The sequence below is a fragment of the Pseudomonas sp. MM213 genome, assembly GCF_020423045.1.
Taxonomy (GTDB): Bacteria; Pseudomonadota; Gammaproteobacteria; order Pseudomonadales; family Pseudomonadaceae; genus Aquipseudomonas; species Aquipseudomonas migulae.
Genome location: NZ_CP081943.1, coordinates 4353168 through 4409343, shown reverse-complemented (window position 1 = coordinate 4409343; position 56176 = coordinate 4353168). Strand labels below are relative to the sequence as shown.

At 54.3% G+C, this 56176-nt stretch carries 57 protein-coding genes, 2 pseudogenes and 1 riboswitch (2 of these 60 only partly in view); of the genes and pseudogenes, 23 read left to right on the top strand and 36 right to left on the bottom strand.

Annotated features, from left to right (window positions below; genetic code table 11):
* The 8 genes in view from K5R88_RS20185 to K5R88_RS20150 are tightly spaced (at most 17 nt apart) and all read right to left on the bottom strand, a layout consistent with a single transcriptional unit that may run on beyond the window.
* Positions 1–1111: the 5' portion of an SUMF1/EgtB/PvdO family nonheme iron enzyme gene (locus K5R88_RS20185; protein WP_008037965.1), read on the bottom strand. 434 nt of this gene lie to the left of the window's left edge; the window shows 1111 of its 1545 coding nt (coding positions 1–1111); the start codon lies at positions 1109–1111; the stop codon falls past the left edge of the window.
* On the bottom strand, positions 1101–2324 hold the full coding sequence (locus K5R88_RS20180) for an ABC transporter permease (protein WP_008030528.1): 1224 nt from the start codon (positions 2322–2324) through the stop codon (positions 1101–1103). Before K5R88_RS20180 ends, K5R88_RS20185 begins: the two co-directional genes overlap by 11 nt.
* Positions 2308–3009: an ABC transporter ATP-binding protein gene (locus K5R88_RS20175; RefSeq protein ID WP_226298250.1), complete on the bottom strand. Its 702-nt coding sequence runs from the start codon at positions 3007–3009 to the stop codon at positions 2308–2310. Before K5R88_RS20175 ends, K5R88_RS20180 begins: the two co-directional genes overlap by 17 nt.
* 10 nt (positions 3010–3019) lie before the next feature.
* Entirely contained in the window at positions 3020–5011 is a 1992-nt protein-coding gene (locus K5R88_RS20170) for a vWA domain-containing protein (protein ID WP_223450135.1), read from the bottom strand.
* On the bottom strand, positions 5011–6036 hold the full coding sequence (locus K5R88_RS20165; protein WP_223434001.1) for a hypothetical protein: 1026 nt from the start codon (positions 6034–6036) through the stop codon (positions 5011–5013). Before K5R88_RS20165 ends, K5R88_RS20170 begins: the two co-directional genes overlap by 1 nt.
* Before the next feature lie 3 nt (positions 6037–6039).
* Positions 6040–8754 carry a putative virulence factor gene (locus K5R88_RS20160; RefSeq protein WP_223450044.1) on the bottom strand — a complete coding sequence of 905 codons (2715 nt, stop codon included), beginning with the start codon at positions 8752–8754 and terminating at the stop codon, positions 6040–6042.
* Positions 8751–11816 carry a virulence factor SrfB gene (locus K5R88_RS20155; protein WP_008037957.1) on the bottom strand — a complete coding sequence of 1022 codons (3066 nt, stop codon included), beginning with the start codon at positions 11814–11816 and terminating at the stop codon, positions 8751–8753. The genes K5R88_RS20160 and K5R88_RS20155 overlap by 4 nt, the downstream gene beginning before the upstream one ends.
* 17 nt (positions 11817–11833) lie before the next feature.
* On the bottom strand, positions 11834–13210 hold the full coding sequence (locus K5R88_RS20150; protein ID WP_226298249.1) for an SrfA family protein: 1377 nt from the start codon (positions 13208–13210) through the stop codon (positions 11834–11836).
* 266 nt (positions 13211–13476) lie between these two features.
* On the opposite strand from K5R88_RS20150, the gene K5R88_RS20145 reads away from it, so the two are divergent.
* Complete coding sequence (locus tag K5R88_RS20145) at positions 13477–14688, top strand: aldose 1-epimerase family protein (RefSeq protein ID WP_226298248.1); 1212 nt, start codon at positions 13477–13479, stop codon at positions 14686–14688.
* A 5-nt stretch (positions 14689–14693) separates the two neighbouring features.
* Here the strand turns inward: K5R88_RS20145 and K5R88_RS20140 are convergent.
* Positions 14694–15290: pseudogene (locus K5R88_RS20140) on the bottom strand (ATP-binding protein); the annotation flags it as partial.
* A 310-nt stretch (positions 15291–15600) separates the two neighbouring features.
* On the opposite strand from K5R88_RS20140, the gene K5R88_RS20135 reads away from it, so the two are divergent.
* Together K5R88_RS20135 and K5R88_RS20130 are read left to right on the top strand one after the other, a co-directional pair.
* The gene (locus K5R88_RS20135; RefSeq protein ID WP_177050786.1) at positions 15601–17262 is read left to right on the top strand and encodes an ATP-dependent nuclease; all 1662 of its coding nucleotides are present in this window, start codon (positions 15601–15603) and stop codon (positions 17260–17262) included.
* Positions 17201–18442 carry a UvrD-helicase domain-containing protein gene (locus tag K5R88_RS20130; RefSeq protein WP_317451555.1) on the top strand — a complete coding sequence of 414 codons (1242 nt, stop codon included), beginning with the start codon at positions 17201–17203 and terminating at the stop codon, positions 18440–18442. Before K5R88_RS20135 ends, K5R88_RS20130 begins: the two co-directional genes overlap by 62 nt.
* Positions 18443–18485: 43 nt before the next feature.
* Here the strand turns inward: K5R88_RS20130 and K5R88_RS20125 are convergent, their stop codons facing one another.
* The 4 genes from K5R88_RS20125 to arsN2 form a co-directional block, all read right to left on the bottom strand.
* The gene (locus tag K5R88_RS20125; RefSeq protein ID WP_226298247.1) at positions 18486–18842 is read right to left on the bottom strand and encodes a hypothetical protein; all 357 of its coding nucleotides are present in this window, start codon (positions 18840–18842) and stop codon (positions 18486–18488) included.
* 75 nt (positions 18843–18917) lie between these two features.
* Positions 18918–20087, bottom strand: coding sequence for a DUF3800 domain-containing protein (locus tag K5R88_RS20120; protein ID WP_177015387.1), 1170 nt, complete (start codon positions 20085–20087; stop codon positions 18918–18920).
* A 61-nt stretch (positions 20088–20148) separates the two neighbouring features.
* On the bottom strand, positions 20149–20517 hold the full coding sequence (locus K5R88_RS20115; RefSeq protein ID WP_177015388.1) for a hypothetical protein: 369 nt from the start codon (positions 20515–20517) through the stop codon (positions 20149–20151).
* A gap of 72 nt (positions 20518–20589) precedes the next feature.
* A complete protein-coding gene (arsN2, locus tag K5R88_RS20110) occupies positions 20590–21042 on the bottom strand; it encodes an arsenic resistance N-acetyltransferase ArsN2 (protein ID WP_226298246.1) in 453 nt (150 codons plus the stop codon).
* Between the two features lie 141 nt (positions 21043–21183).
* Between arsN2 and K5R88_RS20105 the strand changes: the two genes are divergently transcribed.
* Genes K5R88_RS20105 through K5R88_RS20075 form a run of 7 tightly spaced genes read left to right on the top strand, consistent with a single transcriptional unit; the run spans position 21184 to position 26069 of the window.
* A complete protein-coding gene (locus tag K5R88_RS20105) occupies positions 21184–21606 on the top strand; it encodes an arsenate reductase ArsC (protein ID WP_177015390.1) in 423 nt (140 codons plus the stop codon).
* Positions 21603–21959, top strand: a complete 357-nt coding sequence (locus K5R88_RS20100) for a metalloregulator ArsR/SmtB family transcription factor (protein WP_175385216.1) — start codon at positions 21603–21605, stop codon at positions 21957–21959. The genes K5R88_RS20105 and K5R88_RS20100 overlap by 4 nt, the downstream gene beginning before the upstream one ends.
* Positions 21960–21983: 24 nt before the next feature.
* The gene (locus K5R88_RS20095) at positions 21984–23267 is read left to right on the top strand and encodes an arsenic transporter (RefSeq protein WP_177015391.1); all 1284 of its coding nucleotides are present in this window, start codon (positions 21984–21986) and stop codon (positions 23265–23267) included.
* Between the two features lie 16 nt (positions 23268–23283).
* A complete protein-coding gene (locus K5R88_RS20090) occupies positions 23284–23754 on the top strand; it encodes an arsenate reductase ArsC (RefSeq protein WP_177015392.1) in 471 nt (156 codons plus the stop codon).
* Between the two features lie 47 nt (positions 23755–23801).
* Positions 23802–24515: an arsenical resistance protein ArsH gene (gene arsH, locus K5R88_RS20085; RefSeq protein WP_038443860.1), complete on the top strand. Its 714-nt coding sequence runs from the start codon at positions 23802–23804 to the stop codon at positions 24513–24515.
* Between the two features lie 20 nt (positions 24516–24535).
* Entirely contained in the window at positions 24536–24958 is a 423-nt protein-coding gene (gene arsC, locus K5R88_RS20080; protein ID WP_007247287.1) for an arsenate reductase (glutaredoxin), read from the top strand.
* A gap of 37 nt (positions 24959–24995) precedes the next feature.
* Positions 24996–26069 (top strand): ArsO family NAD(P)H-dependent flavin-containing monooxygenase, encoded by a 1074-nt coding sequence (locus K5R88_RS20075; RefSeq protein ID WP_177015393.1) that lies wholly within the window; start codon positions 24996–24998, stop codon positions 26067–26069.
* A 33-nt stretch (positions 26070–26102) separates the two neighbouring features.
* On the opposite strand, the gene K5R88_RS20070 is transcribed toward K5R88_RS20075, so the two are convergent.
* The 7 genes from K5R88_RS20070 to K5R88_RS20040 all read right to left on the bottom strand — a co-directional run bounded on the left by K5R88_RS20070 (position 26103) and on the right by K5R88_RS20040 (position 31747).
* A complete protein-coding gene (locus tag K5R88_RS20070; protein ID WP_055135313.1) occupies positions 26103–26648 on the bottom strand; it encodes an arsinothricin resistance N-acetyltransferase ArsN1 family B in 546 nt (181 codons plus the stop codon).
* 223 nt (positions 26649–26871) lie between these two features.
* Positions 26872–28041, bottom strand: coding sequence for a chromate efflux transporter (gene chrA, locus K5R88_RS20065; RefSeq protein WP_159936671.1), 1170 nt, complete (start codon positions 28039–28041; stop codon positions 26872–26874).
* A gap of 241 nt (positions 28042–28282) precedes the next feature.
* Positions 28283–29485, bottom strand: coding sequence for a Na+/H+ antiporter NhaA (nhaA, locus tag K5R88_RS20060; RefSeq protein WP_055135311.1), 1203 nt, complete (start codon positions 29483–29485; stop codon positions 28283–28285).
* Positions 29486–29795: 310 nt separating this feature from the next.
* Complete coding sequence (ppa, locus tag K5R88_RS20055) at positions 29796–30326, bottom strand: inorganic diphosphatase (protein WP_055135310.1); 531 nt, start codon at positions 30324–30326, stop codon at positions 29796–29798.
* A gap of 2 nt (positions 30327–30328) precedes the next feature.
* Positions 30329–30682: a DUF190 domain-containing protein gene (locus tag K5R88_RS20050; RefSeq protein WP_008438039.1), complete on the bottom strand. Its 354-nt coding sequence runs from the start codon at positions 30680–30682 to the stop codon at positions 30329–30331.
* A 10-nt stretch (positions 30683–30692) separates the two neighbouring features.
* Positions 30693–31076: a fluoride efflux transporter CrcB gene (gene crcB / locus K5R88_RS20045; RefSeq protein ID WP_055135309.1), complete on the bottom strand. Its 384-nt coding sequence runs from the start codon at positions 31074–31076 to the stop codon at positions 30693–30695.
* Between the two features lie 138 nt (positions 31077–31214).
* A riboswitch (Fluoride riboswitch) is annotated at positions 31215–31276 on the bottom strand.
* Between the two features lie 135 nt (positions 31277–31411).
* Complete coding sequence (locus K5R88_RS20040; RefSeq protein WP_055135308.1) at positions 31412–31747, bottom strand: hypothetical protein; 336 nt, start codon at positions 31745–31747, stop codon at positions 31412–31414.
* A gap of 465 nt (positions 31748–32212) precedes the next feature.
* Here K5R88_RS20040 and K5R88_RS20035 point away from each other — a divergent pair, with 465 nt between their 5' ends.
* The 3 genes from K5R88_RS20035 to K5R88_RS20025 all read left to right on the top strand — a co-directional run bounded on the left by K5R88_RS20035 (position 32213) and on the right by K5R88_RS20025 (position 35295).
* On the top strand, positions 32213–32680 hold the full coding sequence (locus tag K5R88_RS20035; protein WP_169905806.1) for a 3'-5' exoribonuclease: 468 nt from the start codon (positions 32213–32215) through the stop codon (positions 32678–32680).
* A gap of 49 nt (positions 32681–32729) precedes the next feature.
* Entirely contained in the window at positions 32730–33716 is a 987-nt protein-coding gene (locus K5R88_RS20030; RefSeq protein WP_177050781.1) for a hypothetical protein, read from the top strand.
* An 88-nt stretch (positions 33717–33804) separates the two neighbouring features.
* Positions 33805–35295, top strand: a complete 1491-nt coding sequence (locus K5R88_RS20025; RefSeq protein WP_226298245.1) for a Shedu immune nuclease family protein — start codon at positions 33805–33807, stop codon at positions 35293–35295.
* Positions 35296–35350: 55 nt separating this feature from the next.
* On the opposite strand, the gene K5R88_RS20020 is transcribed toward K5R88_RS20025, so the two are convergent.
* On the bottom strand, positions 35351–36538 hold the full coding sequence (locus tag K5R88_RS20020) for a hypothetical protein (RefSeq protein ID WP_177015397.1): 1188 nt from the start codon (positions 36536–36538) through the stop codon (positions 35351–35353).
* Between the two features lie 203 nt (positions 36539–36741).
* The gene (locus tag K5R88_RS20015; protein ID WP_169907394.1) at positions 36742–37233 is read right to left on the bottom strand and encodes a helix-turn-helix domain-containing protein; all 492 of its coding nucleotides are present in this window, start codon (positions 37231–37233) and stop codon (positions 36742–36744) included.
* Positions 37234–37459: 226 nt separating this feature from the next.
* Here K5R88_RS20015 and K5R88_RS31030 point away from each other — a divergent pair, with 226 nt between their 5' ends.
* The 3 genes from K5R88_RS31030 (at position 37460) to K5R88_RS20005 (ending at position 38815) form a co-directional block, all read left to right on the top strand.
* Positions 37460–37852 (top strand): DUF6957 family protein, encoded by a 393-nt coding sequence (locus K5R88_RS31030; protein WP_373462067.1) that lies wholly within the window; start codon positions 37460–37462, stop codon positions 37850–37852.
* Between the two features lie 42 nt (positions 37853–37894).
* Positions 37895–38341, top strand: a complete 447-nt coding sequence (locus K5R88_RS20010) for a hypothetical protein (protein WP_169907393.1) — start codon at positions 37895–37897, stop codon at positions 38339–38341.
* A 90-nt stretch (positions 38342–38431) separates the two neighbouring features.
* On the top strand, positions 38432–38815 hold the full coding sequence (locus K5R88_RS20005) for a hypothetical protein (protein ID WP_169907392.1): 384 nt from the start codon (positions 38432–38434) through the stop codon (positions 38813–38815).
* 42 nt (positions 38816–38857) lie between these two features.
* Here the strand turns inward: K5R88_RS20005 and K5R88_RS20000 are convergent, their stop codons facing one another.
* Positions 38858–39676: an AbiJ-NTD4 domain-containing protein gene (locus tag K5R88_RS20000; protein ID WP_177015399.1), complete on the bottom strand. Its 819-nt coding sequence runs from the start codon at positions 39674–39676 to the stop codon at positions 38858–38860.
* 338 nt (positions 39677–40014) lie between these two features.
* Between K5R88_RS20000 and K5R88_RS19995 the strand changes: the two genes are divergently transcribed.
* Together K5R88_RS19995 and K5R88_RS19990 are read left to right on the top strand one after the other, a co-directional pair.
* Positions 40015–40785: a hypothetical protein gene (locus K5R88_RS19995; protein WP_177043736.1), complete on the top strand. Its 771-nt coding sequence runs from the start codon at positions 40015–40017 to the stop codon at positions 40783–40785.
* Complete coding sequence (locus tag K5R88_RS19990; RefSeq protein ID WP_177051951.1) at positions 40782–41555, top strand: class I SAM-dependent methyltransferase; 774 nt, start codon at positions 40782–40784, stop codon at positions 41553–41555. The genes K5R88_RS19995 and K5R88_RS19990 overlap by 4 nt, the downstream gene beginning before the upstream one ends.
* Before the next feature lie 168 nt (positions 41556–41723).
* Here K5R88_RS19990 and K5R88_RS19985 read toward each other — a convergent pair whose 3' ends face one another.
* Together K5R88_RS19985 and K5R88_RS19980 are read right to left on the bottom strand one after the other, a co-directional pair.
* Complete coding sequence (locus K5R88_RS19985; RefSeq protein ID WP_177015402.1) at positions 41724–41933, bottom strand: hypothetical protein; 210 nt, start codon at positions 41931–41933, stop codon at positions 41724–41726.
* A gap of 191 nt (positions 41934–42124) precedes the next feature.
* On the bottom strand, positions 42125–42805 hold the full coding sequence (locus tag K5R88_RS19980) for a competence protein CoiA (RefSeq protein ID WP_226298244.1): 681 nt from the start codon (positions 42803–42805) through the stop codon (positions 42125–42127).
* Between the two features lie 548 nt (positions 42806–43353).
* On the opposite strand from K5R88_RS19980, the gene K5R88_RS19975 reads away from it, so the two are divergent.
* Together K5R88_RS19975 and K5R88_RS19970 are read left to right on the top strand one after the other, a co-directional pair.
* A complete protein-coding gene (locus K5R88_RS19975) occupies positions 43354–43761 on the top strand; it encodes a hypothetical protein (protein ID WP_177050329.1) in 408 nt (135 codons plus the stop codon).
* Between the two features lie 18 nt (positions 43762–43779).
* Entirely contained in the window at positions 43780–43986 is a 207-nt protein-coding gene (locus K5R88_RS19970) for a hypothetical protein (protein WP_226298243.1), read from the top strand.
* Between the two features lie 16 nt (positions 43987–44002).
* Here K5R88_RS19970 and K5R88_RS19965 read toward each other — a convergent pair whose 3' ends face one another.
* The 9 genes and pseudogenes from K5R88_RS19965 to K5R88_RS19925 form a co-directional block, all read right to left on the bottom strand.
* Positions 44003–44554, bottom strand: a complete 552-nt coding sequence (locus tag K5R88_RS19965; RefSeq protein WP_169904814.1) for a hypothetical protein — start codon at positions 44552–44554, stop codon at positions 44003–44005.
* Positions 44555–44920: 366 nt separating this feature from the next.
* Complete coding sequence (locus K5R88_RS19960; RefSeq protein WP_226298242.1) at positions 44921–46006, bottom strand: hypothetical protein; 1086 nt, start codon at positions 46004–46006, stop codon at positions 44921–44923.
* Positions 45996–46529: a hypothetical protein gene (locus K5R88_RS19955; RefSeq protein WP_152980086.1), complete on the bottom strand. Its 534-nt coding sequence runs from the start codon at positions 46527–46529 to the stop codon at positions 45996–45998. Before K5R88_RS19955 ends, K5R88_RS19960 begins: the two co-directional genes overlap by 11 nt.
* Positions 46519–47346, bottom strand: coding sequence for a hypothetical protein (locus tag K5R88_RS19950; protein WP_226298241.1), 828 nt, complete (start codon positions 47344–47346; stop codon positions 46519–46521). Before K5R88_RS19950 ends, K5R88_RS19955 begins: the two co-directional genes overlap by 11 nt.
* Before the next feature lie 5 nt (positions 47347–47351).
* On the bottom strand, positions 47352–48587 hold the full coding sequence (locus K5R88_RS19945) for a hypothetical protein (protein ID WP_226298240.1): 1236 nt from the start codon (positions 48585–48587) through the stop codon (positions 47352–47354).
* Complete coding sequence (locus K5R88_RS19940; RefSeq protein ID WP_177050323.1) at positions 48580–50907, bottom strand: hypothetical protein; 2328 nt, start codon at positions 50905–50907, stop codon at positions 48580–48582. Before K5R88_RS19940 ends, K5R88_RS19945 begins: the two co-directional genes overlap by 8 nt.
* Positions 50908–51421: 514 nt before the next feature.
* Positions 51422–52330, bottom strand: a pseudogene (locus K5R88_RS19935) (YifB family Mg chelatase-like AAA ATPase); the annotation flags it as partial.
* Between the two features lie 179 nt (positions 52331–52509).
* Positions 52510–52680: a hypothetical protein gene (locus K5R88_RS19930; RefSeq protein ID WP_177318887.1), complete on the bottom strand. Its 171-nt coding sequence runs from the start codon at positions 52678–52680 to the stop codon at positions 52510–52512.
* A gap of 37 nt (positions 52681–52717) precedes the next feature.
* Positions 52718–53251: a hypothetical protein gene (locus K5R88_RS19925; RefSeq protein ID WP_008030511.1), complete on the bottom strand. Its 534-nt coding sequence runs from the start codon at positions 53249–53251 to the stop codon at positions 52718–52720.
* Between the two features lie 192 nt (positions 53252–53443).
* Between K5R88_RS19925 and K5R88_RS19920 the strand changes: the two genes are divergently transcribed.
* Positions 53444–53707, top strand: a complete 264-nt coding sequence (locus K5R88_RS19920; RefSeq protein ID WP_207284931.1) for a HigA family addiction module antitoxin — start codon at positions 53444–53446, stop codon at positions 53705–53707.
* A gap of 4 nt (positions 53708–53711) precedes the next feature.
* Here K5R88_RS19920 and K5R88_RS19915 read toward each other — a convergent pair whose 3' ends face one another.
* Together K5R88_RS19915 and K5R88_RS19910 are read right to left on the bottom strand one after the other, a co-directional pair.
* On the bottom strand, positions 53712–54233 hold the full coding sequence (locus K5R88_RS19915; RefSeq protein ID WP_226298239.1) for a BRO-N domain-containing protein: 522 nt from the start codon (positions 54231–54233) through the stop codon (positions 53712–53714).
* Between the two features lie 440 nt (positions 54234–54673).
* On the bottom strand, positions 54674–54934 hold the full coding sequence (locus K5R88_RS19910; RefSeq protein WP_008030504.1) for an accessory factor UbiK family protein: 261 nt from the start codon (positions 54932–54934) through the stop codon (positions 54674–54676).
* Between the two features lie 418 nt (positions 54935–55352).
* Here K5R88_RS19910 and glnK point away from each other — a divergent pair, with 418 nt between their 5' ends.
* On the top strand, positions 55353–55691 hold the full coding sequence (gene glnK, locus K5R88_RS19905; RefSeq protein WP_002555808.1) for a P-II family nitrogen regulator: 339 nt from the start codon (positions 55353–55355) through the stop codon (positions 55689–55691).
* Positions 55692–55727: 36 nt separating this feature from the next.
* Positions 55728–56176 carry the start of an ammonium transporter gene (locus K5R88_RS19900; protein WP_008030500.1) on the top strand. 889 nt of this gene lie beyond the right edge of the window, so 449 of the gene's 1338 nt are visible here — the first part of the coding sequence; its start codon is at positions 55728–55730; its stop codon lies beyond the right edge, outside the window.

Here is a 56176-nt window from a genome sequence, read left to right as displayed (position 1 = left end):
TGCTGGCGCGCAGCTGGTTTTCCAGGGCCTGGAGCTTTTCCTTGAGCGCTTTGTCTTCAACGCCCGAGGCCAGCGTGTTCAGCGACTGAACCGTGCCTTTGTCGGCGGATTCGGTTTCCTTGCTGCCGGTGCCGAGTTTCTTCCAGCTGTTTTCGATACTGGCCACGCGTTCGCGAGAGGTCAGGGTCGGCGAGACCAGTACCAGGCGCAGGCCGGTGGTCTTGTTTTTTACCTGGCCTTCGGCGTTGTAGTACGGCTCTTCCTTGCGCAACGCGGTGCGCAGGTCAGCCTGGGCGGTCAGGTAATTGCCGCCGCGCACGACGTAGCCACCGGCCTGGCCATGCTGGCGGTCGAGTTTGTTCAGGCGAAACGGCTCGAACATCATTTCGTCAACGTTGCCGAGCATGTCGTGAAGGCCCAGCGGATTGGGCTTTTGCAGGCCGGACAACTGCAGTTTGCCGTTGGACGATTGCGCCCCGGCGAACCACTCGTAAGCGTTGATGCCGTCGGGCATCGGGTAGCGTGTATCGCGGAATTCCGCCGCACCGACTTCCAGGCCACCGCGCGCGGCAAACTCCCACTCGACTTCCGTCGGCAAACGCAGGAAGCCCAGGGCGCCGTCTTCTTTCGGGAGCTTGCCGGCGGCGTTCTTGCGCAGCCACAGGTTGTACTTGTCAGCCGCTTCGACGGCTTGCACCCAGCTCACGGCCACTTGCGGCAGGCGCATCTTGGTCGCGGCGGTGGGGCAGGTTTCGTCGGTCAGGGCGGCGTACTGCAACTGACTCATCTCGTACTTGGCCATCAGGTAGTAGCGGGATTTGTCGTTCTTGGCGCCGGTGAAACTGCCGGCGATAAACGTCGGTCGAGTCTGTTCGACATAGCCGTATTCCGCGCCGTCCTGACCGATGTTGATCGGGTAGTCGTCGAGCGGTCCGGTGACCGGAATGAACACCTTGCGAAACACCATCGAGCCTTCGCACGGCATCGGCAACACGACGTCGCTGGCTTCGGGCATCGGGTTGTAATACTTCTCTTCCCAGCCCGCCGCCGAAGCGTCGAGCAAGTAGCCCAGGCTCAGGGGCAACAGCAAGCCAAAACGTTTATAGCTCACGCAGACTCTCCGCAGGTTGGATGCTGATGGCGCGCACGGCGCCGATCACGGCCACCAGTGTAGCGACCAGAAAGGTCAGAAGCAGGGCGGCGAGGCCATGCCAGAGTGTGATGTGGCAGACAAAGGTGCCGGTGGCCTGGCTGCTGCCGAGCAAGTAGTCGAACAGATGACTGCCGACAGCGTAAAACCCCAATCCGCCGAGGTAGCCGGCCAGGCTCAGCAACAGCGCTTGCACGACCACGAAACCGGCGACCGCCGTGCGCTTGAACCCCAGCAGGCGCAGGACCGCGAGGCTTTTGCGCTTGCGGTCGATGTTGGCCAGGAACGCGCCGACCATCGACGCCACACAGCCAATCAATGCCGCCAGGGCAATAACACCGAAGATCAGCCCCAGCACATGGTTGATGGCTTTGACGTTGTCGATGTCGGCCAGTCGGCTCGACGTCTCGATGTGTTGTTCGTTGAGCCAGCGCTCCAGCGGCGCCACTTGGTCGATGTCGTGTGCATACACGCGAGCGCGGGCATACAGCGGTTGCAGATCACCCAGAGGCTTGCCGGTGGTGATGCCGAACGCACTGACCTGATAGCCATCGCGAAAGCGCTCCAGGTCCAGCAGCAACGGCGGGGCGACAAACCCGGCGGCGCGGCCGAAACGGGCGCCATCGAGAATCGCCAGCACGCTCAGCGACATCTCGCCGCGCTCATTCACGCCTTCCAGACGACGCAGCACGCGCAGTTGCACGCGATCGCCGACCTTGGCCTGCAAGCGTTGCGCGGCGCGGGCACTGAGGATCACTTGATCGCCGGTGGGGTTGAGTTCCGGCAGGTTCAGTTGCGGGTCGCCGGGTTCGGTGGCGATGATTTCCGCGCCTTCGACGAAGCGTTGCATGCCGATCAGCAAATCCGCCTGGGTGTTGAGCGAACGGGTCTGGCCGAGGGCAAAACCGGTCTCGGGACGCTGGCGCAGACGCTCGATCCAGGCACTGTCGTAGTTGCCGTTGCTGAGCATCTTCACTTCAAGGTTGCGCGGGTCGCGCAGCAGTTCGTCCTGCAACTGGCTGACCACCCCGTGCTTGAGGCCGAACAGCAGCAGCAACGGCGCGATCACCGCCACCAATGACGCAGCGATGCACAGCGACACCTTGCGGTCGTGCCACAGGTCTTGCAGGGCCAGGGTGCCCAGCAGGCGCAGTCGGTCAGTCCATCGGTTCAAACAGAGTCTCTCCCTGGCGGCTGATAGCGCCGAGTCGCGGCAAGCCGAAATCCTTCAACAAGGCCCAGTCATGGGATACCACGAGCGCACTCAGGCCCATGCTCGACACCAGGCTCAGCAGCAATTCAAACAGGCGCCGGGCGCTGTGCGGGTCGAGCGCGGCGGTCGGTTCGTCCGCCAACAGCAGCAGCGGTTCATGGGCAATGGCGCGAACGCAGGCCACGCGCTGGCGTTCGCCGATCGACAGCGCCTGCGGCTTTTTATCCAGCAGTCCTTGCAGGCGCAACACCTCAACCGCGTGGTCGATGTGCGCGCTGTGTGTCGACATGCCGAGCAAACGGCGCGGCAGGCTGATGTTGTCGCGCACGCTCAGAAACGGCAGCAGGCCGCCACTTTGCAAAATGAACCCCAGATGCCGCGAACGCACCGCCGCCAAAGCCGGTTGATCATCCGTGGCAAGCAGTCGGGCGATGTCCTGATCCTGCGTTGCGCCCAAGCGAAAGCGCTCAAGCTCGACCGGTGCCAGCAGCAGGCCGATGGCCTCAAGCAATGTGCTTTTGCCGCTGCCGCTCTCGCCGGTGATGGCGAGGATTTCCCCGCCGCCGATCTGCAAGTGCGGCAGGCGCACGTGATGGGCCAGCGCGCCTTCACCACGGCGCACCAGCAGGTTCCTGATATCGAGCATGGGCGTCTCGTTAAGGCATCATTTCCAGAGGCACCGGGTACACGTTGTCCCGCGCATCGCTGTCCTTGGCCAACGCCACCCAACGGTCGACGTCAGCGTTGTAACGCTGGTAGTGCCGCAGTTTGGTGTTGAGCGTACGGATGAATTTCTCCTGCGCCAGACCGTCCCAGCTCTTCCAGGTCTCTTCATCCAGGTTCAGCACTTCGCTCTGGTACGGCAGGTCTTCGATGTACTCGCCGAGCACGCCCATGTCCGCCAGTTTGGCGTTGTTGTTCTGCTTGAGCTGGTTCGGATCGGCGCCCATGGTCGCGGCCACCGAGCGCAGGCGGTCGAACATTTCCGTCGGCGAAATCAGGCCTTCGTTGGCAGCGTCGAGAATCTTCTTCATCACGTCGCTCAAGTCGCTGAGCTGGGACTTGGTCAGCAACACCCGCACGTCGGTGGTCGGGATGTTCTGCTTGATCAGGTCACGGTCGGTGATCCACGCCTTGAACACCGGCGGGGACTTGCTGTTGTTCTTCTCGCCCAGATAGGCCAGTTGCATGGCGTGGCCGATCAGCGCGGCGTCCTCGAGCATTTTCTTCTCGGCCGGGTCCTGCTTGGCGTTCGCCGCGCTGCCGATGGCGTCTTCGCCCATGTAGGCGGCTTTCACCTGTGTAGTGATCGCGGTGGCCAGTGCGTCGACCTTGCGCCCGAACTCCTGCACATCACCCGCATTCACCGGGTAGTACAGCGAGGTGTTGGTGCCTGGGTAAGTCGACAGGTTCTGGTACTGCGCCTCGGCCTTGGCGTGATCCTTGACCCCGGCCGGGGTTTTCAAGTGCAAGGTGTAAATCGCCACGCCCGGGTTGGCCGCTTCAATGCGCACCTGTGCAGCGCTCAAACCGGTCTTCGACAGTTTGTCGTCACCTTCGATAGCGCCCGCGTCGGTGATCAACACCACGTAGCGCGCACCGAATTGGCTCCAGTCGACCTTGTCGATACTCTCCATGACGCCGGCAAAGGCATCCTCATCGAAGCTGCTGCTCGACACTTTGGCCTGTTTGAGGTCGGCGATCTTGGCGAAAAAGTCGGCGCTGTCTTTCACCTTGGTAGGGTCGGCGTACATCTTGGTGGTGTATTCCAGGCCCGGCACCGCCTGGGTATTGGAACGGAAAGCCACCATGCCGAACTTGACCTGCTTGCCGAGGTTCTGCGATTCGATCTGCTGATAAACCTTGCGAATAGCTTCGCGGGTACGGTCGATGTACGGGTCCATCGAAATCGTCGAGTCGATGACAAACACCACCGCCGCGCTGAATTCCTTCAGTTGGCTGGCGGCCTTGTCTTCGGCCTCTTTGCCGCCGGACGCATTTTTGCCGGCCGCGCCCTTGGTGTCTTTTTCGTCGGGCTTGCTGACCGATGCGACATTGAGCAGGCGCGTGCGGAAACCGGCTTCGGTCATGACTTCTTCGCCGCTGAGCACGGGCAACAGGTAGAACTGCTTTTGCAGGTCGACGAAGTATTCAGGTTCTTCGGCCAGCACGCCGGGTGCTTGCTTGCCCTTTTTCAACGTGGCGCGCAGCGGGGCGACTTTGCTCACCGGGTCCGGTGCATTGAGAATGCCTTCGACCGTGGTGCGTTCCTTGAAGAACAGCAGCCGGTCGCGGTTGGCCGGGTTGGTGAAGGCCAGGGTCAGCTGCATTTTCCAGTCGGTGGTGCAGCTTGCAGGCAACCAGCCAATGGTTTTGCCGTAACTGTCGGGGCCGACTTTCAGCCACTCGGCGTTCGCCGCCTGGGCACGTTCGTACACGTAGAAACGGCTGAACACCGGTTGCGCCTCGCCTGCGGCACCCCCCGCCGTCGGGCTGATCTTGCAGCCTGGGGTGGTCAGCACACGTTGGAACAAGGTCTTTTTACCGGCCTGGATCAGCGGTTTGTCATCAGCCTGGGACAACGGGCTGATGCACAGCGCCAACAACGCAGCGCTGCTCAGCAGGAAACGACTCACGGGTGAACGCATCACTTCTGCAACTCCTCGAAACGCTGCTTGGCTTCGGCGTTGTTCGGGTCCTGGGTGAGGATCGTTTCGTACCAGTAGGCCGCGGTGGCGTTATCCGCTACCGGGAAGCACTCGCTGGCCTTCAGGTATTTCGGGTCGTATTCGCGGGCATAGGCGTTGGCGATCAGCGCGTCACCGGCCTGGGCACGGTTGGCGTACAGGCGCTGGGCGACACCGCAGTGTTTGCCGGCCTTGGCTTCGTTGATGATTTCCAGCAGCTTGGCGCTGTCGGGTGCCGCCTTGATGCAGGTCTGGACGAAGGTCAGCTCGGGCAGGCTGTTCATGCTTTCCAGCGTGCAGGCTTGTGCGTCGGCACCGGCCGGTGCGGCGGCCGCGACCGTCGGGGCAGGCGCCGGCGTGCGTTTGTAGAACCAGAACCCGGCCGCTGCTGCCAGCAGCAATACCAGCACAAGCGCGAGGCCGAGCAGGCCTTTGTTGCTCTTCTTCACCGGTGGCGGAGCAGGCGTGTATTCGCGTTCGTTGGGCACCGATTCCAGTTCGATTTCTGGCTCGGCGGTGGGCAAGATCAATTCCGGCAGTTCCGGGATTTCCGGAATCTCAGGTGCTGGTGCAGCTGGCGCGGTCAAATCTGCGCCGCCATACGTCGAGCGCGTCTGACCACCCGCCGTGGACGGCAACAGCCCGACGCCTGGCCGGACCACGCCTTTGTCGGCATGCCCCAGGCTCTGCTCGCGCAGTTCGATCTGGAATTGCGAGTTGGCGCTGCCTTCCAGCAACGGGTCGACCACTTCCGGGCCGACCTGGGCTTCAAGAGCTTCGCCACTGGCGGCGACAGTGAAGCGCGAAACCTTGAACCAGAACGGGTTGTTGCTCCAGGCCTGTTGGTCCTGGAGGTAGAAACCGTCCTGGTTACGCTGAATGGAAAATTCCAGCTGTTCTTCGCCACCCTGCCATTTCTTCACAGTAAGGCAGGCCCGGCCAGGCACATTGGGCTCTAAGGCGAGCAGGTCGACACGAATTGGCATTGCTTATCTCGCTGCGAAGGCTGTGAGCACTTGGCCCAGCCGTTCGTTCTGTTCAGGGGTGATTTCGCGACCGGCACCATGGCCGGCGTTGTCCTGCGTGATACAGGCCAGGCCCGAAAGCCAGTCGCCGAGATACCGTTGCGCCTGGTTCGCCGGTTGCGGCGGCAACTCCGGCACCTGTCCCGGACCGATGTCGGTATAGAACGAGAACAAGGGCGCTTTGGCACCGGTCCGGCTAGGTGGGCGCTCGCTCACGGGTTTCTGGAGGTAGCCGAACCAGGACACGAAATCGCGCAGCACGCGTTGTACTTCCAGTACCTGGCGCTCGACCAGTTGATCGCGACGCGCACCGCTCTGGGCACGCTTGAGGACGGCGCGGCTCAGTTGCCCCGGCAAGTCCTGGCGATAACCGGCAGTGATCAGCTCGTCGACCACCGCTTCGAGCAAGGCCTTTTCCAGTCCCAGCAGGTTGAGCAGGCTTTGCCGGGTGGTCAGTTCGCGCAAGTGCGCGACCCAGGCCTTGAAGGCCGCTTTGGCAAAACGGTGTTCGTTGCTTTGCAGTTCCGGGACCGGCGTGTGGGGCTTGCTGCTGGCCGGTGTGCTGTCGGGGCTGGCGTCATCGCCGAAATCGAAATCGAAACCGGCGTCGTTGCCGTACAGGCTCTGGCTCGGTGTCAGGGCGACCGGCTCATCGCTGACCGCTGGCTCGTCATCGGTTTCGTACACGCCGCTGAGGTACAGGTCGCGCACCTCTTCGCTCGGCATGTCGAGTTGATCGATGAGTTCGCCGAGCACCGCCGGGCGACGGCCCAGGGTCGACAGAATCATCTGCGCCTGGGCTTTCTTGGCAGCGGCGGCACCGTCACCGTCGGCGTGATACCAGGTGCTCAGACCGTGCGTGGTCAGGCCTTCAAGGCATTCGTCCAGCTGCTCGCGGATGCGCTGCAGTTTGAATTCGATATTGGCCACGCCCTTGAAACTGCCGCTGAAGTGACTGATGCCACCGTCATCGTTGCGCAGCATTTCTTTCCAGGTATTGGCAGGGTTGTTGACGTGTTTGCACACCAGCGCGTTGCTCGCAAAGCTTTCGCCCAGCGCATCGACGCGTTCCTGGTAACTGGCGTTGATCCCGGTTTCGGCGCCGCTGGCGTCCTGGACGATGAACGCAGCGTCCATGCGCGGTTTACGCACCAGGAAGGTGTTCTGGAACGGCGTGCCGGCCCAGTCGTTCATCCAGCTCAGGCTGCCGAAGCGCTCCAGCATGGTCAGCTTGACCATGCCATTCCAGCTCTCGTCGTACTGATCGGGTGTCAGGCTCAGGGAGTTGGTGATGCGTAGGTCGAGCATGGTCAATGCCCAGATCAGACCGGTGTCGCGTTTGCTGCGAGCGGCCGCGTCGGCGCCCTGGGTTTTTTCGATCCAGCGCGTCAGCACCGGGCCAACGTCGTTGACGTCGCTTTGTTTGGTTGAGCCGGTGCACACCACCAGCGCGTTCATTTCCTGATTGTCGGTGTAGCGCTCAAACAGGTACGCGACCTTGCCGCGCAGAATCAGCTGCGAGACGGAGTTGTCCTTGGTGGCGGATTCCGGGTCGCTGGAGTTGGCGATCTCGTGCAGCTTCTTGCGTCCGCGATAGCCGGGGAAGTCGAGCAGATCGACCTGGTTGACGATGTCGTCGGCCGGGGCTTCGATCAGGCAGAACGTCATTTCCGCCGTGAGTGCCGCTAGTTGCGCGACAGGAATGCCCTGGCTGTTTTGCAGGCGACCGTCGATGCGTGGCCGCACGTCGATCGGCAAGTCCCGCGGGCTGCCGAAGCGCTCGAGGATGTCGACGTTCATGATGCTGTCGCGCTGGCTGTAAGTGTCGTTTTCGAAACTCACCAAGGCCTTCAACGGCGCGAATACGGTCTCGGGCAGGCCCAGCTTGTGCAGCGCGCCGGCCAGTTGCTGATACACACGCGTCAGCTCGCTTTGCTCACCCCAAAGAATGGCGAACAGCTCGGCACGTTCCTGGAAGTTCAGGCGTGGCGCGAGCTGCAAGGCTTTCGGCCAATACAGGTGCTCGAGTTTTTTCACCGAGTTACGGAAGTTGTCGCGCAGGTAATCCCACAACGACACCAGATCGTCGGCGCTGACACCCGGCTGCATCGGCCCGGTCTCGCGACCTTCGAACGGCTTGAGGACTCGCTGGATGCGTTCTTCGTCAATCTCGTAGGAAATCCGTTCAAGGTCGAAATCCTTGAACCAGGAGTTGGCGAGAATCTTCGCCAGCTCGATTTCCCTGAACAGCGTCAGCTCCACCGGGAAATCCGGGTCCTGGCTCGGTGTGGCCCGCCGGCTGAAGCGCGTCACCAGGCCGGTGGCTTCCTTGCCGCCACCCACCGGGTTGATGTGCTTGATGAAGTCCAGGCGCTGGCCGCCGAAATCGGTTTCCAGTTTGCCGTTCTGCCCGGCCGCGAGGGCCGAGATCAGGTAGGACTTGCCCGCCTGGGACAAACCGAAAAAGCCGATGGTCATCGGCGTGCAGGCCACGCGACCGAGGCTGTGGGCCAGGTTGCGGGCGCGATGCAGGCGGATGTTCAGGTTGTCGGCTTCGCTGTCCAGACGTGGCGCGTTGACACGGGTCTGGCCAATCCATTCCAGCGCCTGACCGGCACCTTCATAAACAGCGGCCCAGCGGGTAGAGAGCTGATGTTGATCGGGGGTCAGGTCATTCATTTGCGTTTCACACTTCCACTGTCGAGCCAGTACTTGGTCTCGCTCAGGCCGGCGTCGAGCATGGTGTTGAGTTCCAGCTCGAGGTCGCTGCGCGGGTTGAAGTTGACGTTGCTGCAGTTGGATTCGATGTTGCGTACCGAGAGGCGGTCGCTGACCAGATCCTGCTTGCGTGTGTACTTGTCCGCCGGTTTGACCTCGAAGCGCACCTTGAGCAGCGGCGCGCTGCCGTTTTCACCGATCGCACGGGAGAACTTCTCCCGACCGGCCTTGGTGAAGCGCAAGGTGTACAGCGGCGAAGCGGCCCAGCGGTCGGCGGCCAGCTGACGGAAACCGAGGCGCAGATCGCCGCGCATTTCCAGCTGAGGTGTGTCGGCGGCGTCGCCCGTGCCGATTTCCGGCAGCTTGATTTTGTAGTCTTCGGACTGAATGTCGCGGTACAGCACGTCGGCATCCTTGATCACGTTGTTCAGGTCGATAACGCCGATGTTTTTGACCGTCGAATACGGTTTGAGTGCCGAAGCGCGGAAGTAGAAGTTCGGCACACTGTGGTTGGCGCACAACAGGCACAGCATAGCGCCGACCGAAGCGGTGCTTTTCGGGTCGTCGATGAGGCCGTTCTTGTGGAACGGGTACCAGCCGCCGGTGCGGTAGTTCTGCAACGCCAGGATGCGCCCCGGTGGCAGCGGCAACACCTTGCGGATGAACGCCTGAATGCCGGGCAGGCGCGAAGGGCGGCCGGTCAGCAGCAGGACGTCGCACGGGTAATGCGCGACCACTTCACACAGCGCACCGAGGATCTTGGTGATGTTGATCTGATCGTTGAGGAATGCGGCATGGAGCTTTTGCAGGTCGAAGCTGATCAACGAATCGTAGAGGTCAAAGGCGCTTTGGCTGCCGACATCACGACGCACGGCGGCATTGACGTAATCGAGCACGGTCTGGCTGATTGCGTTGTCGCCCAGCAATTGGCGGTACGTCTGGGTACTCACTTCCTGCTGGTCTTGCGGGTCGTAATGCTCGTAGGCCTTGAGCAGCGCCAGGCCCAGCGGCGCGAATACCTGCAGGTTCAGTTGCTGGCGCAGGATCATGTCCTGGGCGCTGACCGATTCGTCGCCACACAGCCGCGACATCAGCGAGACGGGCGATTTGACGCCTGAGATCTGCAAGGCTTTTTCGAAGCTCGGCAGGACGAAGTCCTGAATCACGTCCAGCAGAATGTCGTCGCCGGCCACTTTGAAGCCATCGCGAAAACGCTGCTCGGGCACGATGTGCACGTTGCTGCCGCTGCCGGTGTTGCCGGCGCGGTCGAGGCGATAGTCGGTGATCACCAGGTCGGTGGTGCCACCGCCAATGTCGATGGTCGCCAGGGTGATGCGTTCACGGTCGGTTTTGTCCGGCCGGGCGAGGGTGTCGAAAAACTCTTCCGGGTGCCCGGCGAAGTTCTCGTTGACCTCGGTGTACAGGTACACCAACTGGCCGCAGGAGGCTTCGTCCCATTCGACGCGGATGCTCGGGATCGGCGTGCGCGGGCTGACGGCCTGGTCCTGATGCGGGTCTTCCTCGCCGGCATGCCAGCCGAGGCTTTTCCACACCAGGCCGATGGCCTGCTGCATGCGTTCGTTGAGGATGCTGCGCTCGGCCTGCGGCATGCCCGGCGGCACGGTCAGGGTGATGCTGTTGAGCTGGCGCGGCACACGGGTGTGACCCTGGCGCGAGCGCTGGGCCGGGCTGTTGATTTGCGACAGCGCCTGGGCCAGGACCTCGGCGAGCATGAACGTCATCAGCGAGCTGCGCGAATAACGCGGCATGAACACCGGCAGACGATCGTCTTCTTCGAGGCTGTAAAGCGCTTCGCCGGTTTCATTGATCAGGTGCGAGAACGGCGCTGCAGTGGCGTACGGCTCGCTGTCGGTCTTGATGTACGAGCAGTTGAAGCGCCAGCCGTGGCCGTAGGCGTTTTCGTCCCACAGGTAGCGTTTCGGGCTGGACAGCCCGGTCGAGCCTTCGGTGCCGCGACGACGGCTGGCCAGACGACTGGCCTCGTTGCCGACACGGGCAATCGTCGCCCACTGGAACGCATCATGCCGGCCGCTTTTGACCGAGCAGTGGTCCTTGCCGAAGTATGCCTGGGCGAATTCCACACGGCTTTCGAACGGCAGGTTGTAAGTGTGTTCGGGGGTGATCAGGTCGCGCAGTTCCAGCACGTAGTTCTGTTTCAACCCGGAACCGGCCTGACCGTGGTTCTCGATCAGAATGCCGCAGGTGCGCGAGTTGCCGACGTCCAGCACCAGGTCCACCGGAATCGGTTTGACCAGGCCATTGCTGTCGTTGGCAACCACCTTCAATTCAGGGATTTCAACTTTCGGCCGGGCAGTCGACTGCTCCGCCGCCGATGGCTTGCTCAGAAGGCTCAGCAAGTTGAGGTAGTGCGCCAGGTGATAGTTGGCGCGGATGTCGGTGTCCAGCTCTGCGCGCGAACGGTGGGCATTGCCCTCGTTGAATACTTCCAGCAGCCACTCGTTGACCCACGGCTGGGCCAGGAACCAGCGGGTTTCGCTGGCCTTCGTCGCCAGTTTGAAGGACACGCCGGAACTGATGTCTTCTTCGTTCGGCGCCAGGTAAGCGGTGCCGTCACGCTTGGGCATCACGCGGCTGTCGAAGGCCATCGTCAGGCGGTGGGTGTTGCCGTCGATGTCGGGCGTCGCCAGTTTGACCAGGCGCATGCGCGACCAGTTGGTCGGGCCTTCGTCGAAGCGGTGCGGCGGCATGAAGCGGAAAAACGGGGTCGGCAGCCAGACACCGTCGAGCAGCTCGAGGCTGCTTTTCATGTCGACGCTGAACGCCGGTTTGGCCTTTTCGACCTTTTCCGGCTCCGGCTCGTAGAAAAAGAAGTCTTTCTCTTCGTTGTATGACAGGCGGCAGATCAACCCGCTGATCATCGGCGCGAACTCGCCCGCCGGTTCTTTGCGAGGGTCCAGGCGCAGGGCGAAATCCATGAACTGGATGCCGGTGTCGCTGACCAGCGTGACGGTGTCTTCGAATTGGGTGACTTCAGGCAACATGTCGGGTTATTCCGTTTTTATTCGGCCACGTGCCGCATGGACATGGGGAATTGTTCTTTGCCGTAACCGCCGGTGCAGTCTGCGACTGTGGTCGCCCCTTTGCGGCAGTTGACCTTGGGCATGTCGTAAGTGCTGCCATCGCCACACACGGCCTGGCCCTGACTGTCGATGGCCAAGCTGCCACCCTTCATAGTAGCGCTCACCGGCCCGGTGCATTTCGTGCCGTCGGCCTGGTGTACGGTGACTTCGCCCTTACCGTCCTTGAGCTGGTATTCCAGACGCAGCGGTTTGCCGGTCCGGCGGTCCTGAATACCGGCGCCAGCGCGGAACTGACCGTCGAGGAACTTGGCGGCACCGTCGGCGGCGTCCGGTGGAATGCTCAGGGGAGGGCCGGGTTTTGCGGCGGCGGATTTTTCGGCCTCGGGCGATGTGATATCCGGCGGCGCAGTTTTGTTTTCGGGCGGGGTGGCGGGCGATTCGGCTGCCGGGTCTTTCGCTGGGTCTTTGGCCAAGTCGGCCGGCGCTGCATCTGCCTCGTTGCCCTCGACCGCCGGCGCTTCCACTCCTTGGGTTCCGGTCACGGCGGTACCGGTGCCGGTTCCAGTGGTAGAGCCTACAACGGTGCCCGTCACCGGAACGCCGTTCAGCGTCGTGGCATTGCCGGTCAGTTGCGGTTCTTCCAGCTGTTTTTCCACCGGCACGATGCCCTCAGGCAGCAGGTCTACCGCCACCAACGGAATCGGCACGCAACCACGCAGACCAAGCAACAGCCACAAAAGCAGTAGCAGGAACGGCAGCAGCAACAGCCACCACCAGCGACGCCACCACGGACGAGCAACCACCGGCACGACGGGCGCAACGACAGGCGCGGCTTCGACCACCGGGGGCAGCGTAAACGCGGGCGGAACCTGATAGAGGCAGTGCAGGGGATCGCGATTACCGGTACCGGCATGCTCGAAACCCCAAAAGGTCAGCACCGGCTTGCCTTGCACCAGGTAGACGAAATTCTCATCGGGGAAATGAATCACGCGCTTGAGCAGTTTGCCGAACACGGCTTTGTCGCCTTGCTGCTGTTCGCCGGATTCAGTGCCCAGGAAACGCTGGCTCAATTCCTCGAGCGCGGTTTTCAGCGCTTCAAGTTGGCGGCGGGCAGGGGCGCGTTCTTCTTCGGTCGCACTGCTCCACGGGATCACATCGCCGTCGAGGCCGCTGTACCAATCGATCTGGTTACCGAGCTCATCGCTTTGAGGGATGGCCAGATGATCGACCATTTCGGGGTTCTTGCGGCGAATGGCTTCGCGCAATTGCAGGGCCGCCCGGTATACCGGTTGACCTGTTTCGCCCAAGGCTGTGAATGACCCGCTCTTGCCGCTGCGTAATAGTGCCCCGCGCATTCAAACTCCATATGTTCTGTTGCGCAAAAATGACAGACAAAGTTGTCTGTTCTTGCTCCTGCAATTAGCTGGCGACCTTAATGTCATAATGATGTCGCCGTCAATCATCCGGAGGTCCAAAACCGTATGAGACTAGCGTAAGCGTGCAGAGGTTGCATGGGGTCAATTTAAATTGGCTTGGGAAGGCTTGGGTGTAAGCTTTTTAAGCTTGCTGAATCGTTTCATCAGCGCTATAAAAAATGCACAATTCCAAGAAAGGCCTCCCCATGACTCCGCTCAAATTCGTCGTTGCCTTTGGCGCTCTGTCCGCCTCCCACGCCATGGCTTGGGATTACGTCCTGCTCGACAGCGACAAGGCTGCTCAAAACTGGCAGATCACCAGCCAGCAACTCGGTGTGAAAACCGACAAACCCTTCTCCGTGACCCTTCGTAACTTGCACGGTGGTCGGCAGGAGGGTGTCAGCATCGTCGACATCGATAACGGCACGATGAAACTCTCGGTGGTGCCGACCCGTGGCATGAACGTCCTGCAGGCATCGGTCGGCAATGTGCGCATGGGCTGGGATTCGCCGGTCAAGGACGTGGTCAATCCGTCCTTCATTGAGCTCAACGGTCGCGGCGGACTCGGCTGGCTCGAAGGTTTCAATGAGCTGGTCACCCGTTGCGGCTACGAATGGGTCGGCCACCCCGGCGTCGACAACGGCGAACTGCTGACCCTGCATGGCCGTGCTGCCAACATTCCGGCCAGCACAGTCACGCTGCATATCGACGAAAAACCGCCTTATGCCATCAGCCTGCGTGGCGAACTGAAAGAACAGGCCTTCAAGAAAGTCGACTTCTCGGTGATTACCGAGCTGGTCACTGAGCCCGGCAGCGCAGCGTTCACGCTCAACGATACCCTGACCAACAACGGCGACTATCCGAAGGAATATCAGGCGCTGTACCACAGTAATTTCAGCACGCCATTCCTGGAGCAGGGCGCCCGTTTCGTTGCGCCGGTCAAACAGGTGTCGCCGTTCAACGACAAGGCCAAAGGCGATCTGCCGGACTGGCAGACTTACCGCGCGCCGACCAAGGACTACGACGAAACGGTTTACAACGTGGTGCCGTATGGCGACGCCAAGGGTGACACGTTGACGGTGTTGCATAACAAGGCAGGTAGCCTGGGCGTTTCGGTCGGCTTTAACACTAAAACGCTGCCCGTGTTTTCGCTGTGGAAAAACACCGATACCCAAGGCCAGGGCTATGTCACCGGTCTCGAACCGGGGACCAGCTTTTCCTATAACCGGCGCTATCAGCGGCCGCTGAGGCTGGTGCCGACGATTGCGCCGAAGGAGCACAAGCAGTTTCAGATCAGTTACAGCTTGTTGGCGGACAAGGGCGCTGTGGACCAGGCGCTGAAGCGGGTGAGTGACATTCAGGGCGGGCGGGAAACCGAGGTTCGGCAGACGCCGTTGGTGGATCTGACGAAGGAGTGATTCCATCAGCTGGAGGTTGGCCGGTATTGCAGCGCTTCAGCCAGATGACCACGGGTGATGCCATCGACCTGCTCAAGGTCTGCGAGGGTTCGAGCGACCTTGAGCAATCGATGCGCAGACCTCAACGACAGGGTCAGTCGTTCGCACGCTGTTTCCAGCCAGGTTTCGTCGATTGTGGATAACGTGCAGTGTTTGCGCAGGCCCGGCAGATCAAGGAACGCGTTCGCGCAGCCCTGGCGTTTGTGTTGACGCTCTCTGGCGTCGGCGACCAGCAACGCGGCAGTGGCGGTGTCATCGCCGGGTTTGAGTGCAGGATTCAGCGCCGTGGCTTCCCGGGCGACGGTCAAGTGCAAGTCGATACGGTCCAGCAATGGTCCTGACAGTTTGTTGCGGTAGCGCTGGACCATGTCCGGTGTACAACTGCATTTGCCACTCGGTTCGCCAAGATATCCACAGGGACACGGGTTCATCGCGGCCACCAATTGAAAGCGGGCCGGAAACCTCACGCGATCCTTGGCGCGGGAAATCACGATATGGCCGGACTCCAGCGGCTCTCGCAAAACCTCCAGCACTTTGCGGTCGAATTCCGGCATTTTGCTTAATTCCCGCCAGGTCGTTCATTTGAAGTGTTCGGTGATCCCCCGCCAAATCTCACCGAGTGGACATAGCCTTTGCCGGCTGGCTTTTTTTCACCTTTAGAAAGACAAGGCTCTATCCGATAGGGAGTGCGCCTGGACAAATCCATCTGTGCCACCTCTGTCTCTGACATATCCCTTTATTCGATCCCCCTAAGCTCCCGTCTCGCCATCTTTTGCCTTCAAATACTTGATATGGACAGTATCAACCTCGCGATGTACCGTCTGCTTGCTTGGGCGAAGCGCCATTATGGATAGTTATCTTGAGGGATTTAGGGTGCATGTTAAGTCGATCAAACTCATCAATTTCAAAAAATTCCGGGACGATCATCTCGAATTCAACGATGACGTGAATATTTTTGTTGGCGACAACAATGCCGGCAAAAGTACGATTCTCGAAGCGCTTGAGATCGTGCTTAACTTTAGTCACCGTGGTCGCCCCTTCAGTGGCGAGTTTTCTCCTGATCTATTTAACCAAGAAGCAGTCACGCAGTTTTTGGATACCGATCTAAGCGCCCAGCATCTGCCCAAGCTAATCATTGAGGCCTACATTGAGGGGGTGCCAGAGTACCGAGGTTCGAATAACAGCCACCAAGCCGATGCTCAGGGTGTTTTGGTGCAGGCTTGTTTCGATCCTGCACTTGCCGAAGTCTATGAACTTCGCCGACAAGCCAAGCCGTCTTTCACAAGCATTCCCGTTGAATTTTACAAGGTCGAATGGCTAGATTTTGGATGGAATCCCATAAAGCCAATTGCTAAAAAATTCAAGGCGCTTTACATCGACCCGACTCGAATTCACCCCACGTTAGGCAAGAATCAGTACATTTCCAATATCCTCAATACAGCTCTAGAAAAGGAGGAGCTTGTTAAGCTGACGCTCAATTATCGCGAGAACCTTCAAGTATTCAACACCTCAGGCGAGGTGATGGCGGTTAATGCAAATCTTGATGCAGGCCATCTGATAACTGATAGCAAGCTGTCTATAGCTGCCAGTACCTTACCCGTGGGATCCATCCAAACCGGCCTGCAGCTTGAGGTAAATGATGTTCCCTTTCACTTTATTGGAAAGGGTGAGCAGAGCAATGTGCAGATCAAACTCGCTATCCAGAACAAAGCCCATGACATTGATTTGGTGATGATGGAGGAACCGGAAAATCATCTGTCACATACCAACCTGAACAAACTTGTGCACTATATTGAAACTCAGCGTCGTTCCAAGCAGCTGTTCCTCACTACGCACAGCTCCTACGTGCTGAATAAGTTAAGTATCGACAAAATCTGCCTTGTGCAGTCTGGCTACAAGAGGCTACATACTCTAGATCCTGATGTTGTAAAGACGCTGAAGCGTCTACCTGGATACGACACGCTGCGGGTAGCACTGTCTAGAAAAGTCATCTTGGTTGAGGGGCCTTCTGACGAGCTTGTGCTGAAAAAAATCTACCTGCGTAAATATCACCATCTTCCGGAGAAAGATGGGATCGACATTATTGTTGTAAGAGGTGTGGGCTTCAAAACCTTTATCGAGGTTGGAAAGGAGATTGGTACTCGCATTCACGTACTTAGAGACAACGACAAGGACTACTTCCAGAACGTCGTGCCTGCTCAGGCGGAGTACAAGGACTATGCAAACGTAAAAATCTTCTCGTCAAAAAACGACCTGGAGTTCTCACTAGAACCGGCGATGATATATGCAAATTCAGTTGATCAGGCGTCTCTAGCTGCTTTCGCGAAGGAAATTCTATCGGCTCAGACATATAAACTTTATGGGGCCGAGGCTTCCTTGGATGACCGAAGAGAGTTTTTGATCGAGTGGTTCAGAAGTGTGAAGGGCAATGGAAAGGGAGCACGCAAGGTAGACTCAGCTATCCGATTGTTTGATGGCGACCTTGATTTCAAATATCCAGTATTTTTGGATGAGGTGCTCGATTTTGGCGAATGAGCTATGGATAGCGGGGGCAGGTTCGGGTAAGACGCATAAGATTATCAGCGATGCCGTGGACATCGTTAAGGCTGGTGGGCGGGTTCTCGTCGTCACCTACACCACCAATAATCAAGCAGAATTACGAGCGCGTTTTGTTGAACTCAACGACGGGAAAAACAGTGAGGATTTCGTCGTAAAAGGGCTGTTTTCATTCTACTTGGAAGACATGATCCGGCCTTACCAGAGCGTGGTTTTCCCAAGTCGAATTGCTGCCCATTTCTTCACTGAAAATAACCCCCATCACCTCCCAGGTGTTTTCGTAAAGGGGAGGCCTGTATACATCAAAGGGAGAGCCGAAAAACTCACTGGAGGGGCGGTCAACCCCCTGCATTATTTGACTCCTTGTAAGACTATGGCTTATTCAGGCTACCTCGCTAAACTGGTCGCTCTCGTAGGAAAACGATCCAAAAATGCACCCGCCACTCGGCTATCTAGTATTTATCAAAAGGTTTATTTCGATGAGGTGCAGGATCTGGTCGGCTGGGACTATGAGGTTATCAAGTCGCTCAATAAGATAATGCCTGATGGGATATGGTGTGTAGGCGATTTCCGGCAGACGATCTACAGCACGACATTTGGGCACAAGGCACCGTTGACGTCTCAAGAAAAGATCGATTATTTCGTTGGTCAGCTGGGTTTCGTGGAAAAGACCATGCCCACCAATCAGCGATGTATCCAAGAAATTTGCGATCTATCCGATACGATCAATCCTGGGGTTTACGAGAAAACAATCTCTGCAGTGAAAGACGTTCCAGCCGAGATGTCTGATCACCTCGGCAGCTTCGTTGTCAGGCAATCTCAAGTTGATGACTACATATCCGCATTTCACCCGAGCGTGCTTCGGTGGAACGCCCGAACGGGTGCCGGTTACCTGCCGCCAAACCTCGTTTGTTATAATTTCGGTTCTTGCAAAGGACTAGGGTTTGACCGTGTGCTTGTGATCCCTGCGGAAAACCATCTTAAGTTTTTGGCGGGAGACGGCAAGGCGTTTGATAAGGATAAGACCGGAGAGTCCCGGAACAAGCTCTACGTTGCAATCACCCGTGCTCGCTACAGCTTGGCATTTTTGGTTGAGGACAAGAAAGTGAATGAGCTGCCGTTTCCCGTGTGGCCGGGTGTAGCCCGAGCAGTCATATGATAATAAAGCCTTATCTCAGATAGTGATGCGCGGGCCATAGTCATCATGTCGAAGCTTCGGCGTGTCTAGACTGGCTTAATTGAGCAGGGGTCAGAATCAAGTCGAACCTCATGGTTCTGGTCGGGGCCATTCCCTGCCTTTCAGCATCGGCAAAGAGATCGTCTGCCGTGGTGAGATCAATTGCGCCCATACGGCCCGTAATCTTTAGCGGGTTCAGGATACAGCGGCCCTTGATCTGGATTCTCGCGATGCCATCTTCCAGCGTCTCTGTAGCGTCGTAACCTGCCTGCCTTGCAGGATGTAGTAACATGCCGAGTCTAGTAGCAGCTTCGTACTCTGCGACCTCGCCTGTCACGCCCAGCGGCTTGCCGGTCAGGCGATAGAATCTACGCGCGAGCACCTTGGCTTCTTTCAGATCTCTAGGATTTCATCCTGGATCAGTGCAGCCTGCTGAGGTTCGTTGCCATGACTGAGTTCAGTCATCTGCAAAAGCCTCGAGCGCAGCGAGCAGCTTGGCTAGCTCAGCAAGGTTGGCAGTGACGATGTCATATTCTCCTCGACTGCTCAGCCGATACACATCGCGCGCTTTTTTAACGCGGTCGAGAAGAGGGACGACGATGCCGGATGCCCGCTCTAGGAAGTCGTTGATGTCCGCACGTGTCTGGGGGATTTTGTAACCCTTCGCCGCACTTGTGATGATGACGTCCGCATCGCGGAGTTTGGCAATGCCACTGGAGCGGACTCTCTGGCCGTTGACCTCTCCCAGTCCGCTATCTTTTAGATGGGCCATGATCTCCGTAGTCAGCACGTAATCCTTGGTGACGAATTCGCTCTGGAATCTCAAGAACCTCAAGATGCTTAGCTGCAGTCGCTCATCTTCATCGGGGTGCTTACCAACGCGCTCGCTAAAGCGGTCGGCCTGGCGGAGAGCTTCTTGGTGTACCTGGTAGTCTGCATACCCAGATTCATCCGTCGGCGGCGGCAGAAGAGACTGGTACTTGGATGGCCACTCAAGCATTCCAAGAGTCAGGCTGCGGAGGATTTTCTTGTAGGCAAGAACAGCTTCTTCCGAAGCTTTCTCTTCGTAGATCTGAGCGACTGAGCCAGCGAAGAAATCTGCAACCTGAACCAAAACGTTGTCCTTACTGGCCATCGTCTGGAAGGCATCCTTATCGCCAAATAGGTCGTCCACGAATCGTTCTGCAACGTAGCTTTTGAGGCTCTCCTGAAATTCCTGGCCACCATGCTCGTCAACGATCATCTGGAGGTCAGGGTATGCGCGGAACAAGCGTTCATAGAGCAACCCGTTCACGTATTTTATGAACGAGGTCTTGATACGGAGGCCGCCGTCTTTGTGAATTCGGGACTTATCAACGACGGTGAAATAGAGCTTGAATGGCAGCTCGGCTAGCTCGTTTAGGATCCGGGCGCGGCGATCTGAATCCTTGGGCTTCAGATTGCTAGATTTGATCTCGCCTGTTTGAAAATGCCGCTTGCGGAGCGCTTCAGCTTGGGCATAAGCAGCCTCCAGGTCTTTCTCTGCCACTAGAATGGAGCACACGATGAAGAAGTCCGAGCTTCCAGCTTTCGACGTATCTAGGTCGGAATTCCCGGACTCATCCACGAAGGCATATGTTCTGTCCATGAGCTTGCTCCATCAACAACGTACTGAGCGCGGTGGGGCGCCCAATGGCAAGGTGGCGAACTTAGTTCGTCGCAGTGGTACTGCCTGGAGCGGGGCCTTCGCTGAACGTGTAGTTGATGACCACGTCATTTCGGATCAAGACGTCGAGCGTTTTCTGAGTGCCCGTAGTCGTCACCTTCATAGTGACCACGTAGCTTTGAGCATGGGCTGAGCCGTTGGTGTAGGTGTAGATCCACTTCTCGTCAGTCTCGCTGACGGCGCTCTTGGCGTAGGGCTCGCCAAATAGCGACTTCAGTTCTGAAGTGGTGGTTTTGCCTTTGGTGATGCTCGCTACACTGGCTGACGGAAAGTCTCGTCCTGCGGTGTAGTGGGACGTAGCGCAACCGCCTAGTGCGACACAGATCCCCATTACTGCGATGAGCTTTTTCATATCCTTCCTTGATCGTAGAAAGCTCCAAATCTAGCTGGCATCGAGGCTAAAAGCCATCATCAAGGTGATCAGCTACTTTCGTGCATTCGCAGATAAGGCCTTGCACATGTAGCAAGCCGATCCAGGGCAAAGCCCCCTGAACTGCTCCGTCTGAGAAATCAGAGGCGGCGCAGAATCTCGTTGATTTACTGCATAGCCCTGTTGTTCAAAAAAGCCTGAAGCAGTTGTTGTCAGCAAATGAAATCGAGCGATTCCCTGCTCGGCGGCTTTCGCTTCAATGATCTTAAGCACCGTGACACCGACCCCTTTCGATCTGTATGTCGAGACTACGACCAGGGAACGCAGCAACCCGTCCGTACCATGCGTTTCGAAACCTCCCCATGCGACCGTCTCACTATCCTGTGTGAACTCAAAAAAGGTTCGGCCTGGAAGATCAATATCGTCTGCTGGAAGGTCAGCAAATTTCAGCGCATCGCGAAAGCGCTGCGACTGCCCTCCGGCTATTTCCGTTGCCTGGATCATCATATCCACCTCCATCCTCTCATCTCCGTTATGCCGACACGCATGGAACGTTAGGGCACATGCCGAAACAGCAGCCATCATATTCGCTTTACCGGATATTCGCCAAAGCGTATATTCGATTTTCCGTATGCATCGAGTTCCACCATGAGCCCTGCTATCAAAGTGCTTTTCGTGTGCGTTGCCAACTCAGCCCGCTCCCTGCTTGCAGAGGCTTTGCTGCGGCACACCGACCCGCGCTTCGAGGCCTTCAGTGCAGGATCTGAACCGTCTGAGGTTGATCCGCGCACCACTCAGGCATTGGAGGCAGTTGGAGTCGATGCAACGGGCCTGCGCAGCAAGTCCCTCAGCGAGTTTCAAGCTGATCGATTCGATTACGTAATCACTCTTTGTGATAAATCCGCAAGCGAGTGCCTACCAATGCCCAGTGCAGGTGAAGTCATTGCCTGGGATTTTCCTGACCCAGTAACTAGCGATGATCCTGGCGCATTTCGCCATACGCTCCACGACATCCACGAGCGCATCAAGCTCTTCGTTTTGGTCAAGACCAAACACCTGGAGGATCTATGACAGAACCCATGAACCCCACCACCTTATTCAAGTGCCTGGCGGATGACACCCGAGCAAAAATTTCGCTGCTTGTCGTGAGTGAAGGTGAGCTGTGTGTATGCGAGCTAACGGCAGCACTCGACCTGAGTCAGCCTAAGATTTCTCGTCATCTGGCCCTGCTGCGCTCTGCCGGTTTGCTTTTGGATCGTCGCCAAGGCCAGTGGGTGTATTACCGCCTGAATCCTGATTTACCCGCGTGGGTGACTGCAGTTTTGAAGGAAGTGGTAGACGCCAATCAGCAATGGCTGGAAACCGAGGCTAAGCGCCTCTGCGGCATGAACGACCGTCCGATCAACCAAACCGTGTGTAGCTGAGTCACGCCTAACCGGATTAATGAAATGCTGATTGCCGTATTGATCTTTATCGCCACCATCGTCCTTGTCATCTGGCAACCCAAGGGGCTTGGGGTTGGCTGGAGTGCGATGTTCGGTGCCATCGTGGCGTTGCTGGCAGGTGTCGTTACCCTTGCCGACATACCAGAGGTTTGGCGCATTGTCTGGAATGCCACTGGGACTTTCATCGCGGTCATCATCATTAGTCTGCTGCTTGATGAGGCAGGTTTTTTCAAGTGGGCTGCGCTGCATGTGGCCCGATGGGGAGGCGGGAGCACGCGCAAGCTGTTCGCATTTATCGTCCTGTTGGGCGCAGCGGTGTCGGCCCTGTTCGCCAATGACGGAGCAGCATTGATCCTCACACCCATTGTGATCGCGATGTTGCTGGCGTTGCGTTTTTCTCCTGCGGCTACGTTGGCATTCGTCATGGCAGCCGGTTTTATCGCTGATACGGCGAGCTTACCGCTGGTGGTTTCCAACCTGGTAAACATCGTTTCTGCCGACTACTTCGATATCGGCTTCAACGAATATGCTTCGATCATGGTGCCGGTAAACATCGTCAGCGTGGCGGCGACATTAGCCATGCTGCTGTGGTTTTTCCGCAAAGATCTACCAAAGACCTATGACCTCAACCAACTGGACAATCCGGACGAGGCGATCCACGACCGGGCCACTTTTGTAGCCGGTTGGTGGGTGCTGGCACTACTGCTGATCGGCTTCTTTGTCATTGAGCCATTAGGGGTGCCAATCAGCGCCATTGCAGCGGTCTGTGCATTCATTCTTTACGTCATCGCGGCTCGTGGCCACGCCATCAACACAGGCAAGGTGCTCAAAGAGGCGCCATGGCAGGTGGTGATTTTTTCTTTGGGTATGTACCTGGTTGTTTATGGCCTGAAGAACGCCGGCCTGACCGACCACATCGCGCAGTTCCTGAACGTGTTCGCCGGTTATGGCGTTTGGGGCGCGTCCCTTGGTACAGGGCTGCTAACAGCGTTGCTGTCTTCGATCATGAACAACATGCCCACCGTTCTGGTAGGCGCCTTATCCATTCATGCCGCTGAAGTCGATGGTGTAGTCCAGCAAGCGATGGTTTACGCCAACATCATCGGCTGCGATTTGGGCCCGAAGATCACCCCAATTGGGAGCTTGGCAACTCTGTTGTGGCTGCACGTGCTCGCCCGGAAAAACATAACGATCAGTTGGGGTTATTACTTCAAGACCGGGATCGTGCTGACCGTGCCCATCCTCGTCGCCACATTGTCCGCCCTGGCACTGCGCCTCAGTTTCTGAATCAAGGAATCTTCTGATGAAAGTCTTGTTCATGTGCACCCACAACAGCTGCCGCAGCATTCTGTCCGAGGCGCTTTTCAACCACTTGGCGCCCGAGGGTGTAGAAGCCGTCAGCTCAGGAAGCTTTCCCAGTGGCCGGGTGAATCAACGGGCATTGCAAACGCTGGAGGCGGCGAGTATCTCCACGGCGGGCTTGAGCAGCAAGGCTTCGGATGCTTTTGAAGGCTCGCCTCCAGACATCGTGATCACTGTCTGTGACCGGGCTGCGGGTGAGGCATGCCCAATCTTCTTCGGGCCCGCTTTGAAAGCGCATTGGGGGCTGGCCGACCCGTCTGAGGCTAGCGGGTCGGAAGCCGAGATCACCGCAGCGTTTGAAGCCACACTGGCCAAAATTCACGAGCGCGTGAGCGCATTTCTTGCGCTGCCACTGAAGATCATCAGCGCTGAACAGTTGAAAGCTGAACTGGATCGCATCGGTTCGCTTTAAAGATCAACCGAGGGGGTGTCCAACCTGGCGCCGCCGTAGGAGTTTTTATGCAAGACACATTGCCGAACGTACACGCCGACCTGATCGACATTCCGTCGCTGGAGCAACTGTCGCCTCGCACGCCTTCGCTCCATAAACCTCGCATTCTTCTGCTGTATGGATCAACGCGAGAGCGCTCATTCAGCCGGTTAGTCACGCAAGAGGCGGCACGCCTGCTGAATGAGTTTGGCGCTGAAACCAAGATCTTTGACCCATCGGGTCTGCCGCTTCCGGATGACGCTGCCGATACACATCCCAAGGTCGCTGAGCTGCGCGAGCTGATGCAATGGTCTGAGGGGCAGGTGTGGTGCTCCCCTGAGCGTCACGGCTCCATGAGTGCAGTATTCAAAGCCCAAATTGACTGGGTTCCGCTGGCGATAGGTGCTGTACGACCTACGCAAGGAAAGACCCTTGCAGTGATGCAGGTCTGCGGTGGCTCGCAATCTTTCAACGTGGTTAATCAGCTGCGCGTACTGGGCCGATGGATGCGGATGTTCACCATCCCAAACCAATCTTCGGTTGCCAAGGCATTTACCGAGTTCGACGAGGCAGGTCGTATGAAGCCGTCCTCGTACTACGACCGTCTCGTGGACGTGATGGAAGAGCTGATGAAGTTCACCCTGCTGTTGCGGGATCGCCAGGATTATTTGGTTGATCGGTACTCCGAGCGTAAAGAGTCCGCCGAAGAGCTTTCCAAACGCGTCAACCAGCGCTCCATCTAACGTCAGTACGAGGAAGCGATATGAGCCAGATCACGATCTACCACAACCCCGAATGCGGCACCTCTCGCAACACCTTGGAGTTGATCCGTAACAGCGGGGAAGAACCGACGGTTATCGAGTACCTGAAGAACCCGCCTGATCGCACCACACTTGTCAGACTCATAGAGGATATGGGTATCGGAGTGCGGGCTCTTTTGCGTATCAAAGGCACTCCGTACGAAGAGCTGGGATTGGGCGATGCATCGCTGACGAACGAACAGCTCATCGATGCCATGATGGCTCACCCTATCCTCATCAATCGCCCCATCGTCGTGACGCCCTTGGGTACACGCTTGTGTCGTCCGTCAGAGGCAGTCCTCGACCTTCTACCGCAGGAGCAGCGCGGCAGCTTCGTCAAAGAAGACGGACAAGTCGTCATTGATGAGCACGGTCGCAGAGTCTGATACGACAACGGTGAGGTGCCGCGATTGAGCCTGGAGGATGCTGGTGAGTCAGAATTCGAAACTTGATGTTGTGGTCATTGGCGGTGGTCAATCAGCGCTGACAGTCGCCTATTTTTTGAAGCGGTCAGGCTTGTCTTACGTGCTGCTCGATGCGGAGTCGGCACCAGGAGGAGCCTGGCGGCATGGCTGGGACTCGCTGCGACTCTTCTCTCCATCGGCATGGAGCTCGATTGCGGGCTGGCCGATGCCTGCCGTATCAGAAGAAACGCCTCACCGTGATGATGTTATCGACTATCTGACTCTGTACGAGCGTCGATATGACTTCCCCATCATCCGATCCACCAGGGTGACCCGTGTCGAAAAAATCGAAGAAGGATTACGGGTTGTCTCCGGGGATAGAAACTGGGATGCCAAGGCGGTTATCAGTGCAACAGGCACCTGGAGCCGCCCATTTACCCCTAGCTATGCCGGACAGGAGTTGTTCGTACGGCAGCAGCTTCATTCCGCTCATTACGTTGGGCCGAATGAGTTTGAGGGGAAAACCGTCCTTGTCGTGGGTGGTGGCAACTCGGGAGCCCAGATTTACGCCGAGGTTTCTAAAGTGGCTCAGGCAATCTGGGTAACTCAAAAGGCTCCAAAGTTTCTACCTGATGAGGTTGATGGGCGCGTCCTGTTCGAACGAGCTACTGCTCGATTGAAGGCGCAACAGGAAGGTGTGGAGCCTGAACAACCCGCTGGGGGGCTGGGCGACATCGTAATGGTGCCATCGGTGAAGGACGCTCGTGAACGCGGTGTATTGAGCGCAGTACGGCCATTCACGCACTTCACTTCAACAGGCGTTGTTTGGTCATCAGGAGACGAAACAGCGGTGGATGTCGTCATCTGGTGCACTGGGTTTTCTCCAGCGCTCGACCACCTGGGCAACCTGGGTATCGTTGACGATGACGGTAAAGTCGCCGTGAATGAAAACCGGAGTGTTGCTTCACCTAATCTGTGGCTGGTGGGCTACGGCGATTGGACGGGGCTAGCCTCCGCTACATTGATCGGAGTGACCCGCTCCGCTCGAGATGTAGTCAACCAAGTCCAAAGCTATCTCACAAGCGAAGCCTGATGGCTCGCGAAGCAAATCGAGTGCGCCTACTGTTTATACGACTTCAAGATCGGGGAAGAGAATAGGCTCCAGTGGCGGAGTTGCCTGGCACAGTCCGAGCCGCCAGTAGCCGACGTCGTGCCATTTCCCAAGCTTGAAGCCAACCTCCGGATATGTACCGATGTGGACGAATCCCAGCGACTCGTGCAGACCCACACTGCCTTCATTGGGCTGAGCAATTCCGGCGTAAGCTGCACGAAAGCACTGTTTTTCAAGGATCGGAAGCAAAGTCTCATAGAGCTCACGGCCAACGCCCTGACGGCGAGCCGATTCAGCTACGTACACCGTCACGTCCACCGCCCACCGGTAGGCTGGACGTGCGCGGTGCTGGCTGGCATAGGCGTAGCCCTCGATCTCCCCACCTTCTTCGGCCACTAGGTAGGGATACGTCTGAAGTGTCGTCGCTATCCGCTGAGCAATCTCCTCACCGCTTGGCGGGGTCTCTTCGAATGAGATCGCCGTGTTCGAAACTATGGGAGCATAAATGCGCTGGATTGCCTGTGCATCTGTAACCACTGCAGCTCGAATTCTGACAGGCATGTGAGTCGTCCCTGAATAAAAGTTTGAAAATTACCTTTCCCGGATCAGTTTCGCCATTAGCCCATTTGAAAAAAACGAGCTGTGTGAAATCTAAAATTCAGGTCGCAATGCATGTTCTCAGTTCTGCACCTTCGGCTCATCAAATTCATCGGCTGCATCAACAACGCAGAACACTGTAAGCGTGCGCTAAGCGACCCGTCCTGACGGCATCGCTTAGCCGACCTCAAAATAAAATGCTGAGTAACCATCCGATAAGACCTCCCGCCAGGACGACCAACCATGTAGGAACCTTCCAGAACATCAAAGCCACAAGCGCTATCAGCGCCAAGCCAAAATCTGTAGGAATCAATATGGCGCTCGTCCAGACTGGGTTATACAAGGCTGCCAGGAGAAGGCCTACAACTGCTGCGTTTACGCCTGAAAGTGCGGCTTGGGTGCGTAAGCTTTTCCGCAGTTGCTCCCAAAATGGCAACACGCCGATTACGAGCAAGAACGAAGGAGCAAAAATTGCAACGACGCACGCGGTAGCCCCGAGCCAACCAGAAGGTTGGGCATTCATGGACGCGCCAAGAAATGCTGCGAAGGTAAAAAGTGGGCCTGGTACGGCCTGTGCTAAGCCATATCCGGCAAGAAACGTGTCATTGGCTACCCATCCGTTCGGCACGGTCGCCGACTGAAGCAACGGCAGCACAACATGCCCACCTCCGAAAACTAATGACCCGGCGCGGAAAAAGGCGTTTACCACAGCTAACGCTTGTGAGGGCCACAACTGAACCAGCAATGGCAGGCCAGCTAACAGGCCGAAGAACAGCAGCAACGACACCACACCGACTTTCCTGCTCACCGGTATCGGCAAAGACTCAGTAGTCTGGCTTTGATCGGTTTTGAAGAGCATTAGTCCTATGACGGCACCGAAGAAAATCACGCCGATCTGCCCCCAAGCATGTGGCCAAAGCATTGCAGCATAAGCCGCAAACACGGCGACGGTTATTCGAGGGGCATCAGTGCAAAGACTACGGCCCATTCCCCAGACGGCTTGAGCAACGACAGCCACCGCGACAATTTTAAGACCGTGCAAAAGACCGCTCGGAAACGCGCCTCCCCACGCGGACATACCCTGAGCGAATAAAACCAAGATTATTGCCGAAGGCAATGTGAAACCTGCCCACGCAGCGACTGCTCCTGGAAATCCGGCACGAGAAAGTCCTATACCTATGCCAACCTGGCTACTGGCGGGCCCCGGCAAGAATTGGCACAGGGCAATCAAATCCCCATAACTGCGCTCGCTCAGCCATTGGCGTCGGGCAACGAATTCTTCGCGAAAGTAAGCTAGATGTGCAATCGGGCCTCCGAAAGAAGTGAGACCTAGGCGCAGGAATACCAGAAATACCATCCATGGGGACTCAGTCGTAACACCCTTTGAACGTCCCTCGGCTGACAAGATTCGTTACTCCCCACATGACTGCTATAGAACACCAAATACGACGGCCTCCCTCACCGGCATATCTCGGCTTCGATATGCCGTCGCACACTGTATCGTGATCCTAACGACAAAATGATGGCACTTCGTTAGACGGTGCTCCTACAGCAGAAATTCTGATGGAGAGAAATTCTGCTGTCAGCTCATTTTCTAATCACCTCGATAGAGTGGCTGTGGCAACGGCAGGCGCAGCGCTGCGACGCAAAATCAGGACTCCACCGATTGCAGCCAAGGTCGAACCGATCAACACGCCGACTTTTACCTCGTCAATCAGGTGAGCTGATCCAGCAAACGCCAAGTTGCCAATGAACAGGCTCATGGTGAAGCCGATGCCACACAGGAGCGCAACGCCGTAAAGCTGTGCCCAATTGCTGCCTTCTGGTAGTTTGGCCAGGCCCATACGAATGGCAAGAGCAGCCAATAGGAAGATGCCAATCTGCTTGCCCACCAACAAGCCCAGCGCAACACCCAGAGGAACCGGATCGACTAGGTTCTCCATGGAAATACCTGCCAGTGAAACGCCCGCATTGGCGAAGCCGAAAATCGGCACCACAGCGAACGCAACCCACATGTGCAGCTTTTCCTCCAGGAATAGCAGTGGAGACCGGGCTTCCTCTTCAGGCTTGCCCATTGGGACGCACAGAGCTACAGCGACACCCGCAAGGGTGGCATGCACTCCCGACTGCAGCACGAAGAACCACAGCACACCGCCGACCAGCAAATAAGGGAATAATCGTCTGACGCCCAATCGATTCATTGCGATCAGAATGACCAGGGTTACGAGCGATGCCAGCAACATCGGCATGGAAAGACCGGTGGTGTAGAAAAAGGCGATGATGACTACAGCACCCAGGTCGTCAATGATCGCCAAGGCGGCGAGGAAGACCTTCAGCGACGTAGGGACTCGCTTACCTAGGAGCGACAAGACGCCCAGGGCGAACGCGATGTCGGTAGCGGCAGGGATAGCCCACCCCTTCAAGGTCTCAGAATTCCCCCAGTTGATTGCGATGTAGATCAGCGCAGGCACCACCATGCCGCCTATAGCACCAAATCCCGGCAAGGCACGCTGGCCCCAAGTGGATAGCCCGCCTGCCAGAACCTCCCTTTTGATCTCAAGGCCGACCATCAGGAAGAAGATAGCCATCAGGCCATCATTGACCCAATGCTCCACAGACATGCCCAGCCAGACACTGTGCAAGGCGGCAAAATAACCTTGCGAGAGAGGCGAGTTAGCCACAATTAAGGCCGCGAGTGCTGCGCCCATCAGTACGAGACCGCCAGCGGATTCCGACGATAGGAAGCGAGCCAGGATCGCGGCTGCTCTAGGGGTTTCTGCGGGAGTTCTGCTGTGAGTCATCAGTGTCCTTACGCTTTGATCCAAAGCGATTATTTTAACATCCGAGGTTTACCAACGCGGCAGGGCACATAGCCTGTAACGATTTACACCAAGCCCTAATCAGCCTCCAGCCTGTTCCCCGGCAGAGGCTCGCTCACGAAACTCAGGAGCACGCTCCAAGCGCATATCCTCAATAGGCGAGCGAACATTGATCATTCCTTACAGGCGTGTGGTTCCCCGGATATTTGATGATTGAAGCAACTGAAACCCACCATAAATGCCCGCACCTCAGCGCGATCCTCCGACTGTGGCATTTCAATCTGGAGTAAGCCTATTTGGGGATATACGCTGCTACCGACTTGCGAATTTCTTCCCGCGCTTCATCCGCGCTCCCCCAACGCCCCATCTTCACCCACTTACCCGGCTCCAGTGCCTTGTAGTTTTCGAAAAAATGCTGGATCTGTGCGAGGAGTAACGCAGGGAGGTCTGAGCACTCCTTTACATCGCTGTACATTGAGCTGAGTTTTTCATGAGGCACTGCGATCACCTTGGCATCCGCACCAGCTTCGTCCGTCATGTACATCACACCCACCGGGCGACTGCGGATGACAACGCCAGGTGAGACGGGATAAGGGCAAACCACCAGGACGTCCAGCGGATCACCATCGTCGCTCAGCGTGTTCGGGATAAACCCGTAGTTGGCCGGATAGAACATCGGTGTGCTGAGGAAGCGGTCAACGAAGATCTGCCCACTTGGCTTGTCCACTTCGTACTTGATCGGAGTGTGGTTTGCAGGAATCTCGATAACGGTGAAAAAGTCATCGGGGATGGCTTTGCCAGCTGGGATGTCCGCGTAGCTCATGTTCATAGCTCCGAAGTTGTGGAGGGGGCTGCGCTGGAAGGCGTTTTTCCAAGGGTGCCCATCTCGATTGGCGTCTTAGTGAAAAACACCGATATCTCCTCGGAGTCCAGTCGTGTGAACAACCGTTCTGCCTCATCTTCCGTGATTGCCAAGCGAATCTCCGTGGGTTGATCCGCCAGCTCAAAAAAGTGCGATGAATGCAGTTTTCCGGTGTGCCCAAACCCTTCGATTCCAGTGCAGAGCGTGGCGCCTCGCAAACCCATTTCTTTAGCCACGTCGACGATCCATTCGCCTAGCATCTTTCCCTGATAGCGACGGTTTTGTTGAGTAAAGAAAACGACCATAAAGCCTTTCATTTCGATCTCCTCAGCGAGTACCAATCATTTGGTAGGACAGAAGCCCGGCAGCAGTCATCGCTAACGAACCTACGACGTGCAACGAAATTGAGCCGAGCGCCCAGAGCAGTCTGCCTTCCTGAATCAAGGCAACCGTTTCGGCTGAAAATGTGGAAAAGGTGGTAAGCCCACCACAGAAGCCCGTGATGATCAGGAGACGCCACTCTGGGCTTAGGGTCGGAGATGCGGCCAAGAAGGCGATGGCCAAGCCGATGATGTAACCCCCAACCATGTTCGCGACCACAGTACCTGGAGGAATCGTTGGGAACAGAGCATTCAGCTTCATCCCCAAGAGCCAACGCAACCAAGCTCCAAGTGAAGCGCCAACAGCGATGACGATTAATGACTTCAGCATGGCGAGCCCACCTCATCAGACCTGAATGGAATAACAGGCGGAGGGCAGGTGCAGAGAAGAAATCGAGACTCGAAGGGTAAGATCATATCCTGTCCTAAATTGGAGGACAGGGAGGCACACCTACGCACCCTGTCCAGGGTTCACGTAGGCATCATCAGCACGAAGGCGGTTAAAGGAGGAATGCCATCTCCTGTTCTGATCCTATAGCATCAGCGCCAATGGCATCAAGAGCAGTTACACGCGAGCGATCTGAAGGCCCCTTCGGCCAGGCAAGATGGTTGATCAATGATCCAGGCAGGGGTCGACCCTTCGCCCAACCAGATTAGTTGGCGCGTCTACATCGATTTAACCGATACCACTTCCACATACTTGTACTTTTTCCTAGCAGCCTTCACAGCCTCCTGCTCAGCAAGCAACGAGCTCAACGTGTCGGCCTCGTGGATAAACTCATGCATCTTCCCCTCGAATTCGTTTCCAACCCGAAGCGTGACCTTCAGCCTAGGCGTAAATGCTTTTGCCACTTTCTTCTTCGCTGCTGGAGCGACCAGCGGTTTGGCGAGCACAACTTCTTCCACGGGCTCCGGCACTAGCGACGTAGAAACTTGCTCCTCTGGCTGAGGTGTGCCGAAAAGGGCATGACGCATTTCTTCTTCAGTTAAATCAGAGCTCATAGAACATCTCAAAGGGACGCATTTCGCTGGGCAAGTTCTAATAGGATTGTTGCTGACCGGTGTTCGGGGAGCCTGCGGAGACGTCAAATCCCCAATTCGATTTCAATACAAGAGCCTCGCAAGGCTCGCGAAAGCTGCGCCTTTGGCAGCAGTGTAATGAGCCCATCAACTAAGTTGCTAGCGTGACGAGCGTACAGCGTGACTGTGCCTGCATCAGGCGTTCGACCTGGCACGATGGCACCTACCCGCTGCTGGGCAATTTTCAGTATGCTCAAGACGTCCTGACTCACCTCATTGGTGGACAGGTGTTCAACCAATGGTCTGGGTGGAGGGGCGGCGCGGCTCCACATTTCTATGACCGCTTGGAGGAGTCCGTCTGAGCCAAGATGCTCGAGGGCCATTTCCCATAGCTGACCTTCCTGCGCCATATCCAGGCGAGCCCTAGTCATTACGGAGTTCTAGCAAGTGAGGCTCTTTCTTGATTGCGAGTTTTCCCAGCTCTCGGCGGCTGCGAAGCTGATATCACTCGCATTGGTGGCTGAGGATGGGCGCGAATTCTACGTGGAATTGCTCGATGCTTGGCAAGAAGAAGACTGCAGTGATTTCGTTAAGGAAATCGTGCTTCCGCAGCTGTGGGGTGGGAGCTACGCATTGCCCATTGTTGAAGCCAGGATGTCGCTGCTCAGGTTTCTGACGTCGTTCAAAAAGGAGGTCGAGATCGTCACTGATGCTCCCCAGTACGACTGGGAGCTTTTTTGCGATCTAGTCTATGACGGCGGGCGATGGCCCAGAATCGTTCGTAACTTTCCTACTGACGCAACGACACTTACTCCGACTAGCGAGGGTGAGGAACTGCCTCACCACGCCTTGCTCGACGCCAGGATTATTGCCGGCATGTTTGCGCCAATGTACCGAGGGAACGGGTTATCCTGATCAGAGCACGGATCAACCATTTGGATTGGGCTGAAGAGTGGGGCGAAGCATGAAATGGAAAGCGCGCACGACAGAGCAAGTCGCGGAGCTAATCTGCGGGGACAACACAGAAGGCTATTTCCGCTACCTCACCGGCCCCAATTTGACTCGGTTCTTCAGGGACGCCGACACAGATTTCGTCCATGACGGCTCAACGCGCCGATTCTGGGTTGCGGATGTCCTTCAAAAAATCCTGGATTTTCCAAGCTCAAATCCGTCGATGCCACCAGATGCAATGCTCCGTGTGATTCGCCTTCTCATGGATAATGAAGATGCCTTCAACGAGAAGCCGCCCCGCTTGAACGCGCTCATGGCAATAAACGGAGCGATCAAGCGCGAGGGCTTTGAGGCATTCTTTGCAGATGACGACCAGTGCTATCTGCGTCACTGCCGCACCGGCGCAATAGGAAATGAATCCGCGAGCCCCCACCGTCCTCTTTCTGCCGCAGAAATTGAGAAGAAAAATCAGCTGATCTTGTACCTTGATCAGTGCTCAGAGGACGATCTGATTGAGCATGTCCTGCTTCCTCTGTTCAGGCAGTTAGGATTCGCTCGGATCACATCTACAGGGCACAAAGACAAAGCCTTGGAGTATGGGAAAGACATCTGGATGAAGTTCACGCTTCCCACCCAGCACGTCATCTACTTTGGCATCCAAGTGAAGAAGGGAAAACTAGATTCCTCCGGAGTGACGAAGGGAGGACAAGCCAACGTCGCCGAGATCCATAACCAGGTGCTGATGATGTTGGGCCACGAAATCTTTGATTCAGAGCTCAGCAAACGCGTCTTGGTCGATCACGCTTTCATCGTCGCGGGTGGAGAAATCACCAAGGCTGCTAGAAACTGGATCGGTGGCAAGCTCGATCAATCCAAGCGGAGTCAGATCCTCTTCATGGATAGAGAGGACATCGTCAATCTCTTCGTGGTGTCGCCCTTGATCGTTCCGCAAGTGCCGAGAAAAGCATCTGTACTATTCGACGACCCAATCCCCTTTTAGATGGGTATGGCTAGTCGCCTATCGTGGAATTACATCCCTAGTTCCAAATCGATCTATAAAGATGCCCTACGACCAAGGATGATCGCCAATGCCTTCTATGCGCCCCTCTCAATACGCCATGCAGCAGCGCACCGACGGAGGGCCTTTCCTTCGTATTGATCTTAGTGACGCAGTGGTGCTGACCGAGGAGGAGCTTAAGGCCGTCGAATTAGGAGAGGAGTATGAGTCGATTAGCGACGAGATCTATGGGACGTCTCGTGTCTACTACAGCGATGTCGCTCTGTTAGATGATGCGCCTGGTTGGCATCTGATTTTGGAGGTGGCTCCGGAGTATCTGACTCTTTATCCCATCAATGCTCGGTTTGAACATCCTGAATACGCTCAGCCCAAGTACGAAGCCATCACTTCGATCATCATTACCAGACCCGTTTACCAGCCTTATACACATCCGACCGATGAGTACGAAGTCGATGAGCTGCTTAGCGGTATACCAGCTGGGTTATCAAAGGATTGGCGATACGGCCTAGGTTTTCATTACGAATACCGATACCTAGTAAACGCGCTGAGTCCGTTGGAGGGAGTGGACACGCTCATCCTGCACGGCGGTACTGGTAGCAACGCTGCAAAGGTTAAGGGCAACGAGTTCTACATTGGAGTTGATCTTCTTGACCGTCTGAAGAAGAGCTTGGATCGATTGACGCAGCGACATCAGCGAGAGACTGCAGCGGACAAAAAACTCGTCTGTTACACCAGCTTGCTGCATCAGGCAGCGCCGGAGCTGTACCCAGCCAAGGCACGAAAGCTACCTCCGGATCTGCTTGCTAGCTTAGTTTCATTGGGGTCGGCGACGCCTACTCTTTCATCTAATGATCAGCAGCAGGCAGTCAAGCTGGCGCAACAGAGCGTCCCTACCCTGGCGAAATCCGCACCACACACTCTCTACAACCTGAAGGCGGAGATTGAACTGGTCACCCTTGGCCAGCTCATTGACGTCTATAAAAAAATGATGGAAAGCAACGTTGCGGAGCCGAAATGGCAGAGCTTCCTCAGCGGAAACCCATTTATTCTCGACATGGCCTTCGGATACCCCGTTAAGAAAATTGCCGACCAACCCTACGTAGGCGGTAAGAATTTTAGTGGTCGGGGTGGGCAGTATTCCGACTTCCTAATGGCAGCCAAGGCTACCGGCAACCTTGCGTTGATCGAGATCAAACATCCCCAGCATGATCTATTGGGGAGACAGTACCGGCAAACCTATATCCCGTCCTTCGAACTGAGTGGATCGGTCGCCCAGATCGTCAGTCAGCGAAGCAACGTACAGCGCGAGATAGATAGCCTAGCGCGTGGCTTCAAAGAGCGTGTTCACGCACATGCAGTTGCGGCCATCGTCATAATTGGCCGCACTCCGGAAGAAGAGGATAAGCAGGAAGCTTTTGAGCAATATCGAAATGGGCTCAAGGATGTGCTTGTGGTCACCTTTGATGAGTTACAGATTCGCCTTGAAAGTATCTATCAAGCGCTGACACCACAAACTCCAGAGGAGCCTGAGGGGATAAGAGATGAAGACCTGCCCTTTTAGAGACCGACGCAGCCATTGGGAGTCTGATAGTAACGAGTGTCTGTCCCTCCAGGCGCTAGTAGTCCATGTTGGTGTGAAGCTCCCACAGATGACTCCAGTGGTCGATAAACCTCTCCAACGCTTCCTCCCCGCCCGAGGTTGCCTCCTTGTAAGACTGCAACGATTCTTCGTCGAACGAAGGGTCAATGCCAGCCTCCATCAGCCGGTAGGCGCCGGCGAGATGCCCCATGGATAGCAACTTGTCTACATCATCGAAGATGGCGCAATTTAACTCGTGATCATTGGCCCCTATAGGGATCAAAGAGAACCGGGCACTTTTGCCAAATTTTGTCATATTCCCAGGAACGGTTCCGATGCTCGGTATATGCACATGCAACGCCCCTTTATCATTTTCGTAACCACCGTGGGCGAATGGATTACGAATACGTTCCTTGATATCTCGCATTCCCTGAAGCGTTTTCCGTGCTTTAGGCGATGGATTTGCTCCTAAAAGCTCGTCGAGCTTCTCATTCCAAGTCTTAGACATGAAGGCTTTGAAACCATCCTCAGGCAAAGGAACGCCGGTAAAGGCACGGAGCAAATTCAATCTATGCTCTAAGGCGCTGAAATATGCATCAACCATGGCAACCGAGTGATAAAAGCCTTCCTGCTGCGCCTTTATGCTCCGGTTGTAACTATTCATAAGCGTAGAAATGAAGCCTTGAGGAAATTCGTGCCCTTCCTTGAGCTTTTCCTTAGCTTTACGCTTGGCACGTCGAAACGCTTTTTCTGCTTGGCCTCGGAAAAACTCATAACGTGACACGAATTCATTGAGGTGATTGCCGATAGTCACATTGCCTGAAGAAACCTGCCGTTCGAGCACCGGTTTGAGGAATTTCTCGACAATGTTTACAGCGCTTTTGAGCTGCCCCTCGATACGCTTTCTACTCTTATTCAGGGCTAGCGAGCTGAGCAAGTTAAGGCCGAATTTGCCGAGCTCAATGGCGATTGGCTCTCCACTGAATGTGCCATAGACTGTCCATCGAACCTTCTCGCGAGGCCCATACCATTTCCAACCCAGAAAATTTCGCAGCATAAGCAAGAGCATTTCCGGCACTGGAAAATCCTCACGATGCAATCGCGAGCTGCTCAGTTCGTAGATATCAATGGTAGGAGCGTCGCTAGAAAATCCTACTAATCTTTTGGCCAGATCATTACGTAACAGCTCAAGCCGCCCCTTTTCCAATTCGCCGCTTTCTCGCATTACCGACCTCCTTTGTCGAATCGTCTATCCGCTAAAGGCTCAGCATGAACGGAATAGATACTGTTTTACTAACGGTCAACCTGACATCCGCCCATGTCGCGCCTACAACCTGATGAAGATCCGTTGGGCCAAGGTGTTCCTATGCAATTCTCCAAAGCAGTCCTTCCTGTGACATTTCTAGCCGGGAGCTTGTCGTTGAAAAATCATTCGGAATCAGTTTGCTCGGATGTGGTTGTTTTAAGATATCTGCGAACAGTGGTCTTCGACAGTCCCAGCGCTTCCGCGATCTCAGCGACCGGAACGCCCTCACTATTCAGGCGATTAGCCTCCGCCGCCTTTTGCGCCGCATCGGATCGGACAGGTCGACCAGGCGGCAGCTTTCCTGCTTGTGCTAATGACTCCATCTCCTGATCAATCCTGTCCTTCGAAATCCTATTTAGCTGCTTATTCAGACGCTTTAGCCCCTCCCTAAACGGCTCATCGGACTGTAGACACGTCGCCATGAGAATCAGCGAGGCCGGCTCCACCTCCAGCAGCGCTGCAAGACGAATGAGCACATCAATCGTGATGTTCACCTCTCCACGCTCTATCCGGCCCCAGTAGGAACGGTCAATCGTGATCAGGTTTTCCTGCGTAAAACCCTTTCTTCTTCGCAATGCTCGTACTACTACAGCCAGGGCTTCTGCGGCCTCCATTACATTTCCCCAAGTAAATCGAGGATAAGGCCATATTGCGGAGAACCATAACACGGACTATCATCCGTATTATGGTGCGATCAGCGCTTTTAGGCTGGCTTCCCGCGATTCGATTGACGCCTCCAAGCCAACGCAGCTGCCGTGCGGAGAGACGCTTTGCGAGGGGCGAGCGCCAACAAGCGGGGTTGAATTGTCAATTTCCGGGTTATTAATTGAGGTAAATCCTATGGCTAGCGTCCAAGAGCCCGACTTTATGAAAGGGCCGAGAACGCCCCTTGAGGGCTTGTTAGGTACTTCCGAGGCACGAGCTTTATCAGTCGAACGATTTCCTAGAAAGCCCTACTGCCTAGTCAGAGACTGGACAATATTTCGAATCGAAGTAACTCCCGACGAACTCGCCAAACTGCATGCAGTGGGCCAGCTCCCAATGATCGTTTTTGCTCACAACGTGGTCGAGGATAGCCAAGGCCGTTTCGAGAGGGGGGATTGGGTTCGTTCAAGCATGTGCACCGGTTTCCACGACGGGGTCGTGTTCGAAACGAGGAACACTGTCTACGTCTTGATCGGCCCTGGCCATGAACAGCCTGCCAGCCTGAAGGAAGTATTTTCCTTCTTCTAACATGCGCTTCGTAACGGAGCCCTTTGAGGCTCAGGAAATACAATGTTTAGAACACACGACGCCGATATGCTTGGCATGCCGGGGATGTTTGGTGAAGGCCAGTACCAATGGCATCAGGTATCCAAAGTTCTTCGAAATCACTGGTATCACGTCACCGTCCAGGCTCAGCACAAGGGCCGAACCACAGAAGTGGTTCTAATGATCGACAGTGAACCTCGACTACAGCAGGTGCTGATTGCACAAGACGAGGAGACGATCATCACCGACGTTCAGGTGGTCACGCCGGCATATATGAATGGCTCCGCAGGATGGCGCATGGAAGCACTGACCAAGGTGACGCTTGGCGAAGACCAAAACGAGTGTGTTGTGTGCCTGCTAGATGTGGAGAACGGCTCCAAGTATCACAGCTCTCACCAACCTGGCTTCAACACTGATGCACTGAGCAACCTTCGTCCGATCTATCACGCGAACATGATTCGTACAGCCTGAGATTTACCAAGAATCCCACACGATATCAGCGCAGATGTTTCCGTGTGGATTTCCTGGTAACGCCATACGGGCTGCGAAAGGAGCGCAATTATGTTGAACACTCTGGATGTGAATTTTCATGGAAAACGACATACGGATTTCGATCTCGAACGAATCCTAAAAGCACAAGCGCAAGGCTTCGACAAACCGATAACAGCCTATCTCTGCAGAGTATCCATAAAGGCTCGTGCCGGATTAGGCGTCGTGTTTGGTCACAACCGTAAAGACCAATATGGGCGGTTTGGTGATGGTCATCTGATCCGGACTTCTGACGTGATTAAGGCGGAGCGCGAGGGTCGATTTTGGGTACTTACCACAGAGAACTCACGCTACGTGATCGCGACGTTTCAGCACGGTAATGGGCGTGCGAGCCTGCGAGATTTTCTACGTATTTCACAGGGGCAGCACCATTTCACTCCACCATTGTTGCAGTGACGGTCGCGCCCATTAGCAGGGATGGAAATCACCATCCTGTGCTCAATTTGGCTCGTCCGCCTGCGTACTTTTAATAAGGTAATTACCGAGAGAGGCACATAGGCCAACTATCAACTCAGCCTCATTGAATGAAGGTTCTCGCCCTTCGCGTATGTGCCGACCATTTTCAGATGCGTAGCCCCAAGCTTTTGCTACAGCCTGATCCAGTGGGGGAGGAATGATGGTGTTGTGTCGTTTGAGAATGTCACCCAGATTCGCTTTGACATCACCAGTGATTTCTCGGGCAACACACTCCAATGATGCCATCGCATGTTGGATGGCACCTGTTGGATCAGGAGAGGGGCGACGGGAGAGATCTCCAATTGCTTCGTGCAACTCCTTCCCAGCTGTCACGTGGCCGAATGCGCGCTCGGTCTCCCGAGCATTCTTTACGATGACTTCAAATGATTCCGGGCCGCGAATTTCGACAAGGCCATCTACAAGCTTCCAACCAATGCCATTTTCTACGAAATAGTCATTTAACTCAGTGTGAAAATGTTCGTAAGTATCAGGGTTGTAGTTGTACTGACCCAAATCGGCTTGGATGCGCTCGATCACGTCATAAACTTTGTACCACTTACATTCCTGGAGAAGATTGTTCACCTCCCAGTCAACGTTGGGAAATTCGCTCCAGTTGTTCGAATCAGGCTGTTTTTTTAGGGCTTTACAAAGAATAGCCCGCAGACCTGAGGGCTTGAATCCGCACTCGTAGGCCAGTTGAACCAAATACCCACGCAGCTCCTCAGGCGCATCCTCCCTGATGGTGATTTCACGCTCTTGGGTGCGATGAAATCCGTTGCGCTTGGAAAAAGAGTCATTCATCCCGTTTTCGCTCCATTGATCCCTTGTTTCAGCAAGCTAAGGTTTTTCAGTTTCCATGTCTATTGCCTAGATGGCCGTAGCATCTGAGAAACCAGCGAGCCTGCGTGATGGCGTCATTCTAGCGCTGAGCGTCGGTCGGATTGCCTGATTCGATTTCTTAATTTCTGGTTTGGTCATGCATTTTATGCCGAATCAGAAAATCTGATCCCTTTTAGGGGCGACCAGCTTCTTACCTTGAAGAATAGGCCTCCGCTCTCATCCCCAGTGACGCACTACGCAGCATCGCAGGTGCAGAAAAAAGCGGTAAACTCGCTGCGACCAACACAGGGCAGGATGTTATGAAAATCAATGCTGTAAAATCAGCGCACTGCCCAAAATGGCTACGTACGAAGAATTTTCTCCAGCGGATTTGCTTTGAGGTGACAAGGATGTTTAGAAAAAAAGCGCAATGGCCTCGCCCGAAACACTCCCGCAACGTACTAGCCTTAACTGTTAAGTTGGTTCTTATTTTTCTGAGCATGGTTGCGTTACTTGCAACTGTCTACCCCCTTGTGGATGTGGAAAAATTAACCCCGGCCTCAGCATCGGTCATATCGATAGTCGGGGTGGTTTTGGTTTTTCTGTACATATTTTTAGTGTCTTATGAGATATATGTAGCAGAAGGAAAAAGAGTATTTAAACAATCCGACCCTGATTCTATTCGCAACTACATGCTTCATTGGATAGCCTATGGAGGACGAGTAGCAATTTGGACTCGTGACATGAGTTGGGCAAAAGGTGATAAGTCACAGAACTTGCTGCGTGAAAAAGCGGAAAACGGTGAGCTGATAATTTGTCTGCCAAACCATACTGATTTTTCGAGAGAGCTGGAAACGAAAGGGGCTCAGATTTATGTGTATGGCCGGGAGTTACTCAGTGACCCAAGCGCCCGCTTTACTATCGCATTCTATGGTAGGGACGGCAGTAAAGTTGCCATTGGAAGAGCGCAAGCAGATAAGCAGGTAGTTGAGGAGTTCAGCTCTGGCGCACACCCCTCATTTCAACTGGCCTACGAGCTTGTGCAAATAGCTAAAAATATTTCTCAAAAAAAAGGTGAAAACCAATTATGAGCTCACGGTTTTCGTACGTTGACAGCATATCCTCCCAAGAATTGGCCAAAGAGTGGGACTGCCTTGCCTCAGAACGGCATCAGCAAATCTTCAACGGATTAGATATCACATTTACTCATGTCATGGCTCCATTGGTTGAGTCACTTGTTGGTCAGGATGATGAGGCAACCTTGGTCGACATCGGTTCTGGGACTGGTGAGCTTACGGGCCGCTTAGCCGCAAGGTTTAAAAAAGTCGTGTGTGTCGAACCATCGTTGCAGAGCATTAACATTGCGAAATCTATACTGTCATTTTTTTCAAACATTGAATTCATCAACTCCGACTTTGAAGACTGCGAAACTCATCTAAAGTCACGAACCGAGAAAAATGTTTTTCTAGCAGCCATGATGTTATCGGCAGATCCGCAGCTCGACAAATTTGCTCAAACCCTCTCAAGGGTGGCACAAAAAGGCGATGAATTTGTAGCTACCATTCCTCATCCGTGCTTTTGGCCAAGATATTGGGGGTATGAAAAAGAGTCGTGGTTTTCTTATAGCAAAGAGCTGATGATTAAGGCTCCCTTCAAGATATCTTTATCTGATTCCGAGTTTAAAACCACGCACATTCATCGGCCAATTGAGCGATATATAGTGACGTTCGCCAAATATGGATTTCAATTGGCTAGCATGTCCGAACCGATCCCTAATAACAAGGTTCAGTCTTTATACCCAAAGAAATGGGAATTTCCACGATTCTTGGCATTTAAATGGATCAAGAGCTCACCTAAATAACCCGATCATATTTGGGTAGTTCGGCATTTAAGTAGAACAAGTATTCACTTGGTTTGGCTGCTTCATAGATCGTAGGTGACCCCAGCTGGCCCAAAAGAGGCCATTGGGCGTACCCGTGACGTCCTGATCACCTGACTCGCTTGAGATCAAAATCGACCAGTGGCTGCCTCATGGAAGCTTTCTGAGACGGGCCAGCCCCTGCTTTATGTGGCCAGCGTTCTCCCCAATTGTGTAAAGCGCACCACGGACGTTGTCGCCTACTTCCGCATGCCCCTGGGCTTCCACCTGGAGCGTCAGCTCCATGAGCGCAGCTTCGAGAGCGAGCTGATTCTGGTACATCCTTTCCAGAACGTCTGACAGTGAGTATTCACTGGGCATCTACATGGACTCCTTTTTTACGACCCAGCATAGCTCAGTGATGAATCAGCAAGTGTCTTGCGGGTATAGGCATACCCTGAGAGCACCTTATGAGCGTCCCGCCCCTAAGTAGTCTCAAGGTGTTTGATCTGCGAGCTAGAACAGCAAGGAGCCCGAAGGACAGAGATGCCGGCTAGACACTTGGTCGGTTTTTATTGATCCGCCGTACCGGATGTATCAGAGGCCGGGCCTCCGTTGAAGCTAAAATCGGTGGTGCCGTTGGTGATCCATTCGACCAGCTTTTCCTTGGGTGTGTAAGCCACCACTCCACGTTTTTGAGTCGGATCGAATCTTAAGACGCGCCATATACCAAAATCGGGGCCGAAGTCGATGAACACGGGTTTGGAAACCCACCAGCGAGCAAAAAGCTTGCTGCGGGAATGCCAGCTAAATGAAGCCAGTCCATTCTCCGACACTTTTGACAAACCCATTCTGAAGTTGTACCTGTCGAACTCAGTTCGCGTGCCATCGATCACCCAGATCATATTTTGATAGTAGTTTTGCCTCGCGATGACCTCTTCAGGATGTATCGTCGATCTCTGAAACTCAATGACCATCCCTGAAGGCGTTCGGACATCTGCTATATGTCGCTCCCCTGAGGACGCTTGCAACACAACTTCCTGCCACTCGGTTGGGAACATATTCTTCCAATTGCGATGCCATGCCGTTTCCGTTTCCCACCACGGATCGCAATTGTCCAAACGTTTATGAGCCCAATGCCAGACGACATGGTTCCCGCATTTAGCGACGGTCTGGGAACCACAAAAACTGCAAACACCACGTGCTTTTGGAGTGGCCTCTACACGAGCGCCTTCAAGCAATGAGTATTTCATTTTCTTCCTTGATGATCAAAATGAGGGGCGGTAGCTCTTAACTTCCTGGTTGTCAGTACCTTGTGACCCACAGGACGAAAGACAAATATCTGAACACGAAAGTCGTCGTGCCGCGCTGGCTTCTTTCAGCCTTCGCTCAGCGTACTTAGCCGGATCATCATCTGGCAGCGGGTTGCCTGCAGCAGATAGAGCTTCGGCGCGCTCTTCAATGAGCAGACGCTCAGGATCGCGAACCGTTTGGTAGGCTCTGCCTGGTACGCGTCGAGTTGTGTCCATTCCCGGCTTCGCAGAAGGCTGATGAATAAGAGCGACTAGATTACTTTTAGAACGATAACAGAACGCTTCGAATAGCGATGCCGAGCTCCGAATCATGAGGGTAGGATGCGTTGCGATCTATGCTTCACAGAGCCTCAGACACCAAGCAAGCGGAGCGCGCAGGCGTGAGGGATGCGAGCCCGCAGGGGTGAGACACGCCTTGGCGGGGCTCGATTCACGGCAGCCTGACGCCGCAGGCGGCATGCCATCAACGCCAATAAGAGGTAACTCAAATGCCCGACGATGAACTCCGAGAGCTGGAAGCCAAGAGGCGAAAGGCTTTGTGGATACTTGCGAACATATCTCCAGGCGATTCGAAGGCGTTCGATGCCTTATCCATCCTTGATGACCTTGAACTTCTAGAGAGAAAAGACTCCCCTCATTCTGACAAGGCGCTTGAGCTCAACCAGGTTCGGGATTGTGTCCCGGTGCAGCATCACCCCTCCGGCATCGACATCATCTTGGAGCAGACTATCCCGCAGCCCTGGCGAGAACGTTTTCTGCAAGCGAGCATCGGATCAACCAGAGTTCCTGACGGGCCCTACGCCACGAACTGGGATAAATTTCTGGCTTGCTGGGAAAGAGAGATGCAACACCTTGAGGCACACAGAGCCGCCTGCAGTAAGCCCAAGCTGGATTGATGCAGACGGAGAAGAGACGTGGAACGAGACGGCGATGACACCGTGTATTGCGATATCCAAATGCCGGTGGCTCAAGGGCGGGAGCTATTGGAGCTAGTGAACGCCCTGCGAGAGTCGAAAGCTCATCCACGTCTCGACAGAGTCTTCGAACACATGCAGTACGAGCTCAGTACGTCCATCGATATCGCGTATAACCCGCCAACTTGGGGGCCTTGGTGTCAGTGAAATCTCGGTGAAGCCATCAGAGCTCTGCGTCCCATGCATCCATAGCCTCGCCCACAATCGCGTACCACTGGAACTCACCGAATTGTAGGGCATTCGCAATTTGCCTGTTGGTACTGCCGTCAACCCAACCTGGGAGGCTCTCCTGACCACCGGAGAAGAGACTAGCCGTCGCCACAGCGTAACAACCGGTACGCGTAGACTGGAGGCACACATAGCGCACAGCAGCGCCGGTCTGAAACCGACGCCACGCCACCACCTCGATACAGTCCATGGCACTCATTGCATCCTCAACGGCGGGACTCGTTTCCTGTTCTACCTGGACGTCCTCCGCCATTTTGAAAGACGTGTTAGGCGCTACTGGTTTGTGGACAAGATGTTTAAGCTGCTCACGGGAGGAAATGATCTGCTCTCGAAGCTCTTCGGGATCGATAGACATGCCGCCCCGGTCGGTCATCTTAAGAGTCTTGAGACTATTCACTGCTAAGATAAAGTCCTGCTCTTGCGCTTTTTCCCGTGCGGTTCTTTTGTCTCGAAAAAGCAACAACAATAGTTTTCTGAGAAAACTCACAAATACCTCCAGCTGAACGCTGAAACTAGATAACTTGGGTAAGGGAACTGGCGCGAATATCTCCTAAATCCCAGGTCGATTAATCATCGCTCGGCGTCAGAATTGCTAAAGTTTCATCAAGCAGCTTTTTAAGTCTCATAGCGTCATTTTTTATTGCGCTCCCCTTATTCGCGATGTCGCGTATGGTTTCCAGATTTGCGCGGAGTGCGGACGTCGCCCTAGAATCTAGTCCACCTATGCCCGTCTTGAGATTAATGAGCTTTTCAAAATGGTTATAGGGCACTTGTGAATGGATGGAAGAATGACCATGTTTTTCCATCGAACGGAGTGCAAATTCAGGCACACCTTTCAGCCCAATTATGCGAGCTATGGCTTTTTCGTTAGGATGCTCTTCGAAGTAGTCAATCCTGTCCTGAGTAACCGATCCATGGCGGAGCATGTGCGGGCTGACAGCTCCCTCAAGGCCAGTAAGTTTTTTAAATCGTGAAAACTCAGCGGTAATGGTGTTTGGCTGGATTGCTTTTCCAGTTTTGGCGCTGGCAAAAAGGGGGTGCTACCGATGACCTTCATGTTCTTCGAATCTAGAAAAGGCATAAGGTCAAATTTTATATAATCCTCTAGTAATGTGAGAAGAGCAGGGCTTATTTCAACAAGGCGCGTAGATATTCCTCCTCTCTTTGAAGTTCTGAGCAGAATACTCGGAGATAACATATTTTTTGCTTCCCAAACGGCACTCACTAGAATTGGGGCCGCCTCTTCACGCCTTGCGCCTGTCTCTTCAAGAACCAAAAACACCGTTCGTTGACGGCTGCGTATATACTCCCCGGAATTGCTCGTTCGTATCGCATGCTTGATAGTTTTAACTTGGTTACTACTAAGCAGTTTGTTCTTGCTAGATACCGTGCTTTTAACAATAGGTACCTCACTGTGGAACCATGTCTCAACAAACCGTCTGCCGGATGGGGTTTGTATTTGGACTATTTTCTTTACTGCTTGGATCCTCCCCTGCGGGGCTACTAAGTCCAATATATTATAAAGTTTCCCTATGAATTCGAGGAAGTCTAAGGTTTTTCTACCTATAACTCCATTCTGTTTAGGTGAACGTGAACGGTCGCTCGCCGCTCGACTTTCTTGTTTGAGTTCTTTCATAAATTTAACGAAATGATATTCGTTGAAATTATGCAATGACAGGAGGTTGTCATGCGCATATCTTAGAACCCACGTAATCTGGTAACCATACTGAACACTGGTCACGGGATCCAGACCCTCAGCTCTTAACTCGTCAATCCAGCAGTTAGCTTCGAAGCACGCAGAATAGTCCGGCCATGAAATCAAGGCTAGGCCACCACATTTTCTGAACACCGGATTACATCCTGCTTCGGCTGCAATCGGGACTCCGAAGTCATCCCCAGCTCTAACCAACAAGCCGAGGGAGAGTGGATTATCTTTCATCAATATTCGACCCCTTAAACCCGAGTCTATATAGTTCTTGGGCTCTTGCTTTCATGAAGTAATCAGTGCCTGTAGATGACTCAAGTTGCTTTGCACAGGTTGCTAGAAGATGAGCGAGTCTAAAAATCACGGCGTCCCTTACAAAAAGATTTTGCCGCAGGATCAATACCTCAAGTTTTCGATCCCGGTTGTCTATTCTGCGGCCTTCTTTGCTGTTTTTTCCAACATTACTGGATTGAAGAGATCGTCTCAAATCGGCATACGCACGCTTTCTCTGCTTGTCGAGCTCAGCAAAGCCTCCTTCCAGATGCTTGTCTGAAACCCGCTTTAGAGTGCTCATTGAGCTTAAATAAATTGAGCGTTCGGGTATATTGAGCTTTCCCAAGTTAATTTGAGTATTCAATGTTTCAAGAAGTCGATTGTCTGAGTTGTATTCAGAAGGAGCAGCCTGGATGTCTATTAGTAGCCTTAACAGATTTCTAGCCGAAGCAATATTTCTATCGAGATTTCTATCATTTGCCATGCTGGCTCTCACTTACGGTTATTGATATCAGCATCTCATCGCGATCTTCAATTGAGAGAAAAGTGGTATCAATTTTTATTTTTTCATTTCGTATCAGCGATTTATAGTAGCTCTCCAGGCGCTGTCGCTCGATGACCTTGAGTACAGTAGTGGGGGGGAACACGCCGAGTTTATTCAAGAGGTCTTGGACGGCTGCGCCTTGGGTAATAGTTTCTTCGGCTAGATACGCAGATTTGATGTCAATCATTTCTTTATTACCTACTACCGTCGTCAGATATCGATAAATTTGTTTGAAATCCATGTGTCCAAAGTAGTAGCTAAGCACGGAAAGGTTGCCGCGCGTATTCAAGTAAAAGAAACTTACTGCAAACGCTCTTCTCAATTGATGTTGCCTTACGTAGTAACGTCTTTCATTGTAGGAGTCAGTCTGAAAATAATCACAAAGAATATCCAGGTGGCAATTGTATTTTTTGGGATCTGGCTTGTTGATTCCCGGTTTACGCTTTAAAGAGAATCTTCCAAAGCAATTGGAGTTCTTAATTTGTTCAGGAGATAAACCGCATTCTTGATGAAAACGCTCTAGCCTGGAAAGCATGCGTGTAACTAGGGGTATGACAGGGATGTCATGAGTGAGCCTGGCTTCACCAATGCCTGTTTTCATTACTAGAGTCGTAATGCAATTATCTTGACCATTTAAATGCTTGAACTTGATGTTTAATAGCTCGGACTGCCGGCGAGCGGTAAAAAACCCTACTGCATACTGAATGCAGCCTAACAATAAATAGTATGTCTGCAAAGCTCCTTCGAGATTACGCATACGCTCTAATGATTGCGCTGCGGCGCCTGGGGTGAAAGTTTTTTTGCTGAAGCGCATAAGTCCCAGGCTGTAAAAGAAATTGGCGAATTGATATTGGCGGCTGTTTCTTTTAAGAAATATGCATTGGGAGTGAGACCCTCCGTAGCAGCACCTGAAATCAACATGGAAAAGTAATTTAATATGGAGTCGGAATGCGTTTCATAAAATAAGATGCTTTTCCGTAATAGATCAATGGTCATCGTGTGTGGTAGAGTCACATAACTTCCTACTTGGGCAAGAAGTGTTGTATGGTCGTTATTTGCGAGGGTGTCTAAACTTAGGTTGGGGATCTTGAGCTTGCTCTCAGAAAGAAACCGCTGAGACATAAAACCTCTCCGTACCTCATTATATCTTAATGCAGTCGCGCTAGAGTTATCCTGACGAACAGGTATATACGGCAGCTCACGACGATGTCCGTATACCGATTGTATTTCCAACTCATAAGGAAGTGGCCGCATGTGGCCGGCCATAATGCAGTGTGGATAAAGTTCTTTCACTAAGGCTGCTGTCTTGATGTGCCCTGGCCAACTCTCTCCTTCTTTAATTTGATAAAAATTGTTATGGTAGAGCCACACCCGGGCACGAAAAATCTCTTGGTCATCTAATGGAAAGTAACGAGTTTGTGCGCCTGGAATAGGCTCTAGGAATATCGGATTTTTTTGGACGAAATTTTCAAAGTCATAGGGTTGTTCTTCCTTGATTTTATCGAGCATAAATACGCTCAGGGTTTGAGACCAAGAGTAAATAGACTCGTGTGAGCTATTACATTTGAGGAACTCATTCATGTAGCTATTGATAGTCCCCGGAGTTACGAGTCCGAACCCATATTCATATAAGCGAAGAGTTTTTGCGTTCAAAAATAGCTTGTCGATCAACCGAAGTACGCTCCAAAGCCGTTTTTTTGCATTGGTCAACTTCATTTTTCTTATTCGAATGGAGCGCGGGAAGTGTTGTTCATGTATCCATTGTTTAACTAGCTTAAGCAACTCATGGTTGGATTTTTCAGTTAGAAGTGTGCCGTTGCCAACAGGGATGTTCAAATCAATATCGAAAATCTTTTTTCCAAATTTGAAATACAAGACGCCTTCATGCTCACAAGAAAACCAAGGAGAAACAAATCCGTCAACATGTACATTTGTCTTGACGCGTAAATGTTCTGGTAAAGGAGCAAGCACGATTGTCCTTGGAATAACATTACGCATATACAGCATCCTTCACCAATGCCATATCACGATCTTTTAAACCTTCTGCGTATACTTCTTGAAGATATGGATCGGGGTTTTCAGATGAATAAATCCATCGACGTATAGCTCCAGAAAAGGCGGCCCAATATATGCCTTCTGGGTTTGCGCGTGTCGGTTCTAGCTCTATTGCTTGTTCGATGCTCGTGAGAATCGCAATTATACCAGCGTCTATGCCGATGATAACTTCGATGCCGCCAGTTGGGCCGATATCCTTCGTCGGTCGTTTAGGGTATGGCAAATGCAAGGCTTCGCGGAGGTAGTGATCAAGCTCCGCGCGTGTAGCAAAACCTGCTAAATTAGCTGTAGACGGATGGCCATCTAACGCTTGGATGAGCACCCTTGTATTCCACTGTATGATTTCCTGGCGCATAAGCCACAACAACACCAGGTTGGGCACGTAACGCTCCAGAAGTCGCAGGTCGAAGAAAGCGTGGTCTAGATCGGTCGACGCGATAGATAGATCCATATGATCTATCACTTTCAGCACTATGCTGGTGTCTCGGGCTGAGTTAACACTGAGATTGTCCGAAAGATATTTCGCATCCGCTTTGGTGAGACCCAACATTACAACCATGGATTCTGCGTTGAGAAATTTGGTTCGGCTAGTGCCAGTCATATCTGTCGTTCTAACGCCTGTAGGATGGCCGAATCCTTTACCTGTCATAATGAAAAGTCGGCGATGGAGTTTAGGGCTCACCTGGGTTCGTTTGAGATATGTACGAACTGGATGCGTGAGTCGTATTAACACCCGCACGGCCCAAGCTGTCTCGGAATTAAGTACAACCTTTTGTTCTGGCTTTTTTGCGCGGGGCTTGGCGCCAATGAGGAAATCTTCTTCTACTTGAATTTGACCATCGGCAATAAACGTGTACTTAGGAACCGTGCATTTGTCCAAAAAGGAGTTGGTGATCTCCTCGTGCTTCGCTGCGAGATATATCGTGAATGGCGTGAGCATATGCTGCTTTGGTATGCAGAGCCACTCCGACAATTCTCGGCTGAGAAGTTTAGAAGATCTAGGTTCGAGTTTGGTAAAGTGACGATGGCTAGGATAAAAACCATCTGTCATATATATGCGTGTCGTATTTATCCGTTCACGAATTAGCGATGCATCTGATAAGTCTGACCGTGACGTCTTGGGGAGCGAGGCAGATCCAAACTTCGTGATTCGGAGAAGCTCATCCAACCGCGCCTCAATTGACTGGATGAAATGTTCCGCCCATTTCACAGAGATGGATAGATCCTGACGCATCTGTCGAAATATAGCTTCAATCGCTTTGTCGTTGGTAACGTGCATAGGAATGGGTGTAATTGTCTTGCACTTACAAATAATTCCTCCCTCAATTTTCTTGACGTTAGCTGCCAGTCGTTTTGCTTGCTTGCTGATGTCGCCCGGAATAAGAGGGATGTCGTCGGTTGTTATCCTTCCAGAATGTGGTGCAGCAATAACTTGGTGTGGTATCAGATACCCTACCATGAAAGTTCTAAAATGCGCATTCCAGTCATTGATTAGAACATGTTGAGAGCAAGGCCTAGCCCCTGATTCTTTTTTTCCTAGGTTGTATTGAATATGGAAATTGGCGAGCTGCTCGACCAATTTTGAAAACGTGCGGGTATCTAATAATTCTGCTTGGGTATATATGCAATGTTCGCTACCAAGAAAGCAAATAAGCGAATCCAAGCATGGAATGGTGGAAGTCGTCCTCTCCGAAAAATATTGCGAGCATGCCTCATACAGCCTCTCAGTATAATACCTGCCGTATTTTAGGTAGATGGGAAGTAGTTTCAAGTGCATGCTGTGGCTGTCATTAGATACTGTCCACCCTTGCCACAACCAAACTTTCTCCGGGTTTAGTTGCAAGCTTTCTGAAAGTGCTTTGCAAGCCTCTCTTAAGTCTGAATTTTTCTTCCCCATAATTGTGCCCAGCGAAATAGTTGGCGTGTATTCGTTCAAGCTGCAAACTTTGTCGTGGAGATTGCCTAAATGTCGGGCGTAATCTTCATTTCGCGCCTTAGTGCCGTCTAGTATTTTTCCGCTGAGAATAAGCCCAATGCATTTTTGGAAAACATTAGTGAGAAACTGCGTGCGTATTTGAGTTACTGTCAAATGTATCCCGGTAACTTGAAGGATACACTCTATGACGCACATTATTCTCGCCGACCGGCTTGCTTGCGTTTTTTTCAACGCCTGATTTGCTGCTAATAACTGTATGGCCGCATCAATGTCTAAGTTCTCTTGTGGGTGTTCAGACACAGCGATAAGGCTTTTGATAATGGTCATAGCATAAACCGTTTGGATTTCACCGAACCTTAGCAGGCGACGTTTAGTTTCTCAACACGCTCCTTCTAGCTCAGAGCGGTAATGCGTATGCTCTTGGTTGTTGTTTGGAGCGAATGGCAGATATGAATATTATAAATTGACAGGTTGAATATACTTTAACTTTACCCTTAACTTGTTTTTTTAAGGATATTAGCGCCAGGTTTATCTAGCGATGACCAAGTCAAAGCGCTAAGAGAGCCTTACAGTATGTTTTAAGTATATCCATAGTTATAACTAAGAAGGGACGGTTCAGTCTTCGAAAATCGAGGTGACGAACGGTCGGGAATCGACTCTGGTCGTTCTCAAATGCAGTTCGTGTGTCAGCAGCGACGCATTGGGAGTTACCAAATCCTAGGGCGCAATGCTAGGGCGCGCTTTGAAGTGAATCATCGTTCACATCAGCTCTTTGCCTTGTCAGTCCTACGATACTTAGGCTTAGCGCAAATGAACGACTCCGGGGATAAAGCAATGCACTGAGTTCGTCGAGGAATAGAACGCCATGATGGGCGAGGGTGATTTCGCCGGGTTGTGGTTTCGAGCCGCCGCCCACCAGCGCCGGGCCGGAGGCGGAGTGATGGGGTTGGCGGAAGGGCCTTTGCGGCCAGTGGCTCAAGGGCACGCAACTGGTGACGGATTGAATGGCGGCGACTTCCAGCGCTTCATGTTCGGCCAGGGGTGGAAGCAGTCCTGGCAAACGACTCGCCAGAAGGGTTTTTCCGGTGCCAGGTGGTCCGCTGAACAGCAAGTTATGAGCGCCCGCCGCCGCGATCAGCAATGCGCGCTTGGCTGAAAGTTGGCCCTGTACTTCGTTCAAGTCTGGATAGGGTTTACTGGCGTAAAGCAAACCGTTGGACACGTAAGGCTCGACCGGTGTGTGCCCATTGAAGTGCGCGACCGCTTCCAGCAAATGATCCACCGCGATCACCTTCAACCCCGACGCCAGGCACGCCTCCTCGGCATTCGCCCGCGGCACCATCAGCGAGCGCCCGGCCTTGCGTGCCGCCAGTGCGGCCGGCAACACGCCCCGCACGGCACGTACCGCGCCTGACAACGCCAGTTCTCCGAGACATTCCACATCATCCAGTGTCAGCGTTGGCACCTGCACGCTGGCGGACAGAATCCCCAAGGCAATCGCCAGATCGAATCGTCCGCCGTCTTTTGGTAGGTCGGCGGGGGCGAGATTCAGCGTGATGCGCCGCGCCGGGAATTGCAGGCCTGAGTTGATGATCGCGCTGCGTACCCGGTCCTTGCTTTCCTTCACCGCCGCTTCGGGTAAACCGACCATGGTCAGCGATGGCAGGCCGTTGGCCAAGTGGACTTCGACGGTGACGGCGGGCGCATCCACGCCGATTTGGGCGCGGCTGTGGACGATGGAGAGGGACATGGTCGTTCCTTGAGCGTTACGGGAAGCCGCTTCCTGCGGGTTTTTTAAGGTTAGTCGGGAGGGCGTGATTTCGCGTGGCAGGTCGGACGGTGAATTATCGCAGGGTGTTGCAAAGCATCAGCGGACGGGCTGGCAGACAAAAAAAACCGCCATTCAGGCGGTTTCATTGGTAGACAGATTCAGGCTCTTTTTCCGGCAAGCAGGCCCGGAGGCTCAAGTTCTTTGCCGTGAGTCGCGGCGACGTCAAGGAATCGTTGTTGATTAGCTGAAATATTGCCAGCTAGCCGAAGCGCTTCCGCATGATATTGAACAATGAGCAACAGCCTGGCTTTTCGCTTTTTGTGGATCATGGACACCTCCAGTGCCTGGTGGCTTAGCTCGATACTATTAATCGTCCAAGTAAATGACAAGGCGATTGGCCTGGTCGAATCTGAATCCAAGATTCTGGTAGTAGGGGACGACATTCGGGTCAGGGTCCTGAATCTCTATTTCGTTGTATCCAAGCATTCGTGCATAGGTATCTGTAGCCAGCAGCGCTATTGGTGCGATCAAGCCACGAAGAGGATGAAACCTGTCTGGGTGGCCCTGCAAAAGAACGATCTTTATGCAAATGGTGCTTTTACGCGGAGTGGCGTAACACAGACCACATAGTTTTTGTTCGTACCAGATGGCTAAATCCAGTCCCTTTGCATCTTTGCACTTCCAATCTGGCACGCTTTCCCAGGGGTAGAGCGCCGCTTCCATCCACGGGTGACAGGCAACAATCGCAGTCGGGGTGATTGGGTCGAACCGGACCGCCTCGGTGTTGAGTCTCATCGCCCGTGATTTACAGTCTTTGACGAAGATTTTATAGGCGAGCTTTCGTGCTTCGGATTTGTAAGTTTGGTTCCGAAGGTCGGTGCCTTTCCCTTTTCTTCTCATTGTAAGTGTCTTTTGAAGATCAGAGCAGAAAGCCTAAAAGGAGTTGGGGCACTGATAAATCAGGCTATGGAGCTGCTTTTTGTAGGACCGTGCCTAGATAGGTGAAGGACGTCAGTGAAAGCTCTCGGATGGTCTTGCCAGATGAAGGTTGCTGCTTATGATCACGGATAAATGAAGCCATAGGAGGCGTAAATGAACCGGATTGGAATGCGGCCGATTCATCCAGGTGAAGTTCTCAGCGAGGAGTTTCTGAAGCCGCTGGGCATTACAAGCGCGGCTTTAGCTCGCTCGTTGGGCGAGCCGGAGGCTGAATTGATCGACGTAGTAAAGCAGCAGAGCGATGTCAGCGCGGGTCTGGCAAAGAAGCTTTCCATGCTGTTGAACACCACGCCCGAATTCTGGCTGAATCTGCAATCGAGCTACGATCATCGCAGCGCCGAAATCGAGCGTGGATGAGCGCTTAAAGCGAGTGCAACGCTCGCGAAGCTTTTTTCCACCATGGCACGTTGACCGGGCGCTGCGTCTGCTCTGCGCTCGGCAACATTTGCGGAACATCCTGCAACCGAATCCACGGCTGGTTATTCCAGTGCAGCAAACTCAGTGACATTTCCGGCCAGTTCAGCAGGCTCAGGATGGGGCGTTCGGTTGAGGTGGGTTGTTCTGCGTCTCTGAGGGCTGGCACTACGTCGTGGGTCAGCCATTCGCGCAGGGCTCGGTGTTCGGGGCAGTAGTGGTAGATCAGTAAGGCGTAGACGCCGGATTCGCTGATCAGCAGGGCATCTTCGATGCTGCCGTGGATGAGCATTCGTGCGAACTGGCGCTGGTCGGGGTCGAGTTTTCGGACGGCGCGGTCGTCGAGGTGGAGGCGCAGGAAGCGGCCGAGGTCGCGGGCGCTGAACCAGGGTTGGTTTTGGAGGAGGAGGGCGTGGAGGTGGAGTTTGTGGCGGGTGAAGACGTGGGGGATCAGATAGTTTTCGTCCATCGTGCAGTTCTCGGGATCAAATGAAGAAAACTGCCTCTGATCGTCGCCAAACGAAAAGGGTGGCAGCCATGCGCGGGTTGGCGAACCGGTGACGCCCGAGAACCGGCAGACCCGAAGGTCTCCCACGCATAGCCGCCATAATTCGAGATGGGAATAAGTTCCTCGGTCGAATGTGGTCGCGGTGCGTCGGGGTCTTCCGGGTCGCCAAACCCAGAGCTGAATATTCAGCTGGGGATGAGCTTAGAGGCCGGATACTTGGCGACGCAATCGGACGGCGGTGGTTTTGTTGTAGGACGTTGCCGGGATTTTTGCAGGGCTGAAGATCAAATGATCGCAGCCTGCGGCAGCTCCTACAGATGAATCTGAAGGTCGTTCCGACCTTCAATCGCGAGCAGGCTCGCTCCCACAGTGGATCGGGTTTCAAAGTGGGATTTGCGGGGTTACTCGGTTGGGGGATTGAGCTTCGCTTCCAGCTCGGCAACCTTCGCTTCCAGGCTTTCCAAGCGTGCCCGCGTGCGTGCCAGCACGACCATCTGACTATCAAACTCTTCCCGGCTCACCAGGTCCAGTTTGCTGAAGCCGCTTTGCAGCAACGCCTTGAACTGGCTTTCGATTTCGCTTTTCGGCAGTGGGGTGTCGCCGCTGAAGAGGCGGGAGGCTGTGCCGGTCAAGGCGTCGAGGAAATCTTTGGGCGCGAGCATGGGAAAGGTCCTGGAAACAATGGCGGGCAGTGTATCACGCAGTGTCTATAGTCAATCCCGACCGCAGGGATGCACGCTTTTCGCGCATGCGGACGGACGGTGCCGCACCGTTGTTGTGCGTAACGCGTCCGGTGTTGCAGCGATGTGGTGGGCATCTACGGCCAAGAGCTTGAAAACTGAGGGTTTTGTGGAGATGGCAAGCTTTCTGCTTAGACGGTAGTGACCCATGCACTGATGCAGTCGATGTGACGAATGCAGTGCGCCAAGCGAAACGGGGGAAGAGTTTCGTGCGGAGCGGTTAGCTGGCGTCGGACGGGCAGGTAAGGCCGACGATGCGTTACAAAGCCAGGCACTGCGCTTAGACTTGAGCCGGGTTTGTTTTCCTGGGGCAAGTCCACCAATTCGGGAGAGAGTTTTCATGAAGCTAGTCACTGCCATCATCAAGCCGTTCAAGTTGGACGACGTGCGCGAATCGCTGTCCGAGATCGGCGTGCAGGGCATTACCGTTACCGAAGTCAAAGGCTTCGGGCGGCAGAAGGGTCACACCGAGCTGTATCGCGGCGCGGAATACGTGGTCGATTTCCTGCCCAAGGTGAAGATCGATGTCGCCATTGACGACAAGGATCTTGATCGGGTTATCGAGGCGATAACCAAGGCAGCCAACACCGGCAAGATCGGTGACGGCAAGATCTTCGTGGTCAATCTGGAACAGGCGATTCGCATCCGTACCGGCGAAACCGATACCGACGCGATTTAAGCCGCCACAAACCCCAACGCCCCAGGAGAAAACAATATGACTCTGCGTAAATTCGCAGGGCTAGGAGCCCTGTTGTCCCTCGTAATGCCCAGCCTGGCCATGGCGGCAGACGAAGTGGCGGCCCCAGTCCTCAATTCCGGCGATACCGCCTGGATGCTGACCTCGACAGCCCTCGTGCTGTTCATGACCATTCCCGGCCTTGCGCTGTTCTACGGCGGCATGGTTCGCTCCAAAAACATTCTTTCCGTGATGATGCAGTGCTTCGCCATTACCGGTCTGATCAGCGTCCTGTGGGTCATTTATGGCTACAGCATCGCGTTCGACACCACCGGCATGGAACAGGGCGTCGTCAACTTCAACTCCTTCTTCGGCGGCATGGGCAAGGCTTTCCTCGCCGGTGTCACCCCCGCCAGCCTGACGGGTCCTGCGGCGTTGTTCCCTGAGGCGGTGTTCATCACCTTCCAGATGACGTTCGCCATCATCAC

Coding starts and splice junctions, on each gene's coding strand:
- K5R88_RS19945 (WP_226298240.1), bottom strand. CDS start 48,587: ATGCGTAATGTTATTCCAAGGACAATCGTGCTTGCTCCTTTACCAGAA.
- arsC (WP_007247287.1), top strand. CDS start 24,536: ATGAGCCAGATCACGATCTACCACAACCCCGAATGCGGCACCTCTCGC.
- K5R88_RS20000 (WP_177015399.1), bottom strand. CDS start 39,676: ATGAATGACTCTTTTTCCAAGCGCAACGGATTTCATCGCACCCAAGAG.
- arsH (WP_038443860.1), top strand. CDS start 23,802: ATGCAAGACACATTGCCGAACGTACACGCCGACCTGATCGACATTCCG.
- K5R88_RS20120 (WP_177015387.1), bottom strand. CDS start 20,087: ATGGACAGAACATATGCCTTCGTGGATGAGTCCGGGAATTCCGACCTA.
- K5R88_RS19995 (WP_177043736.1), top strand. CDS start 40,015: ATGAAAATCAATGCTGTAAAATCAGCGCACTGCCCAAAATGGCTACGT.
- K5R88_RS20070 (WP_055135313.1), bottom strand. CDS start 26,648: ATGCCTGTCAGAATTCGAGCTGCAGTGGTTACAGATGCACAGGCAATC.
- K5R88_RS20020 (WP_177015397.1), bottom strand. CDS start 36,538: ATGCGAGAAAGCGGCGAATTGGAAAAGGGGCGGCTTGAGCTGTTACGT.
- K5R88_RS20100 (WP_175385216.1), top strand. CDS start 21,603: ATGACAGAACCCATGAACCCCACCACCTTATTCAAGTGCCTGGCGGAT.
- K5R88_RS19985 (WP_177015402.1), bottom strand. CDS start 41,933: ATGCCCAGTGAATACTCACTGTCAGACGTTCTGGAAAGGATGTACCAG.
- K5R88_RS19990 (WP_177051951.1), top strand. CDS start 40,782: ATGAGCTCACGGTTTTCGTACGTTGACAGCATATCCTCCCAAGAATTG.
- K5R88_RS19980 (WP_226298244.1), bottom strand. CDS start 42,805: ATGAAATACTCATTGCTTGAAGGCGCTCGTGTAGAGGCCACTCCAAAA.
- K5R88_RS20175 (WP_226298250.1), bottom strand. CDS start 3,009: ATGCTCGATATCAGGAACCTGCTGGTGCGCCGTGGTGAAGGCGCGCTG.
- glnK (WP_002555808.1), top strand. CDS start 55,353: ATGAAGCTAGTCACTGCCATCATCAAGCCGTTCAAGTTGGACGACGTG.
- K5R88_RS19910 (WP_008030504.1), bottom strand. CDS start 54,934: ATGCTCGCGCCCAAAGATTTCCTCGACGCCTTGACCGGCACAGCCTCC.
- K5R88_RS31030 (WP_373462067.1), top strand. CDS start 37,460: ATGGCTAGCGTCCAAGAGCCCGACTTTATGAAAGGGCCGAGAACGCCC.
- K5R88_RS20170 (WP_223450135.1), bottom strand. CDS start 5,011: ATGCGTTCACCCGTGAGTCGTTTCCTGCTGAGCAGCGCTGCGTTGTTG.
- K5R88_RS19950 (WP_226298241.1), bottom strand. CDS start 47,346: ATGCGTAATCTCGAAGGAGCTTTGCAGACATACTATTTATTGTTAGGC.
- K5R88_RS20160 (WP_223450044.1), bottom strand. CDS start 8,754: ATGAATGACCTGACCCCCGATCAACATCAGCTCTCTACCCGCTGGGCC.
- K5R88_RS20105 (WP_177015390.1), top strand. CDS start 21,184: ATGAGCCCTGCTATCAAAGTGCTTTTCGTGTGCGTTGCCAACTCAGCC.
- K5R88_RS20150 (WP_226298249.1), bottom strand. CDS start 13,210: ATGCGCGGGGCACTATTACGCAGCGGCAAGAGCGGGTCATTCACAGCC.
- K5R88_RS20010 (WP_169907393.1), top strand. CDS start 37,895: ATGTTTAGAACACACGACGCCGATATGCTTGGCATGCCGGGGATGTTT.
- K5R88_RS19930 (WP_177318887.1), bottom strand. CDS start 52,680: ATGATCCACAAAAAGCGAAAAGCCAGGCTGTTGCTCATTGTTCAATAT.
- K5R88_RS20040 (WP_055135308.1), bottom strand. CDS start 31,747: ATGAGCTCTGATTTAACTGAAGAAGAAATGCGTCATGCCCTTTTCGGC.
- K5R88_RS20115 (WP_177015388.1), bottom strand. CDS start 20,517: ATGAAAAAGCTCATCGCAGTAATGGGGATCTGTGTCGCACTAGGCGGT.
- K5R88_RS19915 (WP_226298239.1), bottom strand. CDS start 54,233: ATGGACGAAAACTATCTGATCCCCCACGTCTTCACCCGCCACAAACTC.
- K5R88_RS20165 (WP_223434001.1), bottom strand. CDS start 6,036: ATGCCAATTCGTGTCGACCTGCTCGCCTTAGAGCCCAATGTGCCTGGC.
- K5R88_RS20095 (WP_177015391.1), top strand. CDS start 21,984: ATGCTGATTGCCGTATTGATCTTTATCGCCACCATCGTCCTTGTCATC.
- K5R88_RS20030 (WP_177050781.1), top strand. CDS start 32,730: ATGAAATGGAAAGCGCGCACGACAGAGCAAGTCGCGGAGCTAATCTGC.
- K5R88_RS20005 (WP_169907392.1), top strand. CDS start 38,432: ATGTTGAACACTCTGGATGTGAATTTTCATGGAAAACGACATACGGAT.
- K5R88_RS20155 (WP_008037957.1), bottom strand. CDS start 11,816: ATGTTGCCTGAAGTCACCCAATTCGAAGACACCGTCACGCTGGTCAGC.
- K5R88_RS20015 (WP_169907394.1), bottom strand. CDS start 37,233: ATGGAGGCCGCAGAAGCCCTGGCTGTAGTAGTACGAGCATTGCGAAGA.
- chrA (WP_159936671.1), bottom strand. CDS start 28,041: ATGGTATTTCTGGTATTCCTGCGCCTAGGTCTCACTTCTTTCGGAGGC.
- crcB (WP_055135309.1), bottom strand. CDS start 31,076: ATGCTGAAGTCATTAATCGTCATCGCTGTTGGCGCTTCACTTGGAGCT.
- K5R88_RS19975 (WP_177050329.1), top strand. CDS start 43,354: ATGCCCGACGATGAACTCCGAGAGCTGGAAGCCAAGAGGCGAAAGGCT.
- K5R88_RS20145 (WP_226298248.1), top strand. CDS start 13,477: ATGACTCCGCTCAAATTCGTCGTTGCCTTTGGCGCTCTGTCCGCCTCC.
- K5R88_RS20025 (WP_226298245.1), top strand. CDS start 33,805: ATGCCTTCTATGCGCCCCTCTCAATACGCCATGCAGCAGCGCACCGAC.
- K5R88_RS19955 (WP_152980086.1), bottom strand. CDS start 46,529: ATGGCAAATGATAGAAATCTCGATAGAAATATTGCTTCGGCTAGAAAT.
- K5R88_RS20075 (WP_177015393.1), top strand. CDS start 24,996: ATGCTGGTGAGTCAGAATTCGAAACTTGATGTTGTGGTCATTGGCGGT.
- nhaA (WP_055135311.1), bottom strand. CDS start 29,485: ATGACTCACAGCAGAACTCCCGCAGAAACCCCTAGAGCAGCCGCGATC.
- K5R88_RS19920 (WP_207284931.1), top strand. CDS start 53,444: ATGAACCGGATTGGAATGCGGCCGATTCATCCAGGTGAAGTTCTCAGC.
- K5R88_RS19960 (WP_226298242.1), bottom strand. CDS start 46,006: ATGAAAGATAATCCACTCTCCCTCGGCTTGTTGGTTAGAGCTGGGGAT.
- K5R88_RS19940 (WP_177050323.1), bottom strand. CDS start 50,907: ATGACCATTATCAAAAGCCTTATCGCTGTGTCTGAACACCCACAAGAG.
- K5R88_RS20090 (WP_177015392.1), top strand. CDS start 23,284: ATGAAAGTCTTGTTCATGTGCACCCACAACAGCTGCCGCAGCATTCTG.
- K5R88_RS20050 (WP_008438039.1), bottom strand. CDS start 30,682: ATGAAAGGCTTTATGGTCGTTTTCTTTACTCAACAAAACCGTCGCTAT.
- ppa (WP_055135310.1), bottom strand. CDS start 30,326: ATGAGCTACGCGGACATCCCAGCTGGCAAAGCCATCCCCGATGACTTT.
- K5R88_RS20130 (WP_317451555.1), top strand. CDS start 17,201: ATGGCGACCTTGATTTCAAATATCCAGTATTTTTGGATGAGGTGCTCG.
- K5R88_RS19925 (WP_008030511.1), bottom strand. CDS start 53,251: ATGAGAAGAAAAGGGAAAGGCACCGACCTTCGGAACCAAACTTACAAA.
- arsN2 (WP_226298246.1), bottom strand. CDS start 21,042: ATGATGATCCAGGCAACGGAAATAGCCGGAGGGCAGTCGCAGCGCTTT.